The sequence below is a fragment of the Nocardia stercoris genome (assembly GCF_003696265.1).
GTDB lineage: Bacteria > Actinomycetota > Actinomycetes > Mycobacteriales > Mycobacteriaceae > Nocardia > Nocardia stercoris.
On the sequence record NZ_RFFH01000018.1, the window covers coordinates 1 to 57671 of the forward strand.

The window sequence follows — 57671 nt, forward strand, 5'->3', positions numbered from 1 at the left end:
CGTAGTCGTCACGGTGTTCGACGACCAGCCGGACAGCTTTGGCCTTGGTCGCTTCGTCGTACTTCGCAGGCATGGTCTGCCCATCCTTCCCAAGAAAGATGGTGGGCACCAAACCCGGGGCGGTTCAGCCGGTGGAAGCAGCGGGCCAGTATTACCTCCGTCTGTGGCATCGCGAACGGGACACCGTGGGTAGCGAACGAAGTGGGATGCTCACTCGCGATCGCGGCGGAATCGATCGTCCGAGTTGGCGACAGGCAACTCTCCTTAGTGATGGAGAACTGCCACATGCAACACGGTCTCCCCATCATCCGGACCCCGTGCAAACTCAAACCCGTCACATAACGTATGTGGCCGTCGCTGAAGCCACGCAAATGATCCTTACAGCGCTGGCCGAGCCAGCAGTGCGAGCGGGAGGTGGCTGGACCTCCTGCGGGCAACGGGTTTCGGGGCCGCTCGGCTCCCGGGTGTTCCTGTCTGTGTTCGCGTGCTGCTGAAGGTCTACAGGTCGTCGGGCGATACGGCGGGCGGGCGGTAGCGCTCGGCCTCAGGGCCGGAGCTGACAGGTGCGTGATTGAAGCCCGGGAGCAGCAGGTGGCCGGCATCGACGGGCAGCGCCACACCGGTGATGTGCTCGGCCAGTTCTGAGAGCAGGAAGACCACCGCATTGCTGACGGCCTGCGGAGGAAGTGCGGTACGGCCGGCGAGCGGGGCGTAACCGTATATGCCGTCGAGGGCGATGTTGCGGTCGACGGGATCGCCAGGGGCGACGAACATGGTGTGGCCTATGGGGTTGTCCCAGATCTTGGTGTCGATCGCGCCCGGGCACACTGTGTTCGCTCGCACGTTGTGCGGCCCGAGTTCCAGGGCGGTGTTCTTGATCAGGCCGACCACGCCGTCCTTGGCGGCGATGTAGGAGGTGTAGCCCTCGGTCGCCTCGAGTCCGCCGACCGAGGCGATCGCCACGATGGCACCCGCACGCCGTTCCACGAAGTGCGGTGCGACCGCCCTGATCGTGCGGAACACGCCACCGAGAACGGTGTCGACGACGGCCTGGTAGTCCTCCTCGCTGGTCTGCCAGCCCGCCGGACCGAGATCCCACACCCCGGCGTTGGCGACGATGCCATCGATACCGCCCAGGATGTCGACGGCCCGGGCCACCGCAGCGTCCAGGGCGGCCTGATCGCGCACGTCGCCGACCACGGTCAGGGCGCGTCGGCCCTGGTCTTCGACCAGTTTCCGGGTCTTTTCGAGATCGCCCTCAGTGGCGAGCGGATACTTGATGCCGGCCACCGGCGCGGCGATGTCGAACAGCACCACGTCGGCACCTTCCAAGTGCCGCAGTCACCGCGTGCGAACGGCCCTGTCCGCGTACGGCTCCGGTGATGAAGACGACTTTGCCGTCGAGAGTTCCCATGACATGTCCTTTTGTCGATTCGGTGAGGTGTCAACGGTCGAGCAGGGTGACGACCGATTTGGTCTCGAGGTATTCCTCGATAGCGTCGGGCCCGTTCTCACGACCCCAGCCCGACTGCTTGTATCCGCCGACAGGCATCTGCACGCCGCCGGCGCGGTGGACATTGACCCCGATCCGCCCCGCCCGCAGTCGCCGGGCAACCCGGTGCGCGACGGCGACATCGCGGGTCCACACGCTGCCCGCGAGACCGTATTCGGTGTCGTTGGCCGCGGTGATGGCCGCGTCGAGATCGGTGTAGGGCATGGCGGCCAGCACCGGGCCGAATATCTCCTCGCGGACGATCTCCATATCCGCGCTGACCTCGGCGACGACCGTCGGCGGGTAGTAGAAGCCGCGATCTCCCAGCCGTTCGCCGCCGGTGACCACCCGCGCGCCGTCGGCGCGGGCCCGGTCCACGAACCCGGCGACCCGTTCCAGCTGCCGCGCCGACACCAGTGGGCCGAGCACAGCGTCGGGCTCGTTGCCGTAACCGACCTTCATGGCCCTGCCCTGTTCGGCGATAGCCGCCACCAGGTCGTCGTGCACCGACTCGTGCACGAAAAGCCTTGTGCCCGAGGTGCATATCTGCCCGGAGTTCCAGAAGACACCGAGCGCGATCCCGGCCGCCGCGGCGGGGATGTCGGCATCGGGCAGCACGATCACCGGCGACTTGCCACCGAGTTCGAGCGAAACCTTCTTCAGGTTGCCGGTCGCCGCGGCAACGATCTTGCGGCCCACCGCGGTCGAGCCGGTGAAGCTGATCTTGTCGACCTGCGGATGCTCGGCCAGGGCCGCTCCGGTAGGACCGAACCCGGTGACGATATTGACCACACCGGCGGGCACGCCGGCCTCGAGCAGGAGTTTGCCCAGTGCCAGTGCGCTGAGCGGTGCCTCCTCCGACGGTTTGAGCACACAAGTGCAACCTGCTGCCAGCGCGGGCGCGATCTTCATCGACATCGCGATGAGGGGCGCGTTCCACGGCACGATCATCGCCACCACGCCGACGGGTTCCTTGTAGGTGGCGCCGAGCATCCGGCGTTCGGCCGGTCCGAGATCGGTTGTGCTGCCGTGGATCTTATCGGCCCAGCCGGCGTAGTACCGGAACTGGTTGACCGCCTCGGCCACCATCAGCGTCGCCTGCGACACCGGCATGCCGACATCGCGGCTCTCGAGCCGAGCAAACTCCTCGGCCCGGTCGGCCAGCAGATCAGCGACCCGCCAGAGCACCACACCCCGCTGCGATCCCGACAGCCCCAACCACCGCTCGTCGTCGAACGCCCGTCGAGCGGCACGTACCGCAGTGTCGACATCGGCGGGTGCAGCGTCGGCGACCCGGCCGATCACCTCCTCCGTGCCTGGATCGACCACCTCGAATACGCGGCCCTCGGCGGCAGGGACCCACTCACCATCGATGAGCAGGTTCCCCACCACCGGATCCGCGGACGTCACCGCCGCGCTCACGCGTGCTCGTGGATGTGCGGAACCGGGTGCGGGATCTTGGTACCCAGCGGCGGGCTCTGTGCCGCGTTCGGGTCACCGGCGACCAGCTCGACCACGTAGCCGCCCGGGTCGGCGACCAGGGCAAGGCTGACGGGACCGAAGTCGGTCGGTTCGACCTTCAGCTGGTATCCGGCGGCGACGATCTCCGCGGAATGCGCGTCCTCGACGGCCGGCACCAGTTCTATGAATGACTGGTAATGCGGCACACCGTCCCGGTCGACGGCAGCTGTCTCAGGCAGCACGGCGGTCATGCTCTCACCTCGGAATTCTTGGAAGTTTGCCGTGATAGCGGCAAGGGCCTGAAATGAAAAATGGCTCGTCATCGACAGTAGAGACAGCCAGGCCACAGAAATTGTCCAGGTTTTCAGACACTTTCACGGTGGACACCGTCGGCGGCCCGGAACCAGCAGCGACGCGGCGGAGAACAGCGGTCCGGTATCGAGTGGAGCAGCTACTAGACGGCTGCGGGCTGACGTGGCGAACCGCCACCGACGGAGCGTACGAGCGCCTACTCCGATTGCCACTGGCGGCGGCCACGGGTTCGGTTCGGAGCGGTGTACGGCACCGGGCTGGCGACTCCCGAGCGGGCCGCACCACCGCCGGTCGATGTCCTGGCGTCGCAGCACCCACCGCAGGCCAGGCAGGAACAGCGTGGTCGACGGTGGTCAGCGGGGATATCCTGACTGATGTGTCGCGGTTGCGAGCAACGGATGGTTGACGGCGACCCACTCGAAACACAGCGCGATGTCGGCGGTATCGACCTCAGCGCGGAGTTGAGCGCAGCCGGATTCGACGACGCTGACGAGATCGGCCGCGGCGGGTTCGGGGCGGTGTACCGGTGTACTCAGATCGCGGCGGACCGCACCGTGGCAGTCAAGGTCCTCACCGGTGAATCGGCGGAGAATCGGGAACGCTTCGTTCGTGAGCAACATGCGATGGGACGGCTCACCGGCCACCCGAATATCGCCGACATGCTGGAGATCGGCCAGACCACAAGCGGCCGGCCGTATCTGGTCATGCCCTATTACGCCCGGGGCTCGCTCAGCGACCGTATCCGGCGCGACGGGCCCCTGCCGCTGGCGGACGTGCTGCACCTCGGCGTACGGGTCGCGGGCGCGCTCGAGACGGCGCACTGGATGGGCGTACTGCACCGGGATGTCAAACCGGCCAACATCCTCCTGACCGACTACGGCGAACCCGCGCTCACAGACTTCGGAATCGCCCACTTCGCCGGCGGGTACGAGACCACCTCCGGGGCAATCACCGGCTCGCCCGCCTTCACCGCACCGGAGGTGCTGGGCGGGAAACCACAGAGCGCGGCCGCTGACGTGTACGGGCTGGGCGCCACCCTGTTCTGCGCCCTCACCGGGCACGCCGCGTTCGAGCGCCGCAGTGGCGAGCAGCTGGTGGCGCAATTCGTACGGATCACCACGCATCCGATACCGGACGCGCGCGAGTCCGGTATTCCGGAGGATGTCTGCGCCGCCGTCGAGGCGGCAATGGCGCGCGACCCGCACGATCGCCCGAGCGCCGCCGGAGTGGGCGAGCAGCTGCGGCAGCTACAGCGCGATTATGGGTTTCCGGTCGACGAGATGGCTCTGCCACCGGAGCTCGATCTCCCTCAGGGATCCGATATCGCCTCGAAAGACGCAGTACCGCACCATATTCGGCGGCCACGCGGCGACGACCTGCAGGCGGGATCCGGAAACCTGCCGCTCGAGCTGACCAGCTTCGTCGATCGGCGCACTCCTCAGTCCGAGGTCAAGAACCTCGTGTCCGGATCGCGTCTGGTGACCGTGACCGGGATCGGGGGCGTCGGCAAGTCCCGGCTAGCCCTGCGGGTTGCGCACACGATGCGCCGGAAGTTCCCGAACGGGGCCTGGCTGGTCGAACTGAGCACGGCACGGGACGCCGAATCATTACCGACCGTTGTCGCTGCCGCTTTCGGTGTGCGCGACCACGGCGTCGGATCGCCCCTGCAGACGCTGGTCGAGCTGCTGGCACCGTGCGAGTTACTGCTGGTGCTGGACAACTGCGAATACGTGATCGCGGCGGTCGTACAACTGGGCGAATCGCTCCTGCGCGCCTGTCCGAACCTGCACCTTCTGGCCACCAGCCGGGAGCCGCTCGGCATCGGCGGTGAGGCCGTGTACCCGCTGTCGCCACTGGAGACCTCCGATCCGGGCGGACTGCCTCTACCGACCATGGCGCGCTTGGACGCGGTGACCCTGTTCGCCGAACGCGCTGCCGCGGCAGTGCCCGGATTCACGGTGACCGACGAGAACCGGCTGCTGATCGCCCGCGTCTGCGCTCGGCTGGACGGGCTGCCGCTGGCGATCGAGCTCGCTGCCGCCCGCCTGCGGACGATGTCCGTCGAACAGATCCTCGCCCATCTGGACGACCGCTTCGCCCTGCTGACCCTGGGTAGTCGCGGCGCCCCGCAACGGCAGCAGACCATGCACTGCTGCATGGACTGGAGCTACGACCTGTGCACTCCGGACGAACAGCGCCTGTGGAGCCGATTGGCGGTCTTCGCAGGCGGATTCGAACTCGACGCAGCCTTGCGGGTGTCCGCCGTCGGCCTCACCGAGTCGAAGCTGCACGATGCGGTGTCGGGCCTGGTGGACAAGTCGATCCTGGTCCGGACGGAAGTCGCGGGCTCGGTGCGGTTCCGGATGCTCGAGACCGTCCGGGAGTTCGGCCAGGAGAAGGCCGAGAACGCCGGCGAATACCCGGCGCTGCGTCGCCGCCATAGGCAGTGGTGCGAGGATCTGGTCCGCGACGCGGATGCCGCCTGGATCGGGCCCGCCCAGTCGACCTGGGTGGAACGGCTGGAGCGCGAGGTGCCGAACCTGTGGAAAGCACTGGAGTTCAGCCTGACCGAGTCCGAGGACGGTGCGCTTCGGATCGCCACCTCGCTGTACCTGTTCTGGTTGTTGCGGGGACGAATCGGCGAAGGGCGCCGCTGGTACGAGCGGGTTCTGGACCATCCGGTCGGCGGCCGGTCCGTGGACCGGGCCAAAGCGCTCTATGCCGCGAGCGTCATGGCCTTGGTCCAGGGGGACATGGTAGCCGCCGAAGCCGAGGCGACCGAGCTGGCCAGCCTGGCCGAGGACGCGACCGATCCGGTCGTCACGGGGCTGCTGGCACACACCCGGGCGAACTACGCGTTCGCCGGTGGCGCCAGTGACCCGTACCAGACGGTGACCGACCTCGAGGACGCCCTGCGCAACTACGAGCGCGGCGGTGACACCGGAATGCAGTTGGGCGCGCGGATTTCGCTCGGCTGGGCCTACGCACTGCAGGGTGACCCCTCCCGGGCCCTCGCCTGCCTCGAGCAAGCGCTAGCTGTCACCGAGTCCGCCGGTGAGACGATCTATCGGTCCTGGTTGCAGTGGAGCAAGGGATTCGCCGCGTGGCGCTACGGCGAGACCGACAGCGCCACCTGCGCGCTCGAGACTGGAATTCGATTGGCCCACAGTGCCGTCGACCCGCTCGTCGTGTCGGGCTGCCTGGAGACCCTGGCCTGGATCGCCGCTGAGGCCCGCAATGCACGGCGAGCGGCCACACTCATGGGCGCGGCCGATGCCTTGGGACACTTGGCCGGCGGCTCCCCCGTCATATTCCCCGAAGTACGCACCTACCACGACGAATGTGAGCAGCGCAGCCGCCAACTGCTTGGCACTCGCGAGTTCGACGCAGCCCGGAACGCCGGCGCCGCACTGGGCCTCGATGCAGCGGTCGCTCAGGAACTCGGCGCGCGGCCCCGCACCGGCTCGCCACCCGGCGACCGCTCGCCGACCGGCCTCACCCGCCGGGAACGCCAGGTGGCCGACCTCGTCGCCGATGGGCTCACCAACAAGGCGATCGCCGATCGCCTGGTCGTGTCGCTACGCACCGCACAGGGACATGTCGAACACATCCTCACCAAACTCGGCTTCACCTCGCGCGCGCAGATCGCGGCCTGGGTCGTAGCCCACTCGCATACGGATGCCTGACCAGCCGTCACGAAATACCGAGCGCCCGCATGCGGTTGTAGATCGTCGCCCGGCTCACCCCGAGCGCCCGTGCCGCCTTCACCTTGTTGCCGCCGGCGGCCTCGATCGCGGCCACGATGACCTCTCGTTCCGCTTGACGCAGCGGAGATCCCGGACGGGGACCGCTGCGGTATTCCGCCGGCAAGTCGCCGGGAATGATGTCGCCGGCGGTGCGTGCGGTGGCGACGGTGCGGACGACGCGGTGCAGTTCGGCGAGGTTGCCGGGCCAGGGCTGTGCGGCCAGTGCGCTCAGGGTCGACGCCGCGAACCGGAGCTTGCCGGTGCTGTCCTCCCGCGCCAGCATGCGCTGCGCGAGCTGGGGAATCTCCTGGCGCCGGCGGCGCAACGGAACCAAGGTGCGCCGCACCGCGCACGCCGCGACCAGCGGAGCGTGAACGGCGCCGAGGTGGTCACCCGGAGTCGAGGTCAGAACCACTCGACGGGCTGTGCCGCGCAGGTCCTGCGCCAGCAACGCGGTCAGCGATTCGGGCAGCAGCTGGATGTTCTCGACTATGACATCGCCGTCCGCCAGCAAGCCGGAAAGCTCAGCGGCCCAGGCCTGTTCACCGTGGCGAATGACTTGCGCCGCGTCGATGGAGCGGGCGTCCGGGCCCGATACGCGCCGCGCCTCGGTGCTGCGGCCGCTGCCGCTCTCACCGACGAGGAGCAGCGGCCACCCGGCAGTCGTCGGGTGGCCGCGCCGCCGGGTGCCGTGATCCGGCACAATCTCGATCTGCATACCGTCGGCGCCTTCGATCGGTGTACACGCAAGCAAGACACTGCGGCCCGAGGACAGCGTCATCCGGTGGACACCAGCGTGGGCGTACGCCGATTCGACCGCTCGGGCGCGGACCGCGGCATGGTCGGCGGGTTCGAGGATCTCCAGCGCCTCCGGAGCGGCCAGCACCAGATCCTGGCCGACGACCAGAACAGGTCGACCTCGCCGGCAGGTCACCGCTTGGAAGGCGTCCAGCAGCCGGGTCTGGTCTCGCGTCGAGTCGAGCCGCAGCCGGTCCTCGATCTCGCGGACCATCCGGCGGACCAGCACCCGGTACAGGTCGTCGTCCTTCCCGGCGAGACCGCCGATGTCGAGTACTCCGACCAGTCGGCGCGTGGCGGGGTGAACGATCGGATGCCCGAAGCAGGTGAAGGTTCGCAGCGCGGCGAGGAAGTGTTCGGGGCCGCGAATCAGCATCGGCTGCCGGGTCTCGAGCGGTGTACCCACGGCATTCGTACCGACGACGTCTTCGCCGAGCCGTACGCCCGGCTCGATTCCGAGATCGGCCAACCCGCGGTCGACGGTCCGGGCCGCGGCCCGGACGTCGAGGACACGCGCATCCTCGTCCGCGAGCAGGACGGCGACGGCGGTGTCCTCCAATTCACCCATCATCCGCTGCAGCACCGGCCGGGCCGCCCGTAGCAGGCCACCTTCCGGGGTGTCGCCGGCGCGGCGCAACCGGAGGGTGCCGTCCGCCTGTACCCCGTGTATCCGCGACCGCATCCACGACGACGCGATCTCGGGACGCATCACCGGAGGCTCGACCGTTGTTGCTGTGCCGTGCATGCGGGACCACCTCGTCTCCGCCGCCACTCGCTGGCGACGCCGCCGTCAATCTATGTCCACAATATATTATCTTTATCTTTCCGGGAGGTTTCGTCCGATTTTCCACCCGACCGGCCGTTGCCGACGCCGGTACCGGACGGTCGACAAGTTGAGAAGTGCGCCACATTTTATATTATGCGGTATCTAACTCCGGGTGGCCCTCGTCACTCCCTGCCGCGGGCTCCGGTCGAACACACAAGCAGAGGCGCACAATGACCGACGACGCTCGGGTACCACTCGCTACGCTCCGACGGATCGCCGTCGCGGGCGGCATCGGTACCGTCATCGAGTACTACGACTTCTTCATCTTCGCCACTGCGGCTGCACTGGTCTTCCCGAAGGTGTTCTTCCCCGCGCTCGGCTCCGCAGCCGGCACGACGGCGGCCTTCGCGACCCTGGGCGTAGCCTTCGTGGCCCGGCCCGTCGGCTCGGTCCTGTTCGGCCACTTCGGAGATCGCCTGGGCCGCAAGCGAACTCTGGTCGCGACCTTGCTCACCATGGGGCTGGCCACCGCCGCCGTCGGTCTCATGCCGACCGCGAGCCGGATCGGCATGATCGCACCGATCCTGGTGGTGGCGTTGCGATTCCTGCAAGGCCTCGCCGTCGGCGGTGAGTGGGCGGGCGCCACCCTCATGGCCGCCGAGAACGCGCCGGTGGCCCGCCGCGGATTCTGGTCGGTGTTCGGGTCGTTCGGCGGTTCGGTCGGACTGGTACTCGCGAGCTGTACCTTCCTCGTCACCGGCGCCACCATGTCCGAACAGGCATTCGACGAGGTCGGGTGGCGGATACCGTTTCTGTCCAGTCTGCTGCTGGTCGGGATCGGCTTGGTCGTGCGGCTCCGCATCGAGGAAACGGCGGTGTTCACTGAGGAAGCCGCCCGGCGCGGCACCGCGCCCGTCCCGCTCGCCGAGGCGATCCGGCGGCAGCCGCGGGAGGTGCTGTTCGCCTGCGGTCTGCTGGTGATGGTCTTCGCCTTCTACTACATCGCGGTCAGCTACTTCCTCACCTACGGCACCTCCCATCTTCGGCTGAGCCGGACCACTGTACTGGCCCTGAGCCTCGTGCCCGCGACCATGTTCGGGGTCTCGATGGCCGCCAGCGCATGGCTGTCGGACCGGATCGGGCGCAAACGAATCATCGTGGCAGCCAACCTGATCGCCGTGCCGTGGGCGCTGGTTCTGTTCCCGGTGGTGGAGGCCGGCGGCGTGATCACCTACTGCGTGTGCGCGACCGTCACCGTGGCGATCGCGGGCATCGCCTACGGCCCGATCGGCGCGTTCCTGCCGGAGTTGTTCGCCACCCGTTACCGCTACACGGCCAGCGGTGCGACCTACAACGCGGCCGGCATTCTCGGTGCCGCGATCCCGCCGGTGATCGCCGCTCCGATCATGGATTCCTACGGCAGCCTTGCTTTCGGCGGCTTCCTCGCCGTCCTCTGCCTGATCAGTCTGGTGTCGATTCTCGCGCTTCCCGACAACCGGCACGTCCGGATGGACGGCGGAGCGTCAGCGACCGAATCCGATTCCGGCACAGTGACAGCCGTCTGACCCGGAGCTGATGTTCGCGCGGTGAGCGGCCCCGCCGCGCACCGCGCGATCACTGCATTGCCCACATGAATGGCGTTGGCGCAGTTCACTATTCAGCCTCGATCGAGTCGGTCAGTGTCCAGATCCTTGGACGTTCGGAACCGGATCCGCTTCCTACAGTTGGCATCGCTCCAGCCCAGCGGTCTCCCGATCCGCTGGCACCGCTTGACCGAAAGTCTTTGTCACAATGCTGAATTCGAACACCGTCACACGGGCGCGCCAACGTCTGCACCGCGCCACGATCACCCTGGCCACCGTAGCCGCCGCTTGCCTGACCGCCTCGTGTCCGGGCGCAAGCGCAGCGCCCGCCGCACCACAATTCGTACTCGTAGGCGGCACCGTCTCCGGAAACATCGCGGTGCTGCGCGTTGGCTCCGACGGGTCGCTGTCGAAGGTCTCGGGCTCCCCGTTCGCCAGTGGCACGGGCGTGTTGTCGTTGGCGATGGCACCCGACGGCCGCACCGTCTACGCCACCCAGGCGCTGGGCTCGGCGGCCGATGGATACAAGATCGACGACAACGGCCTGCTGCACGAGATTCCGGGCGCGAAGGCATCCCTCGACGGCCCGCCGATCACCGGCGCGCTCAGCCCGGACGGCACGCAGTACTACGTAGCCGTCGGCGGATTCCCCGGGCACATCAGCTCATTCGCCGTATCGGCGACCGGCACTCTGTCCCCCGAAGGACAGACGCAAGTCCCCGGCATGAGCGCGCTGACCATGGTGACCGTCGACCCGAGCAACCACTTCGTGCGCGTCACCGACTATCTCGACGGCAATCTGCAGAGTTTCGCGGTCGGCACCGGCGGAAAACTGACCCCGATCGGTTCGGTTCCCACCGGTGGCGGACCGAACAATCCGGGATACACCCCGGACGGCAAATTCGTGTACGTCAGCCACGAACTCGCCAGTGAGATACGCGGTTACGCAATCGGCCCCGACGGCAAACTGACGCCCACACCAGGATCCCCGTACCCGGCCGGCCAGATGACCCACGGTGCGCAGATCACCAGCGACGGTCATCGCCTCTATGTTCCCGAGGCGGCCAGCGGTGACGTGCGCGGATATTCGATCGCGACCGACGGTAGCCTGACTCCGCTCGCGGGATCGCCCTATCACGTACCTGGCGCGCTCGCCATGCCCGGGCAGGTACTACTCAGCTCCGATGAACGGCATCTGTACGTCGCCGACGTCCTCACCACGCACATCACCACCATCGTCCATACTTTCGATGTCTCGGCGGACGGCAGCTTGCGGCCATCGGCGCTACCCGACATCGACGCCGGTGTGGTCATGTCGGACGGACCGGTACTGGTGAAAACCCACTAGATCCACCGGCTTCCGAGCCTGGTCACAGTTCCATGGCCCGCTGTCACCATTGATGCCGGTCGCCCGCAACCGATCCGGTTGACGAGCGACCGGCATCACTGTCCGGCGAGCTGTGATCGCCTGCTACGCAGTCGACTTGGCTTGGTCCGACCAGAGTCCCTGCCGCTCCAGCATGGCGATGAGTTCGTCGGCACCGGACATGATGTGGTCCCGCATCAGCGTTCCCGCCGCCTTGCCACGGCGTTTCTGCAGGGCCTCCAGGATGGCCGGGTGATCGCGCAATGTCTCCTCGGTGTGGCCCTCGATCGCCCCGTAGAAGCGGTTCGGCAGCTGTTTCACCACCGACCCCAGCAGCATCGCCAGCCGCCGCGAGTCCGCCGCGAGATTCACCGTGCGATGAAACTCGTGCCCCAGCGCCACAATTCGCTCCGAATCCGCATCCGACGCCGCTTCCTGCTCGTGCTGCGCGATCAGGTCCGCCAGATGCTGCAACTGCCGCTCGGAGATGTTCTTCGCTGCCCGCCCGGCCAACTCGGCGGCCAAGGTCGCCTGGACCCAGAACAAGTCCCGCACATCCTGACGGCTGAACGCCGACACCATGAATCCGCGCCGCGGGACCAGTTCGACGAAGCCCTCACCGCTGAGCAGCAACAGCCCCTCGCGCACCGGCGTGTTACTGACCCCCATGGCCTCCGCGATCGGCTCCGTCCGCAGGAAATCCCCGGGGCGGACCCGGCCCGAGATGATCAGCTCCCGGACATAGCCCGCGACATCCTCGGAGAGTTGCTGCCGCTGCGTGCCGGAGCTGCGCGGCAAGCCTCGCATCGTTGCGTCCATGGCGGCTCGATCCCTTCCAGTAGGCTTCTTACGCATTATGCCTCATGCGTAGCGCCCAACCGGACGAGCGACCTACTGGGGCCTGGGTCAGGACTCGGCAGGATCGTCGAGGAAGAGCACGCCCGCGGCGACCAACGCATCGATCCGGTCGTCGGTGTAGACCTCGGCGCTGACGGCGCGGCTATCGGAGCCGACGCGCGGGGCTACGCCACGGCGGTCCGGCCGGGTGCCGCCGAAGCGCCACGGGGGCCGCAGGACGGCCAGCTCGTCCGGCTGGGTTTCGACCAGGTCGAGCCAGCGGACCTGCTCGTGGGCCAAGTAGCCGGACATGGTCAGGACCGGCGCGAACGGCACATCATGAGCGGTCAACACCCGATCCCAGTGCTGGACCGGATGTTTCGCGAATTCCGCCTCGACGATCTCGGCGAGCTCGAAGTAGGCGGCCTCGCGGGGGCGGTACTCGGCGAAACGCGGATCGGTGAGCAGATCCTCCCGCTGCATCGCGAGACACAGTGCGCGCCAGAACTTCTGCGAGGACGACAGGTGAATTGCCAGATACTCCCCCGTGGCCGTGCGCACGCAGAAGTTCTGCGCCTGCGGGTGGCGGCTCTGCCGGCTCGGGTCGGCGCCCAGCTCGAACAGCTGCGAGATGCCGTCCGCGGTGAGGGTGCTGACCGCCTCCATGATCGAGGTCTCCAGATGCTGACCGGTGCCGGTGCGCAGGCGGCCGACCAGCGCGGCCAGCACACCGGTCGCCGTCGCCAGGCCGGTCACCAGATCGGCACACAGCCCGCCGGCCAGCTGCGGATGTCCTTCATCGCCGAACAATGAGTACAGGCCGCCGAAAGCGTGGCCGATGGTGTCGTAGGCGGGGCGGTCGGCCAGCGGGCCACCGGATCCGAAGCCGGTCACCGAGCCGTACACCAAGTCCGGGCGCAGCGCTCGGCAGTCCTGCGGACCCAGGCCCATCGCGGCCAGCTTGCCGGGCCGCAGGTTCTCGAGAACCACGTCGAACCGCGGGATCAGCGCCTTGACCAGGTCGATGCCCTCCGGCCGCTTGAGATCGACCGACAGGCTGCGCTTGCCGGTGTTGTACTGCCGGAAGTACGGACTGCCGTCGTTCTGGTGGCGCCGGAAGTCCTCACCGGTCCGCGGCTTCTCGACCTTCACCACCTCGGCGCCCAGCGCGCACAGCATCGAGGTGGCGAACGGCAGGGAGATATACCCGCCGATCTCCAGAATCCGGATACCGGCGAGCGGTTTGTGCTGCATGGACTGACCTCCACGGACCAACTGAGCGAATCTTGTGCGTGGCCGAGACCGCATCGATCTCGATTCACGAGTCACATCCCGTCTCGTCGACGTATGCGAGCGACGGGATGTGACTCACAATATATTATATACTTCATATGAACCCGATCACGTGGCCTCCCGATCCCCTGGGCTGCCGCGTATCCCGCCGATCGAAAGACGCCGTTATGCAGCATGTCCCTCCGCTCGAGGCAGCGGTCGCAGACTTCGTGACCGACCTCGAGCACGACGCGATCCCGCCGGCAGCACTCGACGGCGCGTGGCGGCTCATCCAAGACCAGCTGGCGGTGCAGATCGGTTGCGCTGCTCTGCCGTGGAGCCGCGCGGTACTGGAGCTGACCCGAGCCACCCACGCACCCGGACGCGCCCATGTCACCGTCGACGGGGACGCCATGAGCGCGGCCGACGCGGCCTTCGTCAACGCCACCTACGGCCATGGCTTCGAGTACGACGACGCGCACCGGGCCAGCTCGTCGCATCCCGGCAGCTGTGTGGTGTCGGCGGCGCTCGCTCTCGGCGAGGAACTGGGCTGCACCATGCGCGAGGTGGTCACCGGCGTCGTGGCCGGATACGAGGCGTACACCCGCCTGGGCGTCTTGGCAGCGCCCGACCTGCTCGAACGCGGCTTCCACCCACACGCCGTCCTGTCCACCTTCGGCGCGGCCGCGGTGGCGGCACGGATGAGGGGATTCGACGCCGAGCGCACGCTGCACGCCCTGTCGATCGCGTTCAGTCACTGCTCGGGCACCACGGAGTACACCTCCACCGGCGGGTCGGTGAAGCGCCTGCACGCCGGCATCGGCACGCGCAACGGGCTGCGGGCCGCGGAGCTGGCAGCGGCCGGAATCACCGGCCCCACCACATTCCTCAGCGGCGCGAAGGGATTCTTCCGCGTCTTCGCCGGGCGCGACGCTGGCGCGGACGCCGTGGACCTGCTGGATTCGGCCGCCGACTTCCAGATCACCCGCGTCTGGATCAAGCCGTACTGCTGCTGCGGGATCAACCACGCCTATATCGACGGCGCCCGCCGCGTGGCCGCCCGTGCGGGGGAGATCACGGCGGTCCGGCTCGCCATCCAGACCGGCGGCAATCTGATCGTCGGCAACCGCAACGCCAATGCCTATGCGCCGCAGACCATCGAGCACCTGCAGTACAGCCTGCCGTTCCAATTCGCACTGTCCGCGCTGGGCCTCGGCAACGGCTTCACCACCCACCACGACTACCTGACCGGCCGACTGGACCTCTCCCCCGGATCCCCCGCCGCCGACCTGGCCGGTCGCGTCCGGATCGAGGTCGACGCGGACCTCGACACCGAATACGCCGGCCGCTGGGTCGGCGATCTGACCGTCAGCTATGCCGACGGCACCACCGATCATCTGTTCGTCGACAATCCTGCCGGCACTGCCGAAAACCCTTTGTCCCCAGCTGACTTCGATGCCAAGTTCCGCGACCTCACCGTGGCGGCGCTGGGGGCCGACCGCGCCGAGACCCTGTTGGACACCCTGGCCGCCGGCGACACGTCCATGCCCGTGGACGAGTTCACGGCGCTGCTGCGCAACTAGCCCGGAGGCGAGGCACGTCAAGCCACACCGCCCGCGCTAGTATTTGCCATCCAGTAGCTGTGCGCGGTAGATCGGCGGTGTCGGAGACCGGTGGGCGAATCAGAGGTAGCAACGAGGCGTGCCGTTACCGCTTGGTGGAACGATCCGCTGGACTATCGGTGGCTGATTCGAACCCTCGAGCGGCGCGGCGTGTTGCCTCCGGTGAAACCGGTCGTGGCGACGGCGGGTTTCGGAATGACCGTGATCGCGGCACTGAATTGGTCGGCGGCACATCACGCGCTGGCTGTGGTGCTGATCGTCGATATGGTGGTCGGCCTGCTGTGGGGCGTGTACTGGACGGTCGGGCCGTGGCCGGGTGAGCGCACGTCGCTGGCCCTGATGGCCCTCGCCGATGGCTTGATCGGCGCCAGCACCCTCGTGGACACGTGGGGCTTCTTCGGTTCGCTGAGTGTGCTCGGGCTGATCGCCGTCGGCGGATATCTGACCGTCTTCCACGGTCCGCGGATCCTGATCGCGCACGCCGGATGGTCGCTGGCGGTGATCGTGCCAGTGTCCGGGTACCGCATGATGAGCGAAGGTGGCGGCAATATCGCCTGGCTGTCGGCCATGATGATGATGGGCGGCCTGACAGCGGGCCTGCTGCCCACTATCCATTTCTGCTGCTGGGGCTTGCGCGTCGATGCCATGACCGATCCACTGACCGGACTGCTCAACCGTCGTGGTCTGGACTGCTACGTTTCGCGATGGTTAGGCCCGCACGATCACGACCCCGTCACCGTGCTGACCGTCGACGTCGACCGGTTCAAGGCGGTGAACGACACCCTCGGGCACGCGGAAGGCGACCGCCTGCTGACCCGAATCGCGGCCTGTCTGCGCGCCGAACGACCACCCGGCGCCGTGGTCGCCCGCACCGGCGGAGAGGAGTTCGTCGTCGCCGCCCAGGTGAGTCCGGCGGCCGCGGCCGGCGAGGCCGACCGGGTCCGCCGTGCGATCGAGCGGGCCGTCGAGCCGGTAACCGTCAGCGTCGGAGTGGCGGCCGCCGAGCGGCGCTCACCGGGGTGGAATTTCGCCACCTTGCTGCACAATTCCGATCTTGCGATGTACCGCGCGAAGCAGGCCGGCGGAAACACGATCTGGCTGAGCGATGGCCGGTCTCCGGCCGGCGAGGACTGACAGAATTCGCGTCACAGCCCTCGCCGGCCGGGAACTCAGGCGGTCTCGAACGTGGCCGCCAGGCCCTGGCCGCCACCGATGCACATGGTCGCCAGGCCGCGGGACAGGCCGCGGCGCTTCAGTTCGTGCAGCAGCGTGGTGACCATGCGGGCGCCGGTCGCGCCGATGGGATGGCCGAGGGAGATGCCGGAACCATTGACATTCAAGCGGTCCTGATCCTTCCAGCCCCAGCCCTCGAGCACGGCCAGGACCTGGACGGCGAACGCCTCGTTCAGCTCCACCAGGTCCATCGACTCCAGCAGCGCGGTGGTGTCGGTGCCCAGGCGCGCGGCCAGGCGGGCGACGGCGGGGACCGGTCCGATCCCCATCCTGGACGGTTCGCAGCCGGCGGCTGCCCAGCCGGTGAGGAAGCCGATCGGTTCCAGGCCGAGAGCGTCGAGCTGGTCCTCGGCGACCACCAGCATCCCGGCGGCGGCGTCGTTCTGCTGCGCGGCATTACCCGCGGTGACGGTGCCACCCGGGGTGACCGGGCGCAGCTTCGCCAGCGTGTCCGGCGTGGAGTCCGGACGGACACCCTCGTCGGCGCTGAACACCACGGGGTCGCCCTTGCGCTGCGGAACAGTCACGGGCACAACCTCGTCGGCGAATCGTCCCGCAGCCCAGGCCGCGGCGGCACGCCGATGACTCTGTGCCGCAAAGACATCCGCGGCTTCCCGGCCCAGACCGTAGTCTGCGGCGAGATTCTCGGCGGTCTCGATCATGCCGGAGATCTTGCCGAAACGCTGCTCGGGCTGTGAGCGTTCGCGGCCGCGGTCCAGGCGGTCGTAGAGGCGGACGGTGCCGGCGCGGGCGCCCCAGCGGGTCGCGGTCGAGTAGTACTCGATGCGGCTCATGGACTCCACGCCGCCGGCCAGCACGGCGTCGGCGGCGCCGGTCTGCACCATCATCGCGGCGGTGATCAGGGCCTGCAGCCCGCCACCACACCGGCGGTCCAGCTGCATTCCGGCCACCGAGATCGGCAGGCCCGCGTGCAGGGCCAGCCAGCGGCCGACACACGGCACCTCGGAATTGGCGTAGGACTGCGCGAACACCACGTCGTCGATGCGCTCGGGGTCGATGCCCGAGCGCTGTACGACCGCCCGCACCACTGTGGCGCCGAGATCCTCGACGGGCACGTCCCGTAGCGATCCGCCGAAGGCCCCGACGGGGGTGCGGGTGGGTGCCACCAGCGCGGCACGACGGAGGGAGGAAGTCATGGTCGAAATTCCAATCCGGTCAGATCTTGTTCCGCGAAACGAGTTGCGCGGCAATGACGTTGCGCTGGATTTCGTTTGTGCCCTCGCCGACGATCATGAGGGGGGCGTCCCGGAAGTACCGCTCGACGTCGTATTCCTTGGAGTAGCCGTAGCCGCCGTGGATCCGGACCGCGTCCAGCGCGATCTGCATGGCGGTTTCGGAGGCGAACAGTTTCGCCATTCCGGCTTCCATGTCGGCGCGCTCGCCCGCGTCCAGCTTGCGCGCGGCGTCGAGGGTGAGCAACCGGGCGGCCTGCTGCTTGGTGGCCATGTCCGCGAGCAGATTGCCGATGGACTGGTGTTTCCAGATCGGCTTGCCGAACGATTCGCGTTCCTGGGCGTACTTCACCGCCGCGTCGAGGGCGGCCTGGCCGACGCCGAGCGCACGGGCGGCAACTTGGATGCGGCCCACCTCTAGTCCGCGCATCATCTGGTTCCACCCCTGGTTCGGCTCGCCGCCGAGCACCGCGTCCGGGCCCACCCGGCGGCCGTCGAACACCAGCTCGCAGGCCTCGACTCCGCGGTAGCCGAGCTTGGGCAGCTTCTTCGAGATGATCAGTCCGTCACCGGGTTCCACCAGCAGCACGCTCATGCCGCGGTGCGCCGGTGTGGCGTCGCGGTCGGTGATGCACAGCAGCCCGATCAGCCCAGAGTGCGCGGCGTTGGAGATCCAGGTCTTCGATCCGCTGATCGACCAGCCGTCGCCGTCGCGCACGGCGGTGGTGCGCATGGCCTGCAGGTCGCTACCACCGCTGGGTTCGGTGAGGGCCATGGTCGCGCGGATCGAGCCGTCGGCCATCTTCGGCAGATACTTCGCCTGCTGCTCGGAAGTACCGAATGTCTTGATCAGGTAGGTGATCACGGAGTGGCCGCCGATGGCGCCGGCCAGGCTCATCCAGCCGCGCGCCAGCTGTTCGGTGACCATCGCGAAGCAGGCGGTGCTCACGTCGACCCCACCGTGTTCCGCGGGTGCGAGCAACCCGAAGAAGCCCAGTTTCTTCATCTCTTCGATGAAGGCCTCGGGATAGATGTCGTCCTGCTCGAATTCGCGCACCCGGGAACGGACGCGCTCCGCGACGAATTCGGCGACCAGGTCCACCATCTGCTGTTCATCGGCCGTGAGGCTCATCCTCGACGCACCCCTTCCAGGTTGTCATACATAAAATATAATATCATCCGCCGACTTGGGGGAGTTCCGCGCGAACGTGATCGCTCAGCCCCGGTCGGCGGCGAACCAGAAGCCCCGCGACTCCAGCATCTCCACCGCACGGTTGCCGCCGCGTAGGAAGTGCGCTTCGGTCAGGCTGCGTGCCGCAGACACCGAGCGCGCCCGCAGTGCGGCTGCGATCTCCCGGTGATCCCGGTCGGCCGTCTCGGGCCAATCGTGGTGCGCCTCATAGAACCCGTGCGGCCCAGCAGATCCCAGCACCCTGAGCTCGGAGATCAGCCGCCGCGACCCGGCCGCCCGGTTGATGGCGCGGTGGAACTCGAAGTTGAGCAGCTCCCGCTCGGGACTGGACCCGGTGGTCTCCATCCGATCCAGCAGGGCGTCCAGCCGGTCCAACACAGCACAGGTGATCTCGGCAGCCGCCCGGGCCGCAGCCAGCCCGGACACAACCCCCAGAATCCAGTAGTGGTCGCGTACGTCGTCGCGGCTCAGCCGGGCCACATAGGCACCGCGCCGAGGCGGAAGTTCCACCACGCCTTCGACTTCCAGGGTGATCAGCGCCTCGCGCACCGGCAACTTGCTGGCACCGAGACAGCCGGCGATCGCGTCCTGGTCGATCTTGTCGCCGGGACGCAGTTCACCGGAGAAGATGCGGCGGCGGATCTCCTGCGCCGCGGCCGTTTTCAGGCTGACCGGCGCCGAGCTCTGCGAACCGAACGGATTCGACATAGAAAATATTATATCTTCTATGTGGTGTGGGCCGCTGTGCCGAATTCGGTTCGGATCGCGGCGGTGTCGGCGCCCAGAGCGGGGACCGAGCCGTGCCGCACCGGCCATCCGATGGCCAGTGCCGGAGGCACCAGGGCCGGCGCCGGCCCCGATGGCGTCCCCACCGCACGCCACCGGTCCCGGGCACCCAGCTGTGGATGGACAGCCAGCTCGGCCACCCCGTTCAAGCGCGCGTTGCCGATACCGGCGGCGTCCGCCTCGGCCTGGACATCAGCGAGACTTCGTGTGGCACACCACTGACCGACCATCTCGTCCAGCTCGGCGCGGCACCGGACCCGGTCGTCGTTGTGCGCGTAGCGTGGATCGTCGGCCACTTCCGGCCGCCCGATCAGGCCGGCCAGCCGCCGCCATTCCCGATCGCTGGTCGTGCCCAGCACCGCAACCTGGTCGTCGGCGGTCCGGTAGGCACCGTAGGGCGCGATCATCGGCGAGCCCATACCGACCGGGACCGGTTCGGTCCCCGCGTGCAGCACCTGGTTCAGCGCGAAACCCATCATCTCCGCGACGGTGTCGAGCATCGCCAGCGGGATCACCGCACCGCGCCCGGTCCGCTCCCGGTCGTACAGCGCGGCCAGCACCGCCGAGTAGGCGTACAGCGCGGTCCCGATGTCCGCGATCGGGATGCCTGGCTTGGCGGGATGCCCGGGGGTTCCGGTGATGGAACACGAGCCGGCCTCGGCCTGGATCAGCAGATCGTAGGCCCGTTTGTGGTCCTGTGGACCGCCTTTGCCATAGCCGGAGATGTCGACGATGATCAGCCGCGGGTGATCACGGCTGAGCGTATCGACACCGAGCCCCAGGCGGTCCAGGGCACCCGGCCCCAGGTTGCTCACCAGCACGTCGGCGGCGGCGAGCAGATTGCGCAGCACATCCAGGTCGGCCGGATCCTTGAGATCCAGTGCGGCCGACTCCTTTCCGTGGTTCAGCCAGGTGAAATGCGCCGACATCCCGCCGACGACGGTGTCGTAGTGCCGGGTCGAATCCCCGTACCCGGGCTGCTCGACCTTGATCACCCGCGCGCCGAGATCGGCCAGATGCCGGGTACACAATGGCGCCGAAATCGCCTGTTCCAGGCCGACAACCGTGATGCCGGCCAGCGGGCCGGACGAATACTGTTCGCTCACTGGAACTTCGGCTCCCGCTTCTCCCGGTGCGAGGCGACGCCCTCGATCACGTCGGGCCCGCCGAAACCGTAGAACTCCAGCCCCAGTGAGGCGTCGAAGATCGGCATGGCCTGCCGGTACCAGCCGTTGAGCGCCATCTTCGTGCCCTGGATACCCGCCCGCGACCCGGTCGAGAGCCGGATCGCCAGCTCCAGCGCCCGGTCCTGCACCTGGTCGTCGTCGACGCACAGCGACACCATGCCCAGCCGTTCGGCCTCCTCGCCGATGATCACCTCGTTGGTCAGCAGGTGGTACTTCGCCTTGGCCATGCCGCACAGCAGCGGCCAGCAGATCGCGGCGTGATCACCGGCGGCGACCCCCAGCCGGACGTGCCCGTCAACGATCTTGGCCCGGCGCCCGGCGACCGAGATATCGGCCAGCAGCGCCACCACCAGTCCCGCCCCGACCGCGGGACCGTTGATCGCCGAGATGATCGGCTGGGGTACTTCGATCAGATTGCGCACCAGGTCGCGCGCCTCGCGCATGACCCGGGTCCGCGACGCGTGATCGCCGATCATGTCCTCGACCAGGTCGAAGCTCCCGCCGGCCGAGAAGGCCCGCTCCCCCGCCCCGCGCACCAGGACCGCGCGCACCGATTCGTCCCGGGCGACGACCGGCCAGATGTCGGCCAGTTCCTGATGCATGACCGGGCCCACCGAATTCAGATTCGGGGAGTCAAGCACGATCCGCAGCACCCCGTCGACGGGGCGATCGATCGTCAGCGACGAAAAGTCTTCGTATCCAGGCACATTCAATCCTCTCGTTACCTGATGCGGTACACGGTGGCTGTGGTGGCCGGCTCTTCGGCCGGTTCGGCGTCCCACCGGGACGCGACGTCGGCCACCTGTTGTGTGTCCGACGGCGGTGCCGACGGGGCGCGAGCCGGCGTGTCGCCGAAGCGGGGAGCCGGTGCGGGATGCAGCACGCCGCCCACCCGCTGATACAACCCGCGGGCGGCGTTGTGCGGGTCGGCAGCCGCCTCCTCGAAGGTGAGAACCGGGCTGACACAGGCGTCGGTGCCCCGGTACACCTCCTCCCAGTGGGCGCGGGTGCGCCGGGCCAGCGCGGCGGCGACGAGCTCGCGCAGTTCCGGCCAGCGCACCCGGTCGTTCTGCGCGGGCCACTCGGCGGTGTCGACGCCGAGACGGCTGACGAACTCCTGGTAGAAGTCCGGTTCCAGCGCGCCGACCGCCAGATAGCGACCATCCGAGCACCGGTAGGTGTCGTAGAACGGCGCACCCGAGTCCAGGAAGTTCGTTCCCGGTTCGTCGGAGTAGAGCCCGGCGGCGCGCAGACCCTGCAGTTTGGCGCTCAGCAGCGCGACACCGTCGACCATGGCGACATCGAGAACCTGGCCGCGGCCGGTGGTGCGTGCCGCCACCAGCGCACAGGCGATGCCGAACGCGCCGAATGCCCCACCGCCGGCGTAGTCGCCGAGCAGGTTGACCGGTGGGCGCGGCGCGCCGCCGGCGGGCGCCAACGCGTGCAGAACCCCGGACTGGGCCACGTAATTGATGTCGTGCCCCGCGTCCTCCGCTCGCGGGCCGGTCTGCCCGTACCCGGTGAGCCGGGCATACACCAGCCGCGGATTGCGGGAGGTGACCTCGACGGGACCGAGGCCGAGCCGTTCGGCGACACCGGGCCGGAAACCCTCGACGAACACCTCGGCGGCCGCGGCCAACCGCAGCACCGCCTCGCGCCCGGCCGGGTGTTTCAGATCGACCGGCACCGACGTCACGCCACGGTTGACGACGTCGAGTTCCGCGGTCAGCCCGTCGGTCTGCTCCAGCGCCCGCGCGGACCGGTGCACCGGGCGCACCACCCGAACCACGTCGGCGCCCATGTCCGCCAGCAACATCGACACGTACGGCACCGGACCCATGCCCGCGAGCACCAGGACCCGGACCCCGTGCAACGGTCCCGTCATCGGATCACCTCTCAGTAGGAGCGCGGCAGGCCGAGCACCTGCTGAGAGATGTAGTTGCGCACCATCTCCTGCGAGAACGGCGCGTTGCGCAGCAGCCGCACTTCCCGCCACAACCGCTCGATGTGGTACTCCTTCGCATAGGCGTACCCGCCGAGGGTGGAGAAGGCACGGTCACACGCTTCGAATCCGCCTTCGGCACCGAGATATTTGGCGGCGGCGGCCTCGGGACCGCAGGGCAGGCCCCGGTCGAAGAGTTCGGCTGCCTTCATCACCATGCCCTCGGCGGCTTCGAGCCGAATCCACGAGTCGGCCAGCGGATGGGCGACCGCCTGGTTCTGCCCGATCGGCCGGTCGAACACAACGCGGTTCTTGGCGTACTCGGTGGCGAGTTCCAGGGCGGCCCGGCCCAGGCCGATGCCCTCCATCCCGACCACGATGCGTTCGGGATTCAGGCCGTCGAGCAGGTAATAGAAGCCCTTGTCGACTTCGCCGACGAGCCGGTCGTCGGACACCTCCAAGTTGTCGATGAACAACTCGTTGGTGTCGATGGCGGCGCGGCCGAGCTTGTCGATCTCGCGCACGGTGATCGCCGAGCGGTCCATGTCGCACAAGAACAGGGACATGCCCCACAGCGGCTTGTCGTCGCGGCGCGGTGAGGTGCGGGCCAGCAGCAGGATCTTCTGGGCGTTCTGGGCGTTGGTGATGAACACCTTCTGCCCGTTGATCACCCAGCCACCGTCGACCTTGGTGGCCTTGGTCTTGATCCGGGAAGTGTCCACGCCCGCAGTGGGTTCGGTGACGCCGAACGCCATCAGCAGCTCACCGGCCGCCAGCTTGGGCAGGTATTCGCGCTTCATCTGCTCCGAGCCGTATTTCACGATCGGTGCCGGCGGGAACACGTAGAAGTGGATCGCGGACCCACCGCTCATACCGCCGCCGGAGGCGGCGATCTCCCCCATCATCACCGCAGCCTCGCGCAGACCCAGACCGATCCCGCCGTACTCCTCGGGGATCATGGCACCCAGCCAGCCACCGGCGGCGAAGGCCTTCACGAACTCCCACGGGTATTCGTGTTTACGGTCTTTGTCCAGCCAGTAGTTGTTGTCGAACCGGCGGGCCAGGTCTCGCGTCGCCTGACGGACGACCTCGATATTGTCCTCGGCTTCCACGGTGGTCACAGTGCGTTCTCCTGATCGTGTTCGCCCGCAACGGGAATGGCCTCGAGCGGGGTGGTGGGGTCGAGTGCGGACAGGTCGCCCGGCGAGCTCCCGAGGTAGCGGGCGCGGATGGCGCGCCGCATGATCTTGCCGTTCTTGGTCTTCGGCAGACTGGCGACGACACGGACCTCGGGTGCGAAGGATCGACCGGCGTGCTCGGTGGCGGTCTCCTGCAGGTCCGCCGGTACGGGGCCGTCGTCGCGGAGCACGGCGAAGGCGACGGCTCGCTGGCCGCGCAGTTCGTCGGGGACGCCGATCACGGCGACCTCGGCAATTCTGTTGTCCCGCAACAGCGACGCCTCGATCTCGGCGGGACCGACGCGGCGGCCGGACAGTTTCAGGGTGTCGTCTGACCGGCCGTGGATGCGCCACATGCCGTGCTCGTCGACGCTGGCCAGGTCGCCGTGTACCCAGATGCCGTGCCACCGGTTCCAGTAGGTGTCCAGGTAGCGGTCGCGGTCGTTCCAGAACGCGTGCGTCATGCCGGGAAAGGTGTTGCGTACCACCAGTTCCCCGATCTCGCCGACCACGGGGTGCCCGTCGTCGCCGAACACCGCGGCGTCCACGCCCGGCAGGGGGGCGTTGAACGCCGCTGCCGCCATGGGCAGGAATGGGTAACCGATCAGCAGGCCGCCGCCGATCTCGGTGCCGCCGCTGTAGTTGACGATCGGGACGCGCCGGCCGCCGACTTCGTCGAACAACCACCACCAGGTCGGCTCGTCCCAGGCCTCACCGGTGGAGACGAAGGTGCGCAGGGTGTCCATCGCCGGGGCGGCCGCACCGGCGGCCTTCAGCGCCCGCGCCGCGGTCGGCGCGATGCCTTGAACGGTGATTCCGTTGCGGCGCACGATCTCCCACATGCGGGTGGGGGTCGGATAGGTCGGCAGGCCCTCGATCATCACGATGGTCGCGCCGAGCTGCAGCGGACCGGTCATCAGCATCGGGCCGACCAGCCAGCCCAGATCGGTGACCCAGGAGACCACATCCCCGGCGTGAACGTCGAAACCGTAGGCGAAGTCGACCGCCGTCTTCATCGCGAAGCCACCGTGCGAGTGCACGATGCCCTTGGGCCGCCCGGTGGTGCCCGAGGTGTAGACCACGGTGAGTGGATCGTTCGCCTCGGTCTCGACGGTCTCGATCGGCTCCGGGTCACGAGCCAATTCGTCGTAGTAGACGTCCCGGCCGCGGGTCATGGGCACCTGCGCGCCCAGATGGCGGACCACCACCACCGTCTGCACCGACGGCGAATCCGCCAGGGCCGCATCGGCGGTCGCCTTCAGCTCGACCATCTTGCCGCGCCGGGTGGTCCCGTCGGCGGTCACCAGCGCGACGGCTTCGGAGTCCTGCAGCCGGGTCGCCAGCGCGTCGGGGGCGTAGCCGCTGAAGGTCGGTACCGAGACCGCGCCGAGCATGGCGATCGCCAGGTAGGCGACCGCGGCTTCGGGCACCACCGGCATGAACAGCGCCACCCGGTCACCGCGGTGGACACCGAGCTCGCGCAGGTTGGCCGCGAAACGCCTGACCTCGGTGTCCAGCTGGGCGAAGGTCAGGGTGCGGCGCTGACCGTCGTCACCTTCGTAGATCACCGCGAGCTGGTCGGCGCGTTCGCCGATCGCGTGTCGGTGCGCGCACAGCTGCGCGATGTTGATCCGCGAACCCGGAAACCATTGCGGGAACGGCTTACCCGCCGATTCGTCCACCGCTCGGTCGAAGGGCACGGTGAACTCGACACCGAGATCGGCGGCCGTCGCTCGCCAGAACCAGTCCGGATCGGCGTCGGCTCGCCGGTTCAGTTCCGCGACCGCGGCCGCGTCGGATCCCAGCCCCCAGCCGCGCATCGCGGCCAGCAGCCGGCTGCGCTCGCGCACCGTGGCGCCCGGCACCCATGCCAGGCCTTCGGCTTGCTGCACATCTGCCATCAGATCGCTGCCTCTCGATCAGGCCTGCTCGGCGGGCCGCTTGAGCATCAGGCCGACTCGCAGTGCGTCGCAGACGATCTCGTCGCGCTGGTTGATTCCCAGGTGGCGGAACGTGACGATGCCGGAGTCGCCCCGGCTCTTGGATTCGCGCCGGTCGACGATCTCGGTGCGGACGTGGATGGTGTCGCCGTGGAACACGGGCTTGGGGAAGGTGATCTTCTCGAAGCCGAGGTTGCCCAGCGTGGTGCCCTGAGTCGTCTCCGGCACGGTGATGCCGGAGACCAGACCGAGGATGAACAGGCTGTTGACCAAGCGCTGGCCGTAGATCGAGTTCTTGCTGTACTCCGCGTCCAGGTGCAGCGGCGCCAGATTCAGTGTCATCACACTGAACAACGTGTTGTCCGCTTCGGTGACGGTGCGGCGGGTCGGGTGGTCGATGACCAGCCCCGGCTCCAGCTCCTCGAGGTACAAACCCGGCATGTCATGTCCTTTCGCCGCACCCGGCAGCGCCGCCGGGTGCCCATCAGTAGCTTATGCGAAAATATATTATGTATGCAATGCAACCGGCCGCGCACACCGCTTGCTTCCAGACGTATTATATATAATATCACATGCTGATCCACTGAGAACCCGCTCGAAGGGAGCCGACCGTGTCCGACGTCAGCGCCGAGGATTTCGCGCCGATCCTGGCCCAGGTCCGCCAGTTCATCCGAACGAAAGTCGTTCCGCGCGAACCGGAGATCCTGGCCACCGATGCCATCCCCGCCGACATCCGGCGGGCCGCCGCCGAGATGGGCCTGTTCGGTTACGCCATCCCGCAGGAATGGGGCGGCCTGGGCCTGGACCTGACCCAGGACGTGGAGCTGGCCATGGAGTTCGGCTACACCAGCCTGTCCCTGCGCTCGATGTTCGGCACCAACAACGGCATCGCAGGCCAGGTCCTGGTCAACTACGGCACCGACGCACAGCGCAAGCAATGGCTGGAGCGCATCGCCTCCGGCGACGTGGTCGCCTCCTTCGCGCTCACCGAGCCCGGGGCGGGTTCCAATCCGGCCGGCCTGCGCACCAAGGCACGACGCGCCGGTGACGACTGGATCATCGACGGGCAGAAGCGATTCATCACCAACGCACCGCTGGCCGACCTGTTCGTCGTCTTCGCCCGCACCGCCGAGCCCGGGCCGGACGGACCCGGCATCGCGGTGTTCCTGGTCCCGGCCGGTACGCCCGGCGTCCAGGTCGGCCCGAAGGACGCCAAGATGGGGCAGGAAGGGGCCTGGACCGCGGACGTCACCTTCACCGACGTCCGGGTGCCGGCCGAGGCGTTGGTGGGCGGCGCCGAGGACGTCGGGTACAAGGCCGCCATGAGTTCGCTGGCCCGCGGCCGGGTCCACATCGCGGCGCTGGCGGTCGGCACCGCGCAGCGCTGCCTCGACGAATCCGTTTCCTACGCGGCGACCGCCACCCAGGGCGGCACCCCCATCGGGGACTTCCAGCTGGTGCAGGCCATGCTCGCCGAGCAGCAGACCGGCGTCTCGGCCGGCCGCGCGCTGGTCCGGGAAGCTGCGGCCGCCTACGTCTCCGGCGCCGACCGCCGGGTGCTGCCGTCGGTGGCGAAGCTGTTCTGCACCGAGATGGTGGGAAAGGTCGCCGACCACGCGGTGCAGATCCACGGTGGCTCCGGCTACATGCGCGAGGTGCCCGTCGAGCACATCTACCGCGATGTGCGGCTACTGCGCCTGTACGAGGGCACCAGCGAGATCCAGAAGCTCATCATCGGCGGCGCCCTGGTCCGGCAAGCGAAGAAGCGCGCATGACCACCGCGCTGGACCCGGCCGCGCGCGTGCGCGGCGCCGCCACCCTGCTGTTCGTGCCCGGCGACCGGCCCGAGCGATTCGGCAAAGCCGCCGCCGCGGGCGCCGATCTGGTGATCCTGGACCTCGAAGACGCGGTGCCGCCCGACCACAAGGACACGGCCCGTGCGCATGTCGCCGAATGGGTCACTGCCGGGAACTCGTGCGCGGTCCGCATCAACGCGGTCGGCACACCGTGGCACGACTACGACCTGATCGCCATGGCGGCACTCGGTTGCCCAGTGATGCTGCCCAAGGCCGAGAAGCCCGCCACCATCGCGCGCACCGCCGGACTGCTGGGCCGGAACTCGGCGCTCATCGCCCTGATCGAGACCGCGAACGGCGTGCTGCGAGCCGAGGCGATCGCCGGCGTGCCCGGGGTGCACCGGCTCGCCCTGGGCACCTTCGACCTGGCCGCCGAACTCGGTGTCGACCCGGCCGACCGGGAGGCGATGGCCGCAGCCCGGCACGCCCTGGTGCTGGCCGCCGCGGCCGGCGGGCTGCCCGGCCCGGTCGACGGCGTGACTGCCGGAATCGACGATCCGGAGCAGGTCGCCGACGACGCCCGCTACGGCCGCCGCCTGGGCATGACCGGCAAGCTCTGCATCCATCCCCGCCAGCTCCAACCCGCCGCGCGTGCGCTGTATCCCACTGCAGTCGAACAGGATTGGGCTGCGCGCATCTTGGCCGCAGACACCACAGCCGGGGTCGCCGTCGTGGACGGCACCATGGTCGACAAGCCCGTCCTCGAGCGCGCTCGCCGGATCTCCGCGCTCGCCGAACGCATCCCCACCGACAACCGATAGGAACCACCCCATGCCCGGACCACTGCTACTGGACAAGACCGCCGTCATCACCGGAGCGGCACAGGGAATCGGCTACGCCATCGCCGAACGCTTCGCCGCCGAGGGCGCGCGCGTCGTCGTCGGCGACATCGACGAGGGTGCCGCGAAGGACGCCGCTGAACGGCTGGGCGGGGCCACCGTCGCCCACGGCGTGCGCTGCGATGTCACCGTCGCCGACGACGTCCAGGCGCTGCTCGACGCCGCCGCGACCGCCTTCTCCCCTGTCGACATCATGGTCAACAATGCCGGAATCACCCGGGACGCGACCATGCGGAAGATGACCGAGGAACAGTTCGACCAGGTCATCAGCGTGCATCTCAAGGGCACGTGGAACGGCACCCGGCTGGCCGCCGCGATCATGCGCGAGCGCGGCAGCGGCACCATCGTCAACATGTCCTCGCTGTCCGGCAAGATCGGACTGGCCGGGCAGACGAACTATTCGGCCGCCAAGGCCGGAATCGTCGGCATGTCCAAGGCCGCCGCGAAAGAGCTTGCGCACCTGGGCATCCGGGTCAACGCGATCCAGCCCGGCCTGATCCGCACCGCCATGACCGAGGCCATGCCCGCCAAGGTCTGGGAGGCAAAGATGGGCGAGATCCCGATGGGCCGCGCCGGCGAGGTGAGCGAGATCGCCTCGGTGGCCCTGTTCCTGGCTTCGGACCTGTCGTCGTACATGACCGGCACGGTGCTCGAAGTGACCGGCGGGCGGTTCATGTGAGTACCGACGGCGCTGCGGCGGTGTGGCGGCCATATACCGAGACCTCGTTCGAATTGCTGGATCCGGCACCGGTTTCCGCGCTGGCGGCCCTGTTCGACGACGGGCTGCCGGTCCCGGCGGCCGGTGATCCGCTCCCACCGCTGTGGCACTGGGTGGCCTTGCCCCGGTGGTCGCCATCGGGGTCGCTCGGGGTGGACGGACACCCACGGCGCGGGGACTTCCTGCCACCGATCACGTTGCCGCGGCGCATGTTCGCCGGTGGGGAGGCACGGTTCCTTCGGCCGTTGCCGGTCGGCAGTCGGGTGCGCCGGGAGGCCGAGGTGCTCTCGGTGACCGAGAAAGACGGGCGCACCGGCCGATTGGTGGTCGTGCGGGCTTCGATCCGGTTGTTCGACGAATCGGATCGACTCGCGGTCGAGGAGACCCAGGACCTGATCTACCGGGAGGCGGCACCCCCGCGGACCGGCCCGGCGCCAGAACCGCCCGCGGTGCACACCGAACCGGGTCCGCCCCTGCACCGGATATCGGACACCACATGGGATTTGCGGACCGACCCGACCCTGCTGATGCGCTTCTCGGCGGCGACGGCCAATGCCCACCGCATCCACTACGACTGGCCGTATGCCACTGCGGTGGAAGGTTATCCGGGATTGGTCGTGCACGGGCCGCTGCAGGCCTTGGCGCTGCTGGAGACCCACCGGCTGGCCGGTGGACTGCCCGTCACGACACTGAAGCATCGTGGTCGCGCTCCCCTGTTCTGCGGGGACCGCGCCCTGCTGCGCACCACCGCCGGCCCAGAGGGGATCGCCCTCGAATTATTCGGTCCCCGAGGCGAATCCGGCGGCCCACACGCCACCGTCGATCTGACCACAGGAGCATCGTGACTCACGTCTTCACTACCCTCGACGAGGTCAAGGCGGCCATCGGCCAGCCGCTCGGCCCCGGCGCCGCCGTACACGTCGGCCAGCTGCACATCGATGCCTTCGCGGCCGTGACCGGTGACGGCCAGTGGATTCACACCGATCCCGGCCGCGCGGCCACCGGCCCCTACGGCACCACCATCGCCCACGGCTTCCTCAGTCTGTCCCTGCTCCCTGCCCTGGGCACCTCGGTGTACGAATTCGCGTTCGGGTCCGCCCGAATCAACTACGGGCTCAACAGAGTCCGCTTCCCCTCGCCCGTTCGGGTGAACAGCGATCTGCGTGCCACGGTCACCGTCACGGATGTCACCGAAGGACCCACCGGCGCCACCGTGACACTGCGGACCGTCGTCGATGCCGGCGACCCGAAACCCGCTTGCGTCGCCGAATCCCTGGTCCTGATCGTGGATTGACCGCTCCCCGCCGGCTCCAGCTCGGCACCGCCTGCCGGTACAGAGCTGGAGCCGTCCGCGTGTACTCCTGCGAACACCGGTCGAGATCGACAAGCGCCCGGCACCTTGCGTTGAAGGTGCCGGGCGCACTTGCTGTTCGGCCCGCGACGACCGCAGCGGGCGGGGCGTGTAGCCCCGCCCGCGGAATCACACGGCGGCGACGGCCTCCGCCAGAGCGATGAGCGCCTCCGCGGTCTTCACATGCGCGATGTCGATGTGCTGACCTTCGAAATCGACTGCCGCGCTACCGGACGCCTCGGCGGCGCGGAACGCCGCGATCATGCGGTGGGCTTCGTCGATCTGGTCGGGGGTGGGGGCGAACACCTCGTTGGCGACGGCAACGTGCGAGGGGTGGATGGCCACCAGGCCGCGGTAGCCCAGGCGGCGGTTGTCCACGCAGAAGGTGCGACAGCCGTCGAGGTCGCGAATGTCCTGCCAGACTCCGGTCACCGGATGGTCGATGCCGTTCGAGCGGGCGGCGAGGACCAGGCGGCTGCGCAGGTACAGCGATTCCATGCCTTCGGGGGTGAATTCGAAGCCCAGCGAACGGCCCACGTCCGCGCTGGGCCCGGTGGCACCCAGCAGCGACGCCACCCGAGGGCTCGCGGCGGCGATCTGCTCACACTGGGCCATCGAGGTGGCGGTCTCGAAGGAGACGATCAACTCGATCGAGCCGGGTTCCAGCCCGTCCCGCTCCTCGAGGTGGGTCAGCACGCCGTCCAGGCGCACGATGTCGGCGGCCGAGCAGATCTTGGCCAGGAACAGACCACGCAGCCCGGGCCGTACGACCGCCTCCAGATCGCCGGCGAGCAGGCCGGTGTCGGCCGGGTTGGCCCGCACCCACAGTTCCGGTCGCACCCCGGCGCCCCGCAGCCGGTCGATCGTCGCGGCGACGGTAGCGCGCGCCTGTACCTTGTCCGCCGCGGGGACCGAGTCCTCGAGGTCGAGGATCAGGGCGTCCGCGCCCGACGCCACACCCTTGTCCGCCCACGCGGCCTTGTGCCCGGGTACGAACAGCATCGACCGATACGGTTTCATCACGCCTCCTCGCGCATTCGTGCGATTCATCCGATCGCACAGATTTCGTAGATAATATACAATATACTCAGCGCCCGGCCGGGCGTACCGGGCCGGTACGAACGGCGGGGAGCTGCGCGCGAGCCGCAGGCGGCCAACCGCGGTCAGGCCGCCTGCGGCCTCCTCAGGAACGAGCGTCGGCCAAGGCCGGCGACAAACCGTAGGACTTGAGTTCGGTATAGGCATCGAAGCCCTCGAGACCGGTCTCGCGCCCGATCCCGCTGTTCTTGAATCCACCGATCGGGGAATGGAATCCGACCACGAAACCGTTCAGTTCCACGGTGCCGGTGCGGATTCGCCGGGCCACCGCCAGCGCGTGCTCGTCGTCGGCGGCGAAGACCGAACCGTTGAGGCCGAAGCTGGAATTGTTGGCGATCGCGACGGCCTCGTCCTCGTCGGCGAAGCTCAGCACCGACAGCACCGGGCCGAAGATCTCCTCCTGGGCGATCCGCATGCCAGGTTCCACACCGGTGAAGATCGTCGGTTCGACGAACCAGCCGTGGTCCAGCCCGGCCGGTCGCCCGCCGCCGACAGCCAGCTTCGCGCCCTCGTTGCGGCCGATTTCGATGTAACTCTCCACCAGATCCCGCTGCCGTTCCGCGACCAGCGGACCGATCTCGGTGTCGGGGTCGCCCGGATCGCCCACCGGCATCGATTCGGCCATGGCCACCATGCGCTCGACCAATTCGGCAGCGCGTGACCGGGCCACCACGATCCGGGTCTTGTTGCTGCACGCCTGGCCGTTGTTGCGCATGGACAGCTTGCGGATCTGCCCGATCACCAGATCCAGGTCGGCGTCGTCGAGCACGACCGCCGCGGACTTGCCGCCCAGTTCCAGGGTGACCCGCTTCAGGTCGCGCCCGCACAACTCGGCGACCCGGCGACCAGCGCCGGTGGACCCGGTGAACGACACCTTGTCGACGCCCGGGTGGGTCACCAGATATTCGCTGACCTCCCGCCCGCCGGGCAGGACGCTGACCAGCCCGTCGGGCAGCCCGGCCGCGGCCACCAGTTCCGCGAACAGGTACGCGTTCAGCGGAGCCTCGGGCGCGGGCTTGAGGATCACCGCGCAGCCGGCCAGCAGCGCCGGAGCCACCTTGAGCATGGTGATCTGCAACGGCATGTTCCACGGGATCACGGCCGCCACCACGCCGACCGGTTCCCTGGTCACCAGCCCGGTGCCGAGGCTCGAGCGCCGGACGGTACTCCACGGGTAGCGGGGCGCCAGCTCGAGGAAGGCGTCCAGCAGCAGTTTCGCGCCCAGGGACTGGGTGCCGCGCGACAACGTGATCGGGCTACCCATCTCGGTGGTGATGGTCTGGGCGATCTCCTCCTGCCGCTCCCCCAGGGCCGCGCTGATCGGGGCCAGCGCGGCGATGCGCTCGGCCACCGTCAGGTGCGGCCACGGCCCGTGGTCGAACGCCTGCCGGGCCGCCGCGACCGCGCGGTCGACATCCGGTGCCGCGGCCGCGGCCACCGTGGCCACGACCTGTTCGGTGTACGGCGACACGACGTCGATGGTGTCCGACGTCGCCGGATCGAGCCACCGCCCGCCGATGAACAGTTTCGTGACATTGTCCTGCCAGACCATGATTTCTCTCCTCGCGCACACCGCTGTACCCGGCGATGGTTCGACTTCACGACGACGGTCGCATTCGCAGCCGGGCCGACCCACCGGCAACCCGCGGCGCAGTGCGGGCGCCGCCGGGTCCCCATACTGTGGCCCGGCACACAGCCCGGCGGCATCCCGCGCCGGTCGGATTCGGCTACGACTTTCGGCGGACACCGAGACGCCGTCTCGCCGCGAAGCTACGGTTCGATTTGATATAATATTTTCCGTTGGACGGAGGTGTGGAGTGGACGAACCGATCGGTGCGCCCCGGCGTGAACTGGACCTCGGCACCGGACTCGGCGAACTCCTGCGCGAACTGGCGGCGGACGCGACAGCCCTCCTGGACCGCGAGTTTCCGGCCGCGGACCCGGCGTGGGCCCGCACGGCCGACGCACTGCTGCGGCAGCTGTGGGACGAGACGCTGACCGAGCTGATCCGAGCGGCACCGGACCGCATCGCCGTCCTGACCGCACTACTGGACCGGATCCGTTCCGCGGAGCACCGGATCGCCGATTTGCGCGCCCGCACCGGAACCGACCTGCTGCGCGGAGTGCGGCAGGCCCTCGGCCGGCTGCACGACGCCACCTCGGTCGACGAACTGCTGACCCGAGCACCCGAGGAGTTGTCGACCCTCGGATTCGGCCGGACGCTGGTGTCCACGGTCGACGAATCGGTGTGGAACCTGCACACCATGCATGTAGTGGGCAATCCCCGGCTGGCGGCGGAAATGGTGGCTGCGGGCCGCAGCAGTCCCCGTCGGCTCGACGGCACCTTGGTGGAGTCGGACGTCGTCGCCCGGGCGCGGCCGGGGCTGGTGTTCGATGTCCAGCGCAATCCACGCGTGGACCGGCAACTGGTCCGCATCTCGCAGGCGTCGTCGTATGCCATTGCGCCACTCGTGGTGCGCGACACCGTGATCGGCCTCGTCCACGGGGACTGCTACCCGTACCGGGATGTGGACGCCACCGATCGCGCCGTCCTGGACCTGTTCGGCGAAGGGCTGGGCCACGCGGTGGCCCGGCTGCGCGTGCTCGACGGCCTCGCCGATCTCCGGCGCGGCATGGAGCGCCTCAGCATCGACGCGAACATCGCCGTGCCGCAACCGGTTCCGGTGTCCGCCCCGACCCATCCGCTGCTGTCGGCGCGAGAGGCCGAGGTGGCCGAACTGCTGGCCGCGGGCGAACCGAATCGCTTGATCGCCCGCACCCTGTCGATCTCCGAGGGCACCGTGAAGACCCACGTCACCCACATCCTCCGCAAACTGGGTGCGGCGAACCGGGCCGAGGCCGTGGCGTATTGGCTGCGCCAGGCGAACGGCTCGCGAATCCGCTGAGCCGCCGCCGGCGCTGCCGTTACCGGGTGCCGAGCAGCCGCATGACCGGCGCGAAGTCGTCGATCCGCTCGAGACCGAAGACCGCGTCGACGATGTCATCCTGCCGCGAATCCTCCAGGACGCCTTCGGCATTGACCCGGAACTTGGCGATCAGCTCGGCATCGGTCATCCGCGTTTCCGGATCCGGCGTCGGGCTACCCTTCGGATACAGCCGATCGGCGACGAAAGTCGTTCCGCGAGCGTCTACTTCGATCCGGGCGGGCCGGGCGGACGGATGCGCGGACAGCGCCCGGAAATAGTCCGGGTGCGGCTGGAACGTGACGCGCTCCATCAGATCCAGAACCGAACGACCGAAGACCAGTTCCGGATCGTGCCATGCCTTGCCCGGGGTGATGTTATGCGCGCCGACGGCCAGACCGTGGGCGATGCTGAACTGCGCGTCGTGGGTGTGTTCGATGGCATTGCTCAGCCACAGCGGATGCAGGACCGCGGCCTCGCCCCAGCACCGGATCGCGTCGATCTCCTCCGGTTTCAGGTCGTTGTCCACCACGATCTCGGTCAGGGCGTGCAGCGGCGCGTGCAGGATCCGGCAGTGCGGGTACGGCTTGAAGGTCTGCTCGGCGGGGAACAGCCATTCGTCACCGAGGCCGGCCGTGATGTTGTGCGGTTCCCAGCGCCGGGTCCCGATGAAGCGACGGTAGCCGAATTCGGCGTCGTCGAGGACCGGCAGATCACCGCGGTGGCCGAGCTCGGCCAGATACGCCGCGGTCAACGAAGCGTTGGTCAGGGCGCCCGCCAGCGAGTACTTGATCGTGGCGGTCGGCGCGTGCGCGAGCCAGGAGCGCATCGAATTCACCGGGGAGGTGGCGGCCGCGATCGCCAGCGCGTGGGAGATCACCTCCGGGGTGCTGCCCTCGAGTTTTCCGATCGCCGCGGTGGCACCGAAGACGGTGTTGCTGTATCCCAGCACCGGCGACAGGTTCATCTCCGTGTCGGTGCGGTCGCGCAAGTAGTCGACCGACTTGTAGAACCGGAACGACATCTCGTGCGCGAGCGCGATCGCGGCGATCACATCGCGGCCCGAACGCCCCCGACTCTCGGCCACCGCCATCGTCTGCGGCAGCACGTACGGGGTCACATGGCCGGGCGGGAGCACCGCGTCGAAGTCCAGGGCGTTGATGAGTTCCCCGTTGGCGAAGGCGGCACCGAGGACCGTCACGCGGTCGGGAGTGCCGATGATCGTCGCCTCCCCGCCGGTGCCACCGACCAGCCGCGCGTAGTCGATCCCGATCTTCCCCTTGTGCTGGTCGACCGCGCCCAGACCGCAGCCCATCGAATCGAGCAGGATGCGTTTGCATTCGACGACGACCTCCCCCGGGAGGCGGTCGTAATCGACTCCCGCGGTGAAATCGGCCAATTGTTCGACGATGGTCTTCGACACGAACGGAGATCCTTTCCCTGCTGCCGCGCATCGCGGCGCCGATACCAACGATCGCCCGGATCGAAGTCGCAGACATCGGCCGCCGGTCCGATTCGCATACGACCTTCGGACGAGGGTCCGATATGTGGCGCGAGGGTGACAGCGACCACTTTGTACACATATAATATATCATGCATAAGGCGTTGAGCTGATCTACCCGCGACAGAGGTGTTGCCCATGACGACCGTTGTGTCCCAGCCCGAGGACTGGACCGAACCCGGAGCGCACCCGGTCGTGCGTGGCGTCCACCGAATCCCGCTGCCGCTACCGATCGACGGCCTCCCGGCCGTGAACGCCTATCTGCTGGAAGCGTACGAGGGCCTGATTCTCATCGATCCCGGCTGGGCGTCTCCCCACACCGAGCGGGCCGTCGGCGCCGCACTGCGGCAACTGGGCTACGACCTCGCCGATATCGCGATCTGCTTGGCCACCCATCATCACGCCGACCACTACACCCAGGCGTACGCGTGGCGGGACACTCTGGGCTGCAAGCTGTTCACGGGACGGGAGGAACGCCACAGCATCGACGCCTTCGACGTGGCGGGCCGCTTCCCGAACCAGCCGCTGGCGCGCCGCGGGGCAGCGGAAGCCACACCGCGCTACGCCTGGGACACCGGGCCGACAGAATGGGACGAGCTCCCCTTCGGGTCGCCGGACGGATGGCTGGACAACGGCGCGGTGATCCCGCTGCGCCGCGGTGCGCTCGAAGTGATCGCGACGCCCGGACATACCCGCGGGCACGTGGTGTTCCACCACCCCGAGACCCGAATCCTGTTCTCCGGCGATCACATTCTCCCGCAGATCACCCCATCCCTGGGCGTCGAGCAGGCGCCCGAACCATATCCGCTGCGCTCGTATCTGGAGTCGCTGCATCTGATCAGCGGCCTACCCGACACGGCGCTGCTACCGGCACACGGCCCGGTGACCTGCAGCTCCCACGCGCGCGTCGACGCCCTGCTCGACCATCACCGACGCCGACTGGACGAGGTGTTCGAACAGGTCGGCGCGGGCGTGACGAGCGCCCACGATATCGCCGCCGTCCTGCCGTGGACGCATCACCGACTGCGGCTGACGGAGTTGTTGCCAGAGCATCAACTGTTCGCGGTCATGGAAATCGAGGCCCACCTCGACGTCCTGTCACTGCAGGGACGTATCCACGACGACCGCGCGACCGCGCGCCGCTACGCGCCGGCCGCGTGACAGGACAAGGAAATTACGCATGACTGCCTTGATGGGTGCGGCCGCGAGCTACGTCGACGGCCGCTGGGTCGTCGGTGACGGTGAGCCGATCACGTCGATCAATCCCACCACCGGCCGGCAACTGGCCCTCACGCCGTCGACCGGCCCGGCGCAGGTGGCCGCCGCGGTGTCCGCCGCGCGGCGCGCCTTCGACGGCGGTGAGTGGCGCCGGCTGAGCCCCGCCGACCGGGGCGCGCTGCTGCACCGGCTCGCGGATCTGCTCGTGGAACGCCGGGATGTCATCGCACATCTGGCCGCCATCGAAGTCGGCACCCCGATCAGCAGCGCGACCACCCTGCACGTGGATCTGCCGGCCAAATTCTTTCGCTGGTTCGCCGACGCCGCCATCCGCGGGCCCCGCGACGGCTACGAACAACCGCTGCCCCTCGACCATGATCCGATCACCTCCAGCGGGATGCTGGTGCGGGAACCGGTGGGCGTGGTTGCCGCCATCGTCGCCTACAACGTGCCGGTCATGATGTGCGCCTACAAGCTGGGGGCCGCACTGGCGGCGGGCTGTTCGACCGTGCTGGTCACCTCGCCGCGCGCGATCCTGTTGACCACTGCCGTCGTCCGCATGTTCGAGGAAGCCGGATTTCCCTCCGGCGCAGTGAATCTGGTGTTCGGTCCGCCGGGAACCACGACTCTGGTGGTCGAGTCACCCGAGGTCGACATGGTGAGTTTCACCGGCTCGGCCGCGGTGGGCAGCAAGATCCTCGCCTTGGCGGCGCCGACTATCAAGAAGGTCGTGCTGGAGCTGGGCGGCAAGTCGCCGAATATCGTGCTGCCCGGCACCGACCTCGAGCGCGCGGTCCCCGCCTCGGTGCTTCGATTCACCCGCAACAGCGGCCAGGCCTGTGGTGCCACCACGCGAACTCTGGTGCCACAGGCGGACTTCGACGAATACGTCGAGCGGTCGGCGGCCTTTCTGCGCGGTCTCCCGATCGGCGACCCGCTGGCACCCGACACCGTCCTGGGACCGTTGATCACCGGCGAACACCGCGCGAAGGTCGAGGGCTTCCTGTCCCGCGCCGCCGAATCGGGTGCGCAACTACCGGTCGGCGGAGGCCGCCCGGCGGGTCTGGACGCCGGGTTCTTCCTCGAAGCAACGCTGGTAACCGACGTATCGAACGCGGCGGAAATCGCGCAGGAGGAACTCTTCGCACCTGTCGGTGTGGTGTTGCCCTACACCGATCTCGACGACGCCGTCCGGCTGGCCAACGACGCCAAATACGCGCTGAACGCAAACGTCTGGGGCCCGACCGCTGAAGCTGTCGCCTTCGGCCGCCGGATTCGCTCGGGCACGGTCACGATCAACGGCGGCGGCGGGATGCGCGCCGACGCGCCGTGGGGCGGACCGGGTTACAGCGGGATCGGGCGCGAGGGCGGCGAGGAAGGACTGCGCGAATTCTTCGAGATCAAGCACATGCAGTGGCCGTTGTAACGCACCGAGTGTCCAGATATCCGGACACTTCACGGCAAATCCGGGACCGATGATCGGAATGTTCGACTTCCGGCGGTTTCTCGCCGGAAGCACAGTGCATTTCCGAAGGAAGGACCTTCATGAGTGGTGAACATCTGAACAAGACCGCGCGCAGAGTGATCGCGGGCGTGGACAGCGACGGCAGGTCGACGATCGTCGCGGACGAGGTTTCGGCCACCCGCGTCGCCCTTCCGGCGTTCACAGTCAACGACGTCTGGCGGATGGACTCCCTGCCCGGCCGGTACGCCGACGACGACACGCTGTCCGCCGATGTGGAGCTGGATCCGCCGGCGAAAGGGCTGGTGGTCCGGCTCGCGACGTTCCCGCCGGACAGTGAGATCGATTCCGCGGTCTACACCGAGTCGATCGGGAATCTGCACGGGGAGGACGCCAATGCCGACAGCGATGGCATCGTCGGTCTGCACGCGACCGAGACGATCGATATCGCCACGATCCTCGACGGCGAGATCTATGCGATCTACGAGACCGGCGAGACCCTGCTTCGCCCCGGCGACACCGTGATCAACCGGGGTATCAAACACGCCTGGAGCAACCGCACCGACAAGCCCGTGACGATGGTCGCGGTCATGCTGCCGGCAACGAACTGATGGAGGAGAAACAGATGTTGTCGTTCGACGGACGCGTTGCCGTGGTCACCGGTTCGGGGCGTGGCCTCGGCGCGTCGCACGCCAAGTTCCTGGCTTCCCGCGGTGCGGCGGTCGTGATCAACGATCTGGGCGGATCCGCCCAGGGCACCGGGGCGAGCGCGACGCCCGCCGAGGAGGTGGTGGCCGAGATCGTGGCCGCGGGCGGACGCGCGGTCGCGAACTTCGATTCGGTCACCGAGAACCCGGAAGCCATCGTGCAGACGGCGATCGACGCGTTCGGCCGCCTCGATATCCTGGTCAACAACGCGGGTATCAATCAGGCGCGCCCGTTCGGCCCCGATGTGCTGCCGTCGATCCGGCAGCACATGGAAGTGCATTTCTTCGGCACCGCCGGTGTCACCGCCGCGGCCTGGCCGCACCTGGTGCAGAGCGGATCGGGGCGCATCGTGAACACCACCTCCCCCACACTGATCGGTTTCCCGCAGCAGACCCCGTACGTCTCGGCGAAGGGCGCGATCTTCGCTTTCACCCGGACCCTCGCCTTGGAGGGGGCGGAGGTCGGTATCAAGGTCAACGCGATCGCTCCGACCGCCGCGACCCGGATGTCGGACGAGGCCGACATCTCCGAGGAGTTCAAGCAGTTCATGCGCGACAACCTGCCAACCTCGCTGGTCAGCCCGGTGGTGGCGTATCTGGCCCATCAGGACTGCGCGATCAACGGTGAGGTGCTCCAAGCCCAAGGCGGCGAGGTACAGCGGCTGGTGCTCGGATTCAACACCGGCTTCACGAGCACAGACCTCACGCCGGAACTGATCCAGCAACACCTGGCCGAGATCCTCGACCCCGCAACGCATGTGCCGTTCGAACAGGTCGACAAGCAGGACCTCGGCGCAGTCGGCAAGTAGGGCGCCACAACGCCGCCGATGCATGCGGAAGCGAACACCGAGGGAAGGCGCGTCGGCCGGATTGCCCGGTCGACGCGCTTTCACTTGGCGTGCTTGCCTTTTCACTATGGGGTCAGCGCCACGACCGGACCGTCCGACATGACCACCCCGGTATCGACCGGTGGTTGCCCCGACGGAGCCAGGCTGCCGTCGGCACCGATGACGTAGGAATGCACCATCGTGGTCACATGCGCGGTCAGGACATCAGCCAGATACAGGTGCCGACCATCCGGGTGCAGGGCGACCTGGCCGGGCAGCGTGGCTGCGGGGGCGACATACGGTGATCCGGGGAGTGGCGTGAGGGCGCCGTCGGGGTGCACATCGAATCCGGCGATCGATCCGCCGATGGCGTTGGGCACGTAGAGGCGCCGGCCGTCCGCGGTGACGACCGCGCCGTGCGGCACTCCGCCGGTCGGGTACGGCGATCCCGGGGTGGGGGTCAACGCGCCGTCTGCGCCGATCGCGAATCCGGACAGGTCGGTGCCGAATTCGTTGCTCTCGTACAGGTATCGGCCGTCGGGTGTGTAACCGGGGCCGACCGGGCCGGGATCGACCCGGGTCGGACCGAGCGGAGTGAGTCGGTAGTCGGGTCCGATCGCGAAGCTGGACACGGTATTACCGAGATAGGTCGCCACCCGCAGATATCGGCCACTCGGATCGACGGCTGCCATCCCTACCGCGCTGAGGCCGTCCACCGTCACCGGCGGCGCACCGGTCGGGCTCAGCGCACCCGACGCCGCGACGGCGAACGACACGACATGTCCCGGGACGCCGCCGACCACGACGAACAGATGTGATCCGTCCGGAGTCAACCGCGCGGCGGTCGGCGGCCCGTCGAGTGTGACGGTGGCGCCGGGGATCTGGTGCAGCGCGCCGTTGTCGTCGAGGCGGTAACCGGTGACGGCCTGATCGCCGACATGCGGGACATACACGGTCCGCCCGTCGGGCGAGACGACCAGCGAGAGGATGCCGAATCCGGTTGGAAATGGACTGCCGGGCACCTGCGACAACGTGCCGTCGTCACCCACGTGCAGCACACCGATCCCCATCGACGCGGTGCCGGCGACGATCAGGAACCGTGCGGGCGCCGAGGGCGCCGCGGCGGCATCCGGGACCTGGCCGCCGATCGCGACGAACGCGGCACACAGTGCGGCTGCGACATTCTTTGTCATGCCGCGGAATACGAGCCTCCGCCGTGTGCCCACGCTCCTGAATGTCCCCATGAATTTCCTCTCGGTGCGACAAAAGTCTCAGCTGCGCAGCAATCTGCTTGCCGCGCAGTCCATTTCGCGAAGCTACTTCGGGAACGCGTGCCCCCGAATACGCTCACGCTGTTCGAATGTAAAGCCGCATAACCGCTTTCGACTGTCCAGAAAATTGCACACCGAGCAAGGTCCGCCACTCTCGAATGCCCCACCGAGGAGCGAGTTTCTGCCGCCCGGCACGGCTGAGACGCGAGCGACCACCGGGCTGGAGCCGCGCAGCCGCCGAGTCAGGTGGGAGATCGCGCGGGAGTTGCCTTCACCCGGGAACGCCACCGGTCCGGCATCAATTGGCGGCGTGGATAGGAAGCACCGCGGCGGGGGCCGCGGTCGCGAGCGCGGAAACTGTTGCGGTGCCGAGGGTTCCGTCGCGGTCGTAGAGCAGCGCGGTACAGGTGGCCAGGCCGGCGGCAGCGACGCGGGTGTCGGCCGCGATGCCGAGCTCGAGAGCGACCGGCAGCCGGGCCAGGGCCAGGGTGATGTCGGCGTTGATGAATTCCAGGCCCTCGGTGCCGAGGTTGGCGGCCAGACTCGCGACATCGGCGACGGCAGCGGCGAATTGGAAGGGTGTGGGACGTTCGCCGTGCACGACCGGGACGGCGTAGTGCCAGATTCGGGTGGGGGTGTCGGTGTGGTGCTCCTGCTGCGCCGGCGTCCAGCCCACGCCGGGGCTGTAGTACAGGCGTTCCCGCTCGGCGCCGGCGGGCGAGTCCCCGGGCGGGAGCTGCTGCGGCGTGCCGCCGGACCAGACTCGCCCCTGCGGACTGTCACCCGGCCGGGCGAACAGCGCGGTACCGCGGGCGACCGCGACACCGTTCTGGATCAGGGTCGCATCGATCAGGCACACCCGCCGGCCGCTGCGGACCACCGTTGTCGTGGTCCGGCAGGGCGCCATCGAGGCCGGGCGGAAGAGGTCGACGGTCCACCGCATCGGCTGCAGATCGGCGTGGCCGCAGGCCGCCGCGGCGCGTTCGGCCGCCCGGGCCAGGGCGCCGCTGACCGCCATCCCTCGCATTCGGCCCGAACCCCAGCCGCTCACGGCCGAGCCGAACGGCAGCAGCACCTCGCCGTCCGGTTCCGCTGCCGGGTGGAACATGGCGGACGGGACCCCGTCCACATCGACGGATTTATACATAATATATGTCTAGCAGGAAGGCTCGGCCTACACAGCATCCTGCGATCAACCGCACACGGGCCGTTCCGCGCGCCGCCGGGGCCGGTCTCTGCGGCAAGCCCGGGCAACCGGCGACCGGCGACCGAGCACGACCGACCGTCCCACCGGAAGGTCCACAACGCGGCCCACCGGCCCGGCTCCCGCTCGCGCCGCACATCCGTCACCGGCCGCCTGGCCTTCGCTCAGTACAGCGTGTACCCGCCGTCGACGGCCAGGTTCACCCCGGTGATGAACGACGCCGCGTCCGACAGCAGGAACATGGCGGCCTCGGCGTGCTCGACCGGCTCGCTGGCCCGGCGCAGCGCGTGCGTCGCGGCGACGGTGTCGGCGTAGGCGGGATTCTTCTCGAGGTACTCCAGGTACATCGGCGTCTTGGCGGTCGAGGGTGCGATCGAGTTGATCCGGATGCCCTGCTCGCCGTACTCGGCTGCGGTGGTCTTGGTCAGGCCGGCGAGCGCGTGCTTGGACGCCGAATACTCCGCGGCCAGTGGCACATAGATCATCGAGCCGACCGAGGTGGTGTTGACGATCGAGCCGCCACCGTTGGCGATCATCGCCGGGATCTCGTACTTCATACAGAGAAACGGGCCGGTGACATTGATGGCGAAGATGCGGTCGAACTCCGCGCGGGTGATGTCGACCAGCTTCTTGCCGGTGTTGGGCACCCCAGCGTTGTTGAAGGCACCGTCCAGCTTCCCGTAGGCCGATACCGCGGCCGCCACCATGGCCTGGACCTGCTCCTCGTCCGTCACATCGACGGTGACGAACTGGGCGGTGTAGCCCTCCGACGTCAACTGTTTCGCCAGCGCGGCGCCGGCTTCGGCGGTGATGTCGGCGATGGTGACCTGGGCACCGTTCTCGGCGAACAGCCGCGACGCCGCTTCACCGATGCCGCTGGCGCCGCCCGTCACGATGATGGAGCGTCCTTCGATTCCAGCCATGTTGGTTCTTCCGTTCGGAGTATGTCTGACAGGTCGACGCTAAGACCGGCCGCCGAACCGGAGTGTGCAGAATCTTGGACAGTCGATCGATTCGACCCGGCCTACATTGCGGTGGACGCCCTCGAAAACGCGAGGGCCGCACCGACATAGAAGGGCGAACACCATGAGCGAGCTGCTCGAACTCGTCGACACCCACTACCGCGGACTGGAATCCGGCGACCTCGAGCTCGCGGCGAGCCCATTCACCGCGGACGTCGCCACCGAATTCCCCTCCGGCCCGATGGAGGGCATCGAGGCACTGCGCGGCCTGATCCAGGCCTTCATCACCGCGTTCCCGGACCTGAAGCTGGCCCGGCGCAACGTGTGGGTGTCCGGTGACTCGGCGGTCGCCGAGGTCACCTTCTCCGGCACCCACACCGGCCCGCTGGTCACCCCGGAGGGCGAGGTGCCGCCGACCGGCAAGTCGGTGACCTTCCCGCTGATCGACATCTTCACCGCGCGCGACGGCAAGGTCGTCGAGCACCGCGGGTACTGGGACAACGCCCTGTTCCTGTCCCAGCTCGGACTGCTGCCCTCGTAGGCGCAGCGCGGTCCAGGTGGCACCCGGGTGGTTCGCCCGGGTGCCACTTGCCGTCGAGACTTGCTGTGGTACAGACTGATTCGCGTCGATCTCGTCGTTACGAGATCCGCAGCGCCCGCATCCGGTTGTACAGCGTGGACCGGCTCACGCCGAGGGCCCGCGCGGCTCGTTGCTTGTTCCCGCCGGCGGCCTCGATCGCGGCCACGATCACCTCACGTTCGGCTTGCCGCAACGGCGAACCGGGAGCAGGCCCACCACGGTAGGCCATCGGCAGATCGGCGGGGATGAGGTCGCCGGCCGAGCGGGCCCGAGCCAGCGCCCGGACCACCCGATCCAGTTCGGCCAGATTGCCGGGCCACGGCTGAGCGGCCAGCACCCGCAAGGTATCCGAGGTCAGCCGCAGCCGGTCCGCGCCGTCGACACCGGCGAGCATGCGCTGCGCCAAATGTGGGATCTCGTGCCGACGGCGGCGCAGCGGCAGCAGGTCCCTGCGGCTACCGCAGAGGGACGCCAGCGCCGCGTGCGTACCGGACAGATGGTCCCCCGGCGTGACGGTCAGGACGAGATCGCGGTGATCCGCGCGCAGATATCCGGCGAGCAGGGTGGTCAGCTGCTCGGACAGCAATTGGACGTTCTCCACGATCAGAGTCGGCCCCTGCCCGTCCAGCGCGGCGCTCAGCGCGTTCGCCCAGGATCTTTCGCCCACCCGCACGATCTCGGCAGCGTCCAGGGTGCGCGCTTCCGGGCCGGCGGCCTTGCGGGCGGCGGTGGTCCGGCCACTGCCCGGTTCGCCCACCACCAACAGCGGCAGTCGCGCCGCGGCTCTCGGTTCGGTCGCACGTCCGCCGTGATCGGGGACGATATCGACCCGGACACCGTCGGCATCGGCGACCGGCGTGCACTCCAGTACGACGTCTCGGCCGGAGGCCAGCGTCAGCCGGACCGTCGCGACGGCGGTCTGCTCGGCGCACGTGCGCACGGCGGCATGGTCGGTGGGGTCGAGCAGGTCCAGCGCGGCCGGCGTGGCCAGCACCAAGCCTTGCCCGACCACCATGACCGGCCGGCCGCGGCGGCGGGCAGCGGTTTGGAACGCGTGCAGCAGCCGGTCCTGATTCCGGCTCACGTCACGCAGCAACCGCTCCTCGATGTCGTGCACCATCCGCCGGGCGAGCGGGCGCAGCGACCGGTGATCGCCGGTCGCGGGACCGCCGATGTCGAGCACTCCCGCCAGACGCCGGGTGCCCGGATGGAAGATCGGATGCCCGTAGCAGGTGAACCCGCGCAGTGCGGTGAGGAAGTGTTCCGGGCCGCGGATCAATACCTCCTGCCGGGTCTCGAGCGGCGTCCCGATGGCGTTGGTGCCGATGACGTCCTCCCCCATCCGCACCCCGGGCCGGAATCCGAGCTGGTGCATGGCGTCGCCGATCGCCGGGTCGGTGGCCGCGACGTCGACGACGCGGGCGTCCCGATCGGCGAGGACCAATCCGAACGACGCCCCCTCGAGTTCGGCACTCATCCAGCGCAACACCGGCGCGGCGGCGCGGGCCAGGGCGGTGCCACCGACCGGATCGCGCTCCAACAGCGGCGGCGAGTCCGCGCGCAATCCGCTCAATCGTGATCGCGCCCAGGATGCGGCGATCTCGGGGCGAACGCCCTCGACGTCCTGCTGCGGCACAGTGGTCAGCACGCGGCACCATCCTTGCTACCTACGGTCCGGTGTGAGCCGGCTCTCGTTCAACCGAGAGCGATATTATATTATATTCGATGCCAGGGTAACCCCGATCACACGGAACGCCGCGGCTGTAGGGCGCCGACGCGCCCCGCGCAGTCGGACCGACCGCCGCAAGGAGGCTCGGCCGGACATCCCGAACGACCTCGCCAGCACATCTCGCCATGCCTCGACAGCGGGGAACAGGACGCGCGACCCGCCGCCAGATCTCAATATATTGTATATAATCCCTGATCGCGCCCAATCGGGTGTGACACCATCGCGCTCCGGCGGTCGATACGATCACCCGGCCGGAGCCCACGCACGGAGCGAACCGATGTCGATACGCACCCGGACCACGGTCACCGAACTGCTCAACTACTTCGGCCGCTGCCCGAGATGCGGCTACCCCGCTTCGGCACGCGTCGCGCAACACCAGTACAGCGACGGCACGTCCGAGCGGGAGATCATCGCCACCTGCGGACTGCCGTGCGGCTGGAGTGGACCGGTTCCCATGCGATCAATGACCGGCCTGCACGCCTGATCCACGAATCCGGCATCCGCGATGCGAGTGCCGCTCACTGCCGGGGTAGCCCGAGCCGAGCACAGACCAGCAGGGCGACCTCGATCTCCAGCCGACGCTCGGTGAGCGGATGCTCCAGCAGCTCTTCGACTTTGCGCACCCGGTAGTGGACGGTGTTCTTGTGGACGTGCAGCCGGGCGGCCGCATCGGTGTAGCTGCCGCGAGCGTCGAGGAAGGCCCGGACCGTCTCCCGGAGCCGGGCGGCGTTCTCGTCTCCGCCCACGAGCCCGCCCAGTACTCGCCGAGCCCACGCCTCGACCGCGGGCAAGTGGTCGGCGAACAGCGCCGGCAGCGCCACCTCCGAATACATCGTCAGCCCGCGACCGCGGGTGGCCAGCGCGACCGCCCGAGCGGCCTCGGCGTCGCGGAAGGTCTGCCGGAACCCGTTCAGTCCGGTGGCCGGATCACCCACGGCCAGAGACAGTTTCGGCTGCGCGCCCAGGTCGCGCCGCAGCTGTTCGGCGTCGAGTGCGGTGCGCGCCACCGAGGTGATCCAGACCCACCATGTGTGATCGTCGATCTCGACCGTCATCGGCGGCTTACCGGTCGCGGCGGCCACCAGCGCGGCGCCTGCCCGTAGCATCGCGGCCGGGTCGCGCGTGCCGGGCGGTGTCCACAGCACGGCGAACTGGTGCCAGCCGCGTAGTGACGCGGACAGCATCTGCTCGGCCGAGGCGAGATCGAGGTCTTCGGCATCGAGCACCGCGCGCACCTGGGCCGCCCGGGTGGCGTCGGTGCGCGCGTCCCAGCGCCGGCGTTCGCTCGCGTAGATGTCGATCAGTCCCTCGATCACCCGATCGATATAGCCGTTGACCAGGCCCGCGATCCGCGCCGCGGTGGCCAGGGCAACGTCGGCCGGTGGGTCCAGCTCGGCCAGCACCGTCAGGATCCACTGCCCGAACATGTGCTCGCCGAGCCGGTAGGCACGCAACAGCGCCTCCAACGACAGATCATGCTGGGCGAACCGCCGGGCGTATTCGGCGGCGGCCGGCGGCACCGCCAAGTCGTCGAGACCGATGGTCAGAGTGAGCATGTCCAGCATGGCCGCGAGATTGGACTCGGTGCTGGCCACCATCAGCCTGCGCACCTCGTCGTCGTGCCGGAACTCGGGAATGACCTCGACGAACATCGAAGTCATGGTGGGCGTCAGCCGGCCCAGGCCGGCCTTGATCCGGCCCGCCACCTCACGCACCAGGAGATCGACGTCGACTGCCATGGCCGATCACAGTACTCCCGGGTCCCGCCCGATCCGCGCCGTTTGTACTCGCGGCACAACACCGCCGCACAACGCTGGTCCGTCGGCCCGTAGTCGCCACCAGGCATGCGTCCTACCTTGGGTTATGTAATCCACATCACATTCGCCACCAGGTGAGGAATCATGCGACACATCGCCGAATTGCCCGACGCCAGAGCGGATTCCGCTCCGGAGGCGCCCTGCCTGGCCGACGACACCACCACGCTCACCAACGCGGAGTTCCGGGAGCGGGTACGAATCGCCGTGTCGGCGCTGCACCGGGCGGGCGTCCGCGCCGGCGAGGTGGTCGCCGTCGTATTGCCCAATCGGGTGGAGCTGGTGGTCACGCTGTTCGCCGCCTGGCAGCTCGGCGCGGCCGTCACCCCGGTGAACCCGGGCCTCACGAGCGACGAAATCCGTTACCAGATCGAGGATTCCGGTGCGACGGTCGTGGTCGGCGAGCCGGACACGGCCGGGGTGACCCTCGACGTCGCGCGACTCGCGCACCCGGCGGGGCCGGTCGCTGCCGCCCCGGCCGAAGGGCCGGCGCTGATCATCTACACCAGCGGCACCACGGGCCGGCCGAAAGGTGTGGTGCTCGACCACGCCAACCTTGCCGCCATGTGCTCGATGATCATCGAGGCGCTCGGCCTCGACCGGACCGACCACAGCCTGCTGGTGTTGCCCCTGTTCCACGTCAACGGCATTGTGGTGAGTGTACTTTCGCCGCTGCTGGCGGGCGGGCACACCACCCTCGCGGGAAAGTTCTCCGCGTCCGGGTTCCTGCGTACGGTCGAACGGGTCCGCCCGACCTACTTCTCCGCGGTGCCCGCCATCTACGCCCTGCTGGTAGCGCAGCCCCGGACACACCGGCCGGATCTGTCGTCGCTGCGCCGGGTGATCTGCGGCGCGGCGCCCATGCCCGCCGAGCTCATCGCGCGGTTCGAGGAGCGGTTCGGCGTGCCGATCGTGGAGGGGTACGGACTCTCGGAGGGCACCTGCGCCTCCACACTCAACCCGGTGTCGGGGCCACGCAAACCGGGCACCGTCGGCCTGCCGCTGCCCGGACAGACGGTCGCGATCATGGATCCGGACGGAAACCTGCTGGGCGCGGGCGAATCCGGTGAGGTCGTGGTCCGCGGCCCGAACGTGATGCGGGGGTACCTCGGAAATCCCGAGGCCACCGCGCAAACCGTCGTGGACGGCTGGCTGCACACCGGCGACGTGGGCCGCTTCGACGCCGACGGCTATCTGATCCTGGTGGACCGGATCAAGGACCTCATCATCCGCGGCGGAGAGAACCTCTACCCCAAGGAGATCGAGAACGCGCTCTACCGGCACCCGGCGGTCCACGAGGCCGCGGTGGTCGGGGTTCCCGACCCCGTGTTGGGCGAGGTACCGGTCGCGCATGTGGTGACCGTGCCGGAGGCCGCCGTCACCGCGGCGGAGCTGACCGACCACTGCCGCGGTGTCCTCGCACCGTTCAAGGTGCCTGCCGCGATCGTCGTCACCGCGGAGCTGCCGCGCAACGCGGTCGGCAAGATCGACAAGAAACAACTGCGGGCACTCGCTGTTCGAGCCTGAACAGCACTGCCCCGCAATTCAATTCGAACGAAAGAAGAGCTTCCGGTCGCGATGACGCGCGCCCGGAGCACGAACGAAAAGGATCGAGTCATGGGATTCAAAACGGGGAACTTCCCCCCGGTGGACACACAGACCTTCCTGGATCTGCCACTGCGCGACCGCATTCGAACACTCGCGCTGCACTGGGCGGAATACGGCTTCGGCACGCCGAAAATGATTCACACCATCTACGTGGCGAAAGTGCTGGTGCTCTACATGCTCGGCGGCGTGGTGATCGCCACCGCCACCTCGGGCTCGGGACCGTTCTGGGACGTCACGCAGTGGTGGAATCAGCCCATCGTCTACCAGAAGCTGGTGCTGTGGACGGTGCTGCTCGAGGCGATCGGCGTCGCCGGCTCGTGGGGACCGCTAGCGGGTAAGTTCAAGCCGATGACCGGCGGCGCACGGTATTTCGCCCGCCCGGGCACAATCCGGTTGCGGCCTTGGCGCCGGGTGCCGCTGACCGGCGGCGATACCCGCACAGCGTTCGACGTGATCCTCTACGTCACCTTCCTGGCCACACTGACCCTCGCTCTGCTGGCACCCGGCCACACCACGCCGGCGCTGCTACAAGCGCTGCCGGACAACACTTCCGGTCTGGTGCGCCCTGTCCTGCTGATCGCGCCGGTCGTGCTGTACGTGCTCTGCGGCCTGCGCGACAAGACGATCTTCCTGGCCGCGCGTGGCGAACAGTATCTCCCGGCTCTGATGTTCTTCGCGGTACTGCCGTTCACCGACATGATCATCGCCGCCAAACTGCTGATCGTGATCGTGTGGCTCGGCGCGGGAGTCTCCAAGTTCGGCAAGCACTTCACCAACGTGGTGCCGCCGATGATCTCCAACAGCCCGAGCATGCCGTTCACCGCGATCAAACGCGCCCACTACCGCGACTTTCCGCGGGACATCCGTCCCTCGGGCCTGGCCTCGTTCATGGCCCATGTCGGCGGCACCACCGTCGAGGTGATCACGCCCGTCGTCCTGCTGTTCGCCACGAACCGCTGGCTGACCCTGGCCGGGGTGGCGGTGATGGTGATCTTCCACCTGTTCATCACCTCGACGTTCCCGCTGGCCGTGCCGCTGGAATGGAACATCCTGTTCGCCTATCTGACGGTGTTCCTGTTCGTCGGCTTCCCCAGTTCCGGTGGCTACGGGGTGTTCGACATGTCCTCGCCGTGGCTCACCGCCGCGATCGCGGCCGGACTACTCTTCTTCCCGGTGCTGGGTAACCTGCGGCCGGATCTGGTCTCGTTCCTGCCCTCGATGCGCCAGTACGCCGGGAACTGGGCCTCAGCCCTGTGGGCCTTCGCCCCCGGCGCGGAAGCCAAACTGAACACTATCGCGCACCGGCCCTCGCTCAACCAGTTCGATCAGCTGCTGGCCATGGGCTACGCCCCGGAGATCGCCGAGATCACCATGCAGCAGACCATCGCCTGGCGTTCCATGCACAGCCAGGGCCGCGGCCTGTTCTCGCTGCTGTACAAGCACATTCCCGATCTCGACCGCTGGACTGTGCGGGAAGCCGAATTCGCCTGCAACTCGCTGATCGGCTTCAATTTCGGTGACGGCCACCTGCACAATCGCGATCTCATCGACGCCGTCCAGGCCCGGGTGGGATTCGAACCCGGGGAATGGATCGTGGTGTGGGTCGAGTCGCAGCCGGTTCACCGGGACACCCAGTCGTACCAGGTGATCGACGCCGCACTCGGGGTGATCGAACGCGGCTTCTGGCAGGTCGCCGACGCGGTCGACGTACAGCCCTGGCTGCCCGACGGTCCCATTCCGCACACGGTGACCTGGCGGCGCGATCACGACAGTGAACCCGCGGTCAGGGCGATCCGATGACCACGGCGACGGTGATCGGCAGCGGACCCAACGGGCTCGCCGCCGCTCTCACCCTGGCCCTCGCCGGGGTCGAGGTGACCGTCCTCGAGGCCGCCGCCACCATCGGCGGCGGCACCCGCTCACACGAGGCGATCGTGCCCGGACTGCTGCACGACCACTGTTCGGCCATCCACCCGATGGCCGTGGGGTCGCCGCTGTTCCGCCGCGCCGGCCTGGAACGGCACGGATTGCGCTGGGCCTGGCCGGAATTCGATTGTGTCCACCCGCTCGACGACGGCAGCGCCGCGGTGCTGCACCGCTCGGTGGCCGCCACCGCGACCGGCCTGGGCGCCGACGAACGCCTGTGGCGGCGGCTGTTCGAGGGACCGGTCGCCGTCTACGACGAACTCGGCGGCGACATCATGCGGCCACTGCTGCGGATACCTCGGCATCCGTTCCGGTTGGCGCGCTTCGGGATTCCGGCGACCGCGCCCGCCACACTGCTCGCACGCGCCTTCCGCACCGACCGGGGGCGGGCCCTGTTCGGGGGTGTCGCCGCGCACGCCTTCCACCCCTTGGACCGGCCGCTGAGCGCGAGCATCGGGCTGGGCATCCTGACCTCCGGGCACCGCTACGGCTGGGCGGTGGCGGTGGGGGGCTCCCAGCGGATCGCCGACGCCCTGGCGGCGGCGCTCGCCGAGCACGGCGGCACGATCGAGACCGGGGTCCGGGTCCGCTCCGCGGCCGAGCTGCCGCCCTCGGACCTCACGATCTGGGATGTGGCGCCGACCGCGCTCGCCGATATCCTCGGTGACCGGCTACCGCCGCGAATCGCCGCCGCCTACCGGCGATTCCGGTACGGGCCGGGCGCCTTCAAGGTCGATTTCGCGGTGGAGGGCGGCGTTCCCTGGGTCGCCGCCGCGGCCCGTCGCGCGGGGACCGTGCACCTGGGCGGCTCGTTCGCGGAGATTGCCGCCGGGGAACGCGACATCCACGCGGGCCGGATGCCGATTCGCCCGTTCGTACTGGTGGGACAGCAGTACCTGGCCGATCCGCAGCGTTCGGTCGGCGCGGTCCACCCGGTGTGGGCCTATGCCCATGTGCCCCACGGCTATACCGGCGACGCCACCGAGGCGATCATCGCGCAGATCGAACGCTTCGCCCCGGGCTTCCGGGACCGCGTGGTCGGCTGGTCGCACCGCTCCCCCGGCGGATTCGCCGACGACAACCCCAATTTCGTCGGCGGCAACATCATGACCGGCGCCAAGGACATCCCCCAGCTGCTGTTCGGCCCACGAAAGACACTGCAGCCCTACGACATCGGCCTCCCCGGCCATTACCTGTGCTCGGCAGCCACCCCGCCGGGCCCCGGCGCACACGGCATGTGTGGTGTCAATGCCGCCGAGCGCGCCCTGCGCCGACTGGGCGGACACCTACCGCACCGGGAATCCGCCACCTCGACTACCAGGAGTACCTCGTGAACCGGACCGAGTCATTGCGCGGCCGCACCATCGTCATGTCCGGCGGCAGCCGAGGCATCGGACTGGCCATCGCCCGGCGCGCCGCCGCCGACGGCGCCAACATCACCCTGATCGCCAAAACCGATGTCCCGCACCCGAAGCTGCCCGGCACCATTCACACCGCCGCCGCCGAGCTCGAGCGCGCCGGCGGGCAGGTACTCCCCTTCGTGGGCGATATCCGCTTCGACGACCACGTCGAAGCGGCGGTCCGGCAGACCGTCGACCGGTTCGGCGGCATCGACATCGTGGTGAACAACGCCTCGGCGATCGACCTGTCCCGCACCGGCGAGCTCACGATGAAGAAATACGATCTGATGCAGGACATCAACTGTCGCGGCAGCTACCTGCTCGCCCGAACCTGCCTGCCGGCTTTGCGTAAATCCGCTGTGGCCGAACGCAACCCACACATCTTGACCTTGTCGCCGCCGATCAATCCGAATCCACGCTGGGCGGGCGCGCACCTCGGCTACACGATCGCCAAATACGGCATGTCGTTGACCACCCTGGGCTTGGCCGACGAGCTGCGCGCGGACGGTATCGCCGTCAATTCGCTCTGGCCGCGCACCACCATCGCGAGCGCGGCGGTCGAGAACGTCCTCGGCGGGGACGAGCTGCTCGCCCGCTCGAGAACTCCCGAGATCTGCGCCGACGCCGCCCACGTCGTACTCACCTCACCGGCCGCCGAGACCACTGGCAACTTCTTCCTCGACGAGGACGTACTGGCCGCGGCGGGCGTCACGGACTTCGACAAGTACCGCGTGGCGCCCGGCCGCGCCGACCTCGAACTCGATCTGTTCTTGGACACCTGATATGAGGCAGGCCGTGACGCGACACCGGTGAGTTCGGGCCGATGAACAGTGCGCGACCTGGGATTTCGTTTTCCCCATCGATTCTGGCGACCACCTCGCACACATAATATATAGTGCTGAATCACACCGGGCATGGCGCGACTCGGACCATTCGCGGCGAAATCCGCGATCCCCACCGACGAATACTTCCGCGGCTTCAATTCCTGGGCGAGCGTCCAGAAATTGAAGCGCCGCGGCATATTCGCGCGCCTTCACGTGCTCGGTGTCCCGGTGCATTCACCGGGGTCACGAGAAAAGAGATGAGGAATTCCATGAACGGCGTGAAGACCGCTGCTACATCCGCCCTGCTCGCGATGGCGATCGGAGTCGCGGCAGCCTCGGCGAACGCAGCACCGACCACAGATGAGGCGGTGAATTACACAGCCACGACGAACAACTCCAGCACCGTCATCACGACCGACGCGGGTTCCATCACCACGGACAACGACGTACTCGAGATCGAGGCCGCGAACGGCTCTGTGCTGGCCGGGACCGCACTGTCCTTCCGAGTGGACGATTTCACCTTCCCGATCGCGGCGCAGATCGCCGACCACACCGCCACCCTCACCCCGCAATTCGATCTCGCGCACGCCGTGTACGAGCCGGTAGCGCTCCCCTACGAGGACACCGCGCCGTGGAAGACGCCGTACGACCGCGAGCAGGCCGCGTGGAGCCGCCTGGCCACCACCATCACCACCGGTGCGGCTGTAGGCACGATGGTGGGCGGTGTCGCCGGAGCGGGCGTCGGTTGCGTGCTCGGCGGCCTCGCGGGAGCGACGGTGGCCGCGGCGACCCTCGTCGGCCTGTTCGGCCCGTTCATCCCCGCCGCGGCCCTCGGGTGCCTGGGCGGCATCGTGGCGGTCGGCGCATTGGGGACGCTGACCGGTCAGCTGCTCGTCACCGCTCCGGTCACGATCATGGCGGCGATTCAGTACCTGACCACCGTCAACCAGCCGTTCATGCCCGCTCCCGCGAAGTAGCCGCGAACCCGCATCGACAGGAGAAAACAGATGAGACGTTCGCAATCCCGATCCAGGGCCGGCCTCTTCGTAGTCGCGTTGTGTTTCCTCACAACCGTCGCCGACGGTTACGACCTGATCGTTTACGGCGCGACAGTGCCGAAACTACTCCACGAGCCCGGCTGGCACTTGACGCCGGGTGCCGCCGGTGCCATCGGCAGTTGGACCTTGGCCGGACTGATGGTGGGGTTCCTGGTCGCCGGTCCGCTCTCCGATCGGCTGGGCCGGCGCAAGATCATGATCATGGGTGTCGCCTGGTTCTCCGTGGGCTCCCTGGTCTGTTCCCTGGCGCAATCGCCAGAGTTCTTGGGCGCCGCGCGATTTCTGACCGGCATCGGCCTCGGCGGGGTGGTGCCCTCGGCTATCGCCTTGACGGTCGAATTCGCGCCGAAACATCGGCGGCAGCTGTACAACGGACTCACCCTGACCGGATACTCGATCGGCGGCATCATTTCCGCGCTCGCCGCGATCGCACTGCTGCCCGATCACGGATGGCGCATGCTCTACGCCATCGCCGCGCTCTACGCGCTGATCTTGCCGATCATGTATTTCACCCTGCCGGAATCATTGAATTTCCTTGTGCTGCAGGGAAAGTCTGATGAAGCACGCAAGGCGGCCGAACGCTACGGACTCGACCTCGACGAGGCGGTGGCCGAGCACGGGACATCGCCGATCGCTGTGGAGCCCGGGTCGTCGCGCGGGTACCGCCAGGTAATCGCAAGCGGAAATCGAACAGCCGTCGCGTTGTTCGCCGTCGTCTGCTTCTGCGGGCAGCTGATCAGTTACGGTCTCAATACCTGGCTGCCACAGCTCATGCGGCAGGCAGGCTATCCGCTCGGGTCCGCGCTGCAATTCCTGCTGGTCATGCAGATCGGCGCCATAGTCGGCATGGTCGGCGGCGCGTTGCTGGGTGACCGTTTCGGTCCCCGATGGGTGGTCGCAGCCTTCTTCCTCGTGGGCGGAATCTCGCTAGTGGTGCTGAGCCAAAGGCTGGAGGTCGGGTTGTTGATGCTCGCGGTCGCGGGCGCCGGACTCGGATCGATAGGGACAACCGCGCTCGGCTACGGCTATATCGCCACCCACTTCCCCGCGTCGTGCCGCGGTTCGGCCCTGGGAATCACCGTCGGATTGGGCCGGGTGGGAGCCATCGTCGGCCCGCTGGTCGGCGGCTGGGTGATCGGCGCCGGACTGGGCGGCGAATGGAGTTTCTACGCCTTCGCGATACCGGCGTTCGCGGCCGCCGCCGCGGTCGTCTTCGTCGTGCGGGCCGCAGCCCGTAACGACGGTACAGATCTGCGGTCGGACGAAGGCCTGGCGGGCGCGACGGCCTGACGCGCGAGGCCCGCGGATCGATCGGAACCGCAGCCCTGCACGCAACTGCTTCCTCTCGACACGGGAGGGAGCAGTTGCTTCATATCGACAGGCCTCTAACTCGATCTGTTCTCGGACACCTGACAACAAGTTCGTGATTGCGGCATGTTCGGTGTCCAGGGCCCCACGAATGTCCGAAAACTTGGACATTTCGCGGTCGCCGGCGAACTCTATCTTTCCTCTCGACAACGCAGTCGATCGGGAACGGACGGTGGCGGGGATGCCGAAGATACGGATGCCGGTCGATCGGCTGTATGTGGTGGCGCAGAACGGATGTGTCGCCGTCCTCGACCTTTTCGCCGACGGTTCGCTCGAGCCGCTCGCGGGATCGCCCTACCGGACCTCGGCGGGCTCGTTCTGTGTCGCCGCGAGCCCGGAGCGCAGGGTCGTCTATGTCGCCACGGGCGTCGGGCTCGGCACGCCGTTCAGCCTCGGTCAGACGTTGGCGCCGGAGCTGTTCAGCTTTCACGTCCGCGACGACGGCACCCTCGAACGTGCCGGCGCCCCGCTGGCGCTGCCCCGGCTGTCCATGCCCGTGTCCATGGCAGTATCGACGGACAGCCGCAATCTGTACCTCGGCGTCGGCCGTGGGCCGGCCGGCTTCTTCCGGGGTAGCATCGCCCATTTCCGCCTGGACGAGCACGGGATTCCCACCGCGAGCGGTGCGGTCGTCCGGCTCGGCCGGTTCCTCGACGGTGTGGCGCAGCCGATCGTCTCCCCCGACGGGAAGCGCCTGTACGTGGCCAGCGTCATCGCGAAAGCCATAGTGCGCCTGGATATCCAGGCGGACGGCGCCCTATCGCAGGCCGTCGCGCGCAGCCCTTCCACCGGGGTATTCCCGATCACGCCGGCGTTCGCACCCGACGGGCGCTTCCTCTATGTCGCCAACGAACTCTCCCAGTCGATCACCGGATTCCGGGTCGCCCGCGACGGCTCACTCGACGAACTCCCCCGTTCCCCCTATCCGACCGGGAAGATTCCCCACAACCCGGTGTTCAGCCGGGACGGCCGCTTCGTCTACTTCGCGAACACGTTGTCCCACACCGTCACCGGATACGAGGTGCAAGCGTGCGGTGACCTCGTACCGGTGCCCGGTTCCCCATTCGAGATGCCGGTGGAACCGGCGACCGTCGCTCGATCCACCGACGGCACCTGGCTCTATCTGGTTTCGTCACCGATCCTGCAGGCGGGTTCGGTTGTGGTCGTCACCAGCCATCGGATCCAGCCCGACGGTTCCCTCACCCCGTCGGGCCACCAGCCCATCCCGACCGGGCTGAAATTCGCCGATGGACCGAGCGCAATCGTGTTCCCCGTCCGCAGGAACCCAACTGCGTGACAACACAATTCGAGTGCCGGCCGGAACCTGGCCGGGCACTCGATGGGCGGCTCGCGGTCAGCCGACCGCCACGGCCTCTGTGAGCGCGATCAGCGTGCGGGCGGTCTTCCTGTGTGCGATGTCGACGTGCTGGCCCGACTGCGCTTCCCGCTCGCTTCGGAAGTTCGTCGTGCGGCTGCCGATCAAATCCCTCTGGTCGAATTTCCGTGCACGCTCGAATTGC

47 protein-coding genes are annotated in these 57671 nt (G+C 68.3%); 24 read left to right on the forward strand and 23 right to left on the reverse strand.

The annotated features are described in order from the left end of the window. Window positions 1-498 precede the first annotated feature (498 nt). The 3 genes from EBN03_RS28225 to EBN03_RS28235 form a co-directional block, all read right to left on the reverse strand. On the reverse strand, window positions 499-1317 hold the full coding sequence (locus EBN03_RS28225) for an SDR family oxidoreductase (protein ID WP_233608695.1): 819 nt from the start codon (window positions 1315-1317) through the stop codon (window positions 499-501). A 127-nt stretch (window positions 1318-1444) separates the two neighbouring features. After that, window positions 1445-2914 carry an aldehyde dehydrogenase family protein gene (locus EBN03_RS28230; protein ID WP_122191196.1) on the reverse strand — a complete coding sequence of 490 codons (1470 nt, stop codon included), beginning with the start codon at window positions 2912-2914 and terminating at the stop codon, window positions 1445-1447. Continuing rightward, a complete protein-coding gene (locus EBN03_RS28235) occupies window positions 2911-3204 on the reverse strand; it encodes a VOC family protein (RefSeq protein WP_122191197.1) in 294 nt (97 codons plus the stop codon). Before EBN03_RS28235 ends, EBN03_RS28230 begins: the two co-directional genes overlap by 4 nt. Window positions 3205-3663: 459 nt before the next feature. On the opposite strand from EBN03_RS28235, the gene EBN03_RS28240 reads away from it, so the two are divergent. Continuing rightward, complete coding sequence (locus EBN03_RS28240) at window positions 3664-6951, forward strand: protein kinase domain-containing protein (protein ID WP_122191198.1); 3288 nt, start codon at window positions 3664-3666, stop codon at window positions 6949-6951. 7 nt (window positions 6952-6958) lie between these two features. Here the strand turns inward: EBN03_RS28240 and EBN03_RS28245 are convergent, their stop codons facing one another. Continuing rightward, window positions 6959-8554 (reverse strand): sigma-54-dependent Fis family transcriptional regulator, encoded by a 1596-nt coding sequence (locus tag EBN03_RS28245; protein ID WP_122191199.1) that lies wholly within the window; start codon window positions 8552-8554, stop codon window positions 6959-6961. Between the two features lie 251 nt (window positions 8555-8805). Here EBN03_RS28245 and EBN03_RS28250 point away from each other — a divergent pair, with 251 nt between their 5' ends. Both EBN03_RS28250 and EBN03_RS28255 read left to right on the forward strand, forming a co-directional pair. Beyond that, complete coding sequence (locus EBN03_RS28250; protein WP_122191200.1) at window positions 8806-10140, forward strand: MFS transporter; 1335 nt, start codon at window positions 8806-8808, stop codon at window positions 10138-10140. A 226-nt stretch (window positions 10141-10366) separates the two neighbouring features. Next, window positions 10367-11506, forward strand: coding sequence for a lactonase family protein (locus EBN03_RS28255; protein ID WP_122191201.1), 1140 nt, complete (start codon window positions 10367-10369; stop codon window positions 11504-11506). Window positions 11507-11629: 123 nt separating this feature from the next. Here the strand turns inward: EBN03_RS28255 and EBN03_RS28260 are convergent, their stop codons facing one another. Further along, complete coding sequence (locus tag EBN03_RS28260) at window positions 11630-12343, reverse strand: GntR family transcriptional regulator (RefSeq protein ID WP_122191202.1); 714 nt, start codon at window positions 12341-12343, stop codon at window positions 11630-11632. A gap of 87 nt (window positions 12344-12430) precedes the next feature. Next, the gene (locus EBN03_RS28265) at window positions 12431-13615 is read right to left on the reverse strand and encodes a CaiB/BaiF CoA transferase family protein (RefSeq protein WP_122191203.1); all 1185 of its coding nucleotides are present in this window, start codon (window positions 13613-13615) and stop codon (window positions 12431-12433) included. Window positions 13616-13821: 206 nt separating this feature from the next. Between EBN03_RS28265 and EBN03_RS28270 the strand changes: the two genes are divergently transcribed. Together EBN03_RS28270 and EBN03_RS28275 are read left to right on the forward strand one after the other, a co-directional pair. Further along, window positions 13822-15216, forward strand: a complete 1395-nt coding sequence (locus tag EBN03_RS28270) for an MmgE/PrpD family protein (RefSeq protein WP_122191204.1) — start codon at window positions 13822-13824, stop codon at window positions 15214-15216. A gap of 234 nt (window positions 15217-15450) precedes the next feature. Beyond that, the gene (locus EBN03_RS28275; RefSeq protein ID WP_147471733.1) at window positions 15451-16389 is read left to right on the forward strand and encodes a GGDEF domain-containing protein; all 939 of its coding nucleotides are present in this window, start codon (window positions 15451-15453) and stop codon (window positions 16387-16389) included. A gap of 35 nt (window positions 16390-16424) precedes the next feature. Here the strand turns inward: EBN03_RS28275 and EBN03_RS28280 are convergent, their stop codons facing one another. From EBN03_RS28280 to EBN03_RS28320, 9 genes are all read right to left on the reverse strand, one after another. Next, window positions 16425-17645, reverse strand: coding sequence for an acetyl-CoA C-acetyltransferase (locus EBN03_RS28280; RefSeq protein ID WP_122191206.1), 1221 nt, complete (start codon window positions 17643-17645; stop codon window positions 16425-16427). Window positions 17646-17664: 19 nt separating this feature from the next. After that, window positions 17665-18813, reverse strand: coding sequence for an acyl-CoA dehydrogenase family protein (locus EBN03_RS28285; protein WP_122191207.1), 1149 nt, complete (start codon window positions 18811-18813; stop codon window positions 17665-17667). 84 nt (window positions 18814-18897) lie between these two features. After that, on the reverse strand, window positions 18898-19581 hold the full coding sequence (locus EBN03_RS28290) for a GntR family transcriptional regulator (protein ID WP_122191208.1): 684 nt from the start codon (window positions 19579-19581) through the stop codon (window positions 18898-18900). A gap of 17 nt (window positions 19582-19598) precedes the next feature. After that, the gene (locus EBN03_RS28295) at window positions 19599-20765 is read right to left on the reverse strand and encodes a CaiB/BaiF CoA transferase family protein (RefSeq protein ID WP_122191209.1); all 1167 of its coding nucleotides are present in this window, start codon (window positions 20763-20765) and stop codon (window positions 19599-19601) included. Continuing rightward, entirely contained in the window at window positions 20762-21553 is a 792-nt protein-coding gene (locus EBN03_RS28300) for an enoyl-CoA hydratase/isomerase family protein (protein ID WP_122191210.1), read from the reverse strand. Before EBN03_RS28300 ends, EBN03_RS28295 begins: the two co-directional genes overlap by 4 nt. 14 nt (window positions 21554-21567) lie before the next feature. Further along, window positions 21568-22731, reverse strand: coding sequence for a CaiB/BaiF CoA transferase family protein (locus tag EBN03_RS28305; protein WP_122191211.1), 1164 nt, complete (start codon window positions 22729-22731; stop codon window positions 21568-21570). Between the two features lie 11 nt (window positions 22732-22742). Next, window positions 22743-23909 (reverse strand): acyl-CoA dehydrogenase family protein, encoded by a 1167-nt coding sequence (locus EBN03_RS28310; protein WP_407671253.1) that lies wholly within the window; start codon window positions 23907-23909, stop codon window positions 22743-22745. Next, window positions 23906-25867: an AMP-binding protein gene (locus tag EBN03_RS28315; protein WP_122191212.1), complete on the reverse strand. Its 1962-nt coding sequence runs from the start codon at window positions 25865-25867 to the stop codon at window positions 23906-23908. Before EBN03_RS28315 ends, EBN03_RS28310 begins: the two co-directional genes overlap by 4 nt. Window positions 25868-25885: 18 nt before the next feature. Further along, window positions 25886-26347 carry a MaoC family dehydratase gene (locus tag EBN03_RS28320; RefSeq protein ID WP_122191213.1) on the reverse strand — a complete coding sequence of 154 codons (462 nt, stop codon included), beginning with the start codon at window positions 26345-26347 and terminating at the stop codon, window positions 25886-25888. Window positions 26348-26517: 170 nt separating this feature from the next. Between EBN03_RS28320 and EBN03_RS28325 the strand changes: the two genes are divergently transcribed. Genes EBN03_RS28325 through EBN03_RS28345 form a run of 5 tightly spaced genes read left to right on the forward strand, consistent with a single transcriptional unit; the run spans window position 26518 to window position 30613 of the window. After that, the gene (locus EBN03_RS28325) at window positions 26518-27681 is read left to right on the forward strand and encodes an acyl-CoA dehydrogenase family protein (RefSeq protein WP_122191214.1); all 1164 of its coding nucleotides are present in this window, start codon (window positions 26518-26520) and stop codon (window positions 27679-27681) included. Beyond that, entirely contained in the window at window positions 27678-28523 is an 846-nt protein-coding gene (locus tag EBN03_RS28330; RefSeq protein WP_122191215.1) for an HpcH/HpaI aldolase/citrate lyase family protein, read from the forward strand. The genes EBN03_RS28325 and EBN03_RS28330 overlap by 4 nt, the downstream gene beginning before the upstream one ends. 10 nt (window positions 28524-28533) lie before the next feature. Further along, complete coding sequence (fabG, locus tag EBN03_RS28335; protein ID WP_122191216.1) at window positions 28534-29280, forward strand: 3-oxoacyl-ACP reductase FabG; 747 nt, start codon at window positions 28534-28536, stop codon at window positions 29278-29280. Then, window positions 29277-30164 carry a MaoC family dehydratase N-terminal domain-containing protein gene (locus EBN03_RS28340; protein ID WP_122191217.1) on the forward strand — a complete coding sequence of 296 codons (888 nt, stop codon included), beginning with the start codon at window positions 29277-29279 and terminating at the stop codon, window positions 30162-30164. The genes fabG and EBN03_RS28340 overlap by 4 nt, the downstream gene beginning before the upstream one ends. Then, entirely contained in the window at window positions 30161-30613 is a 453-nt protein-coding gene (locus tag EBN03_RS28345; protein ID WP_122191218.1) for a MaoC family dehydratase, read from the forward strand. The genes EBN03_RS28340 and EBN03_RS28345 overlap by 4 nt, the downstream gene beginning before the upstream one ends. A 186-nt stretch (window positions 30614-30799) precedes the next feature. Here EBN03_RS28345 and EBN03_RS28350 read toward each other — a convergent pair whose 3' ends face one another. Further along, window positions 30800-31690 (reverse strand): HpcH/HpaI aldolase/citrate lyase family protein, encoded by an 891-nt coding sequence (locus tag EBN03_RS28350; protein ID WP_122191219.1) that lies wholly within the window; start codon window positions 31688-31690, stop codon window positions 30800-30802. Between the two features lie 163 nt (window positions 31691-31853). Next, window positions 31854-33320, reverse strand: a complete 1467-nt coding sequence (locus EBN03_RS28355) for an aldehyde dehydrogenase (RefSeq protein WP_122191220.1) — start codon at window positions 33318-33320, stop codon at window positions 31854-31856. 265 nt (window positions 33321-33585) lie between these two features. On the opposite strand from EBN03_RS28355, the gene EBN03_RS28360 reads away from it, so the two are divergent. Then, a complete protein-coding gene (locus tag EBN03_RS28360) occupies window positions 33586-34674 on the forward strand; it encodes a LuxR C-terminal-related transcriptional regulator (RefSeq protein WP_158675762.1) in 1089 nt (362 codons plus the stop codon). A 19-nt stretch (window positions 34675-34693) separates the two neighbouring features. Here EBN03_RS28360 and EBN03_RS28365 read toward each other — a convergent pair whose 3' ends face one another. Further along, the gene (locus EBN03_RS28365) at window positions 34694-36115 is read right to left on the reverse strand and encodes an MmgE/PrpD family protein (RefSeq protein ID WP_122191222.1); all 1422 of its coding nucleotides are present in this window, start codon (window positions 36113-36115) and stop codon (window positions 34694-34696) included. A 216-nt stretch (window positions 36116-36331) separates the two neighbouring features. Between EBN03_RS28365 and EBN03_RS28370 the strand changes: the two genes are divergently transcribed. From EBN03_RS28370 to EBN03_RS28385, 4 genes are all read left to right on the forward strand, one after another. Then, a complete protein-coding gene (locus EBN03_RS28370) occupies window positions 36332-37354 on the forward strand; it encodes an MBL fold metallo-hydrolase (RefSeq protein ID WP_122191223.1) in 1023 nt (340 codons plus the stop codon). A 19-nt stretch (window positions 37355-37373) separates the two neighbouring features. Continuing rightward, a complete protein-coding gene (locus tag EBN03_RS28375; protein ID WP_122191224.1) occupies window positions 37374-38837 on the forward strand; it encodes an aldehyde dehydrogenase family protein in 1464 nt (487 codons plus the stop codon). A gap of 119 nt (window positions 38838-38956) precedes the next feature. Then, complete coding sequence (locus EBN03_RS28380; protein ID WP_122191225.1) at window positions 38957-39484, forward strand: cupin domain-containing protein; 528 nt, start codon at window positions 38957-38959, stop codon at window positions 39482-39484. Window positions 39485-39498: 14 nt separating this feature from the next. Then, complete coding sequence (locus EBN03_RS28385) at window positions 39499-40389, forward strand: SDR family NAD(P)-dependent oxidoreductase (protein WP_158675763.1); 891 nt, start codon at window positions 39499-39501, stop codon at window positions 40387-40389. A 104-nt stretch (window positions 40390-40493) separates the two neighbouring features. On the opposite strand, the gene EBN03_RS28390 is transcribed toward EBN03_RS28385, so the two are convergent. The 3 genes from EBN03_RS28390 to EBN03_RS28400 form a co-directional block, all read right to left on the reverse strand. Further along, the gene (locus EBN03_RS28390) at window positions 40494-41600 is read right to left on the reverse strand and encodes a lactonase family protein (protein ID WP_158675764.1); all 1107 of its coding nucleotides are present in this window, start codon (window positions 41598-41600) and stop codon (window positions 40494-40496) included. 376 nt (window positions 41601-41976) lie between these two features. After that, window positions 41977-42825, reverse strand: a complete 849-nt coding sequence (locus EBN03_RS28395) for an acyl-CoA thioesterase domain-containing protein (protein ID WP_122191228.1) — start codon at window positions 42823-42825, stop codon at window positions 41977-41979. Window positions 42826-43046: 221 nt separating this feature from the next. Beyond that, window positions 43047-43805, reverse strand: a complete 759-nt coding sequence (locus EBN03_RS28400) for an SDR family NAD(P)-dependent oxidoreductase (RefSeq protein ID WP_122191229.1) — start codon at window positions 43803-43805, stop codon at window positions 43047-43049. Between the two features lie 163 nt (window positions 43806-43968). Here EBN03_RS28400 and EBN03_RS28405 point away from each other — a divergent pair, with 163 nt between their 5' ends. Next, window positions 43969-44385 (forward strand): ester cyclase, encoded by a 417-nt coding sequence (locus EBN03_RS28405; RefSeq protein ID WP_122191230.1) that lies wholly within the window; start codon window positions 43969-43971, stop codon window positions 44383-44385. A gap of 97 nt (window positions 44386-44482) precedes the next feature. Here EBN03_RS28405 and EBN03_RS28410 read toward each other — a convergent pair whose 3' ends face one another. After that, window positions 44483-46072 carry a sigma-54-dependent Fis family transcriptional regulator gene (locus EBN03_RS28410; protein WP_233608696.1) on the reverse strand — a complete coding sequence of 530 codons (1590 nt, stop codon included), beginning with the start codon at window positions 46070-46072 and terminating at the stop codon, window positions 44483-44485. Window positions 46073-46430: 358 nt separating this feature from the next. Between EBN03_RS28410 and EBN03_RS28415 the strand changes: the two genes are divergently transcribed. Further along, window positions 46431-46637 (forward strand): hypothetical protein, encoded by a 207-nt coding sequence (locus EBN03_RS28415; RefSeq protein WP_122191231.1) that lies wholly within the window; start codon window positions 46431-46433, stop codon window positions 46635-46637. A gap of 34 nt (window positions 46638-46671) precedes the next feature. On the opposite strand, the gene EBN03_RS28420 is transcribed toward EBN03_RS28415, so the two are convergent. Further along, window positions 46672-47892 (reverse strand): helix-turn-helix domain-containing protein, encoded by a 1221-nt coding sequence (locus EBN03_RS28420; protein WP_122191232.1) that lies wholly within the window; start codon window positions 47890-47892, stop codon window positions 46672-46674. 162 nt (window positions 47893-48054) lie between these two features. Between EBN03_RS28420 and EBN03_RS28425 the strand changes: the two genes are divergently transcribed. The 7 genes from EBN03_RS28425 to EBN03_RS28455 all read left to right on the forward strand — a co-directional run bounded on the left by EBN03_RS28425 (window position 48055) and on the right by EBN03_RS28455 (window position 57448). Continuing rightward, window positions 48055-49494 (forward strand): class I adenylate-forming enzyme family protein, encoded by a 1440-nt coding sequence (locus tag EBN03_RS28425; protein ID WP_122191233.1) that lies wholly within the window; start codon window positions 48055-48057, stop codon window positions 49492-49494. A 90-nt stretch (window positions 49495-49584) separates the two neighbouring features. After that, a complete protein-coding gene (locus tag EBN03_RS28430) occupies window positions 49585-51375 on the forward strand; it encodes a DUF3556 domain-containing protein (RefSeq protein WP_122191290.1) in 1791 nt (596 codons plus the stop codon). Then, on the forward strand, window positions 51372-52835 hold the full coding sequence (locus EBN03_RS28435; RefSeq protein ID WP_122191234.1) for a phytoene desaturase family protein: 1464 nt from the start codon (window positions 51372-51374) through the stop codon (window positions 52833-52835). Before EBN03_RS28430 ends, EBN03_RS28435 begins: the two co-directional genes overlap by 4 nt. Continuing rightward, window positions 52832-53683 carry an SDR family oxidoreductase gene (locus EBN03_RS28440; RefSeq protein ID WP_267899315.1) on the forward strand — a complete coding sequence of 284 codons (852 nt, stop codon included), beginning with the start codon at window positions 52832-52834 and terminating at the stop codon, window positions 53681-53683. Before EBN03_RS28435 ends, EBN03_RS28440 begins: the two co-directional genes overlap by 4 nt. Before the next feature lie 311 nt (window positions 53684-53994). Continuing rightward, the gene (locus EBN03_RS28445) at window positions 53995-54702 is read left to right on the forward strand and encodes a hypothetical protein (RefSeq protein ID WP_122191235.1); all 708 of its coding nucleotides are present in this window, start codon (window positions 53995-53997) and stop codon (window positions 54700-54702) included. Window positions 54703-54732: 30 nt separating this feature from the next. Further along, window positions 54733-56073: an MFS transporter gene (locus EBN03_RS28450; protein ID WP_122191236.1), complete on the forward strand. Its 1341-nt coding sequence runs from the start codon at window positions 54733-54735 to the stop codon at window positions 56071-56073. A gap of 259 nt (window positions 56074-56332) precedes the next feature. Next, window positions 56333-57448 (forward strand): lactonase family protein, encoded by a 1116-nt coding sequence (locus tag EBN03_RS28455; RefSeq protein ID WP_158675765.1) that lies wholly within the window; start codon window positions 56333-56335, stop codon window positions 57446-57448. Window positions 57449-57671 lie beyond the last annotated feature (223 nt).

What these genes read in the sequence shown, in the direction of transcription:
- EBN03_RS28235 (WP_122191197.1), bottom strand. Translation starts at nt 3,204, where the DNA reads ATGACCGCCGTGCTGCCTGAGACAGCTGCCGTCGACCGGGACGGTGTG.
- EBN03_RS28240 (WP_122191198.1), top strand. Translation starts at nt 3,664, where the DNA reads ATGGTTGACGGCGACCCACTCGAAACACAGCGCGATGTCGGCGGTATC.
- EBN03_RS28245 (WP_122191199.1), bottom strand. Translation starts at nt 8,554, where the DNA reads ATGCACGGCACAGCAACAACGGTCGAGCCTCCGGTGATGCGTCCCGAG.
- EBN03_RS28250 (WP_122191200.1), top strand. Translation starts at nt 8,806, where the DNA reads ATGACCGACGACGCTCGGGTACCACTCGCTACGCTCCGACGGATCGCC.
- EBN03_RS28255 (WP_122191201.1), top strand. Translation starts at nt 10,367, where the DNA reads ATGCTGAATTCGAACACCGTCACACGGGCGCGCCAACGTCTGCACCGC.
- EBN03_RS28260 (WP_122191202.1), bottom strand. Translation starts at nt 12,343, where the DNA reads ATGGACGCAACGATGCGAGGCTTGCCGCGCAGCTCCGGCACGCAGCGG.
- EBN03_RS28265 (WP_122191203.1), bottom strand. Translation starts at nt 13,615, where the DNA reads ATGCAGCACAAACCGCTCGCCGGTATCCGGATTCTGGAGATCGGCGGG.
- EBN03_RS28270 (WP_122191204.1), top strand. Translation starts at nt 13,822, where the DNA reads ATGCAGCATGTCCCTCCGCTCGAGGCAGCGGTCGCAGACTTCGTGACC.
- EBN03_RS28275 (WP_147471733.1), top strand. Translation starts at nt 15,451, where the DNA reads ATGACCGTGATCGCGGCACTGAATTGGTCGGCGGCACATCACGCGCTG.
- EBN03_RS28280 (WP_122191206.1), bottom strand. Translation starts at nt 17,645, where the DNA reads ATGACTTCCTCCCTCCGTCGTGCCGCGCTGGTGGCACCCACCCGCACC.
- EBN03_RS28285 (WP_122191207.1), bottom strand. Translation starts at nt 18,813, where the DNA reads ATGAGCCTCACGGCCGATGAACAGCAGATGGTGGACCTGGTCGCCGAA.
- EBN03_RS28290 (WP_122191208.1), bottom strand. Translation starts at nt 19,581, where the DNA reads ATGTCGAATCCGTTCGGTTCGCAGAGCTCGGCGCCGGTCAGCCTGAAA.
- EBN03_RS28305 (WP_122191211.1), bottom strand. Translation starts at nt 22,731, where the DNA reads ATGACGGGACCGTTGCACGGGGTCCGGGTCCTGGTGCTCGCGGGCATG.
- EBN03_RS28315 (WP_122191212.1), bottom strand. Translation starts at nt 25,867, where the DNA reads ATGGCAGATGTGCAGCAAGCCGAAGGCCTGGCATGGGTGCCGGGCGCC.
- EBN03_RS28320 (WP_122191213.1), bottom strand. Translation starts at nt 26,347, where the DNA reads ATGCCGGGTTTGTACCTCGAGGAGCTGGAGCCGGGGCTGGTCATCGAC.
- EBN03_RS28330 (WP_122191215.1), top strand. Translation starts at nt 27,678, where the DNA reads ATGACCACCGCGCTGGACCCGGCCGCGCGCGTGCGCGGCGCCGCCACC.
- fabG (WP_122191216.1), top strand. Translation starts at nt 28,534, where the DNA reads ATGCCCGGACCACTGCTACTGGACAAGACCGCCGTCATCACCGGAGCG.
- EBN03_RS28350 (WP_122191219.1), bottom strand. Translation starts at nt 31,690, where the DNA reads ATGAAACCGTATCGGTCGATGCTGTTCGTACCCGGGCACAAGGCCGCG.
- EBN03_RS28355 (WP_122191220.1), bottom strand. Translation starts at nt 33,320, where the DNA reads ATGGTCTGGCAGGACAATGTCACGAAACTGTTCATCGGCGGGCGGTGG.
- EBN03_RS28370 (WP_122191223.1), top strand. Translation starts at nt 36,332, where the DNA reads ATGACGACCGTTGTGTCCCAGCCCGAGGACTGGACCGAACCCGGAGCG.
- EBN03_RS28375 (WP_122191224.1), top strand. Translation starts at nt 37,374, where the DNA reads ATGACTGCCTTGATGGGTGCGGCCGCGAGCTACGTCGACGGCCGCTGG.
- EBN03_RS28380 (WP_122191225.1), top strand. Translation starts at nt 38,957, where the DNA reads ATGAGTGGTGAACATCTGAACAAGACCGCGCGCAGAGTGATCGCGGGC.
- EBN03_RS28385 (WP_158675763.1), top strand. Translation starts at nt 39,499, where the DNA reads ATGTTGTCGTTCGACGGACGCGTTGCCGTGGTCACCGGTTCGGGGCGT.
- EBN03_RS28390 (WP_158675764.1), bottom strand. Translation starts at nt 41,600, where the DNA reads ATGACAAAGAATGTCGCAGCCGCACTGTGTGCCGCGTTCGTCGCGATC.
- EBN03_RS28395 (WP_122191228.1), bottom strand. Translation starts at nt 42,825, where the DNA reads ATGTATAAATCCGTCGATGTGGACGGGGTCCCGTCCGCCATGTTCCAC.
- EBN03_RS28400 (WP_122191229.1), bottom strand. Translation starts at nt 43,805, where the DNA reads ATGGCTGGAATCGAAGGACGCTCCATCATCGTGACGGGCGGCGCCAGC.
- EBN03_RS28405 (WP_122191230.1), top strand. Translation starts at nt 43,969, where the DNA reads ATGAGCGAGCTGCTCGAACTCGTCGACACCCACTACCGCGGACTGGAA.
- EBN03_RS28415 (WP_122191231.1), top strand. Translation starts at nt 46,431, where the DNA reads ATGTCGATACGCACCCGGACCACGGTCACCGAACTGCTCAACTACTTC.
- EBN03_RS28420 (WP_122191232.1), bottom strand. Translation starts at nt 47,892, where the DNA reads ATGGCAGTCGACGTCGATCTCCTGGTGCGTGAGGTGGCGGGCCGGATC.
- EBN03_RS28425 (WP_122191233.1), top strand. Translation starts at nt 48,055, where the DNA reads ATGCGACACATCGCCGAATTGCCCGACGCCAGAGCGGATTCCGCTCCG.
- EBN03_RS28430 (WP_122191290.1), top strand. Translation starts at nt 49,585, where the DNA reads ATGGGATTCAAAACGGGGAACTTCCCCCCGGTGGACACACAGACCTTC.
- EBN03_RS28435 (WP_122191234.1), top strand. Translation starts at nt 51,372, where the DNA reads ATGACCACGGCGACGGTGATCGGCAGCGGACCCAACGGGCTCGCCGCC.
- EBN03_RS28445 (WP_122191235.1), top strand. Translation starts at nt 53,995, where the DNA reads ATGAACGGCGTGAAGACCGCTGCTACATCCGCCCTGCTCGCGATGGCG.
- EBN03_RS28450 (WP_122191236.1), top strand. Translation starts at nt 54,733, where the DNA reads ATGAGACGTTCGCAATCCCGATCCAGGGCCGGCCTCTTCGTAGTCGCG.
- EBN03_RS28455 (WP_158675765.1), top strand. Translation starts at nt 56,333, where the DNA reads ATGCCGAAGATACGGATGCCGGTCGATCGGCTGTATGTGGTGGCGCAG.